This window comes from Pseudomonas sp. MYb60 (assembly GCF_002979555.1).
GTDB lineage: Bacteria > Pseudomonadota > Gammaproteobacteria > Pseudomonadales > Pseudomonadaceae > Aquipseudomonas.
The window spans coordinates 55,393-103,039 of record NZ_PCOZ01000015.1 but is presented as its reverse complement, the minus strand read 5'-3'; the positions used below and the strand labels follow the sequence as shown (position 1 = coordinate 103,039).

General features: G+C 62.1%; 27 protein-coding genes, 1 rRNA gene and 1 pseudogene (1 of these 29 cut by a window edge). 18 read left to right on the top strand and 11 right to left on the bottom strand.

Going from position 1 to position 47,647, the window contains the following annotated elements:
- The first annotated feature begins 15 nt into the window (after positions 1 to 15).
- The 7 genes from rrf to CQ041_RS21215 all read left to right on the top strand — a co-directional run bounded on the left by rrf (position 16) and on the right by CQ041_RS21215 (position 11,845).
- Positions 16 to 131: ribosomal RNA gene (rrf, locus tag CQ041_RS21245) — 5S ribosomal RNA — on the top strand.
- Positions 132 to 273: 142 nt separating this feature from the next.
- On the top strand, positions 274 to 3,726 hold the full coding sequence (recC, locus tag CQ041_RS21240) for an exodeoxyribonuclease V subunit gamma (RefSeq protein ID WP_105524287.1): 3,453 nt from the start codon (positions 274 to 276) through the stop codon (positions 3,724 to 3,726).
- Positions 3,723 to 7,397, top strand: a complete 3,675-nt coding sequence (gene recB, locus CQ041_RS21235; protein WP_105524286.1) for an exodeoxyribonuclease V subunit beta — start codon at positions 3,723 to 3,725, stop codon at positions 7,395 to 7,397. The genes recC and recB overlap by 4 nt, the downstream gene beginning before the upstream one ends.
- Positions 7,394 to 9,502, top strand: a complete 2,109-nt coding sequence (gene recD / locus CQ041_RS21230; protein WP_105524285.1) for an exodeoxyribonuclease V subunit alpha — start codon at positions 7,394 to 7,396, stop codon at positions 9,500 to 9,502. Before recB ends, recD begins: the two co-directional genes overlap by 4 nt.
- Before the next feature lie 12 nt (positions 9,503 to 9,514).
- Positions 9,515 to 10,090, top strand: a complete 576-nt coding sequence (locus tag CQ041_RS21225; RefSeq protein ID WP_105524284.1) for a YfiR family protein — start codon at positions 9,515 to 9,517, stop codon at positions 10,088 to 10,090.
- Complete coding sequence (locus tag CQ041_RS21220; protein WP_105524283.1) at positions 10,087 to 11,349, top strand: diguanylate cyclase domain-containing protein; 1,263 nt, start codon at positions 10,087 to 10,089, stop codon at positions 11,347 to 11,349. Before CQ041_RS21225 ends, CQ041_RS21220 begins: the two co-directional genes overlap by 4 nt.
- 4 nt (positions 11,350 to 11,353) lie before the next feature.
- Positions 11,354 to 11,845 carry an OmpA family protein gene (locus tag CQ041_RS21215; RefSeq protein ID WP_105524282.1) on the top strand — a complete coding sequence of 164 codons (492 nt, stop codon included), beginning with the start codon at positions 11,354 to 11,356 and terminating at the stop codon, positions 11,843 to 11,845.
- A gap of 79 nt (positions 11,846 to 11,924) precedes the next feature.
- On the opposite strand, the gene CQ041_RS21210 is transcribed toward CQ041_RS21215, so the two are convergent.
- On the bottom strand, positions 11,925 to 12,872 hold the full coding sequence (locus CQ041_RS21210) for a LysR family transcriptional regulator (protein ID WP_105524281.1): 948 nt from the start codon (positions 12,870 to 12,872) through the stop codon (positions 11,925 to 11,927).
- Between the two features lie 132 nt (positions 12,873 to 13,004).
- Here CQ041_RS21210 and CQ041_RS21205 point away from each other — a divergent pair, with 132 nt between their 5' ends.
- Together CQ041_RS21205 and mmsB are read left to right on the top strand one after the other, a co-directional pair.
- The gene (locus CQ041_RS21205; protein ID WP_105524280.1) at positions 13,005 to 14,522 is read left to right on the top strand and encodes a CoA-acylating methylmalonate-semialdehyde dehydrogenase; all 1,518 of its coding nucleotides are present in this window, start codon (positions 13,005 to 13,007) and stop codon (positions 14,520 to 14,522) included.
- A gap of 15 nt (positions 14,523 to 14,537) precedes the next feature.
- Positions 14,538 to 15,425: a 3-hydroxyisobutyrate dehydrogenase gene (gene mmsB / locus CQ041_RS21200; RefSeq protein WP_105524279.1), complete on the top strand. Its 888-nt coding sequence runs from the start codon at positions 14,538 to 14,540 to the stop codon at positions 15,423 to 15,425.
- 51 nt (positions 15,426 to 15,476) lie between these two features.
- Here the strand turns inward: mmsB and CQ041_RS21195 are convergent, their stop codons facing one another.
- The 3 genes from CQ041_RS21195 to CQ041_RS21185 all read right to left on the bottom strand — a co-directional run bounded on the left by CQ041_RS21195 (position 15,477) and on the right by CQ041_RS21185 (position 18,364).
- Positions 15,477 to 15,821: a cupin domain-containing protein gene (locus CQ041_RS21195; protein ID WP_025858010.1), complete on the bottom strand. Its 345-nt coding sequence runs from the start codon at positions 15,819 to 15,821 to the stop codon at positions 15,477 to 15,479.
- Positions 15,822 to 15,986: 165 nt separating this feature from the next.
- Positions 15,987 to 17,372, bottom strand: a complete 1,386-nt coding sequence (locus CQ041_RS21190; protein WP_105524278.1) for an amino acid permease — start codon at positions 17,370 to 17,372, stop codon at positions 15,987 to 15,989.
- 74 nt (positions 17,373 to 17,446) lie between these two features.
- A complete protein-coding gene (locus tag CQ041_RS21185) occupies positions 17,447 to 18,364 on the bottom strand; it encodes a LysR substrate-binding domain-containing protein (RefSeq protein ID WP_105524277.1) in 918 nt (305 codons plus the stop codon).
- 121 nt (positions 18,365 to 18,485) lie between these two features.
- Here CQ041_RS21185 and CQ041_RS21180 point away from each other — a divergent pair, with 121 nt between their 5' ends.
- From CQ041_RS21180 to CQ041_RS21165, 4 genes are all read left to right on the top strand, one after another.
- Complete coding sequence (locus CQ041_RS21180; RefSeq protein WP_105524276.1) at positions 18,486 to 19,250, top strand: sulfite exporter TauE/SafE family protein; 765 nt, start codon at positions 18,486 to 18,488, stop codon at positions 19,248 to 19,250.
- 117 nt (positions 19,251 to 19,367) lie between these two features.
- Positions 19,368 to 19,958 (top strand): NAD(P)H-dependent oxidoreductase, encoded by a 591-nt coding sequence (locus CQ041_RS21175; RefSeq protein ID WP_105524275.1) that lies wholly within the window; start codon positions 19,368 to 19,370, stop codon positions 19,956 to 19,958.
- Between the two features lie 30 nt (positions 19,959 to 19,988).
- Entirely contained in the window at positions 19,989 to 20,885 is an 897-nt protein-coding gene (locus CQ041_RS21170) for a LysR family transcriptional regulator (protein WP_105524274.1), read from the top strand.
- A gap of 105 nt (positions 20,886 to 20,990) precedes the next feature.
- Positions 20,991 to 22,436, top strand: a complete 1,446-nt coding sequence (locus CQ041_RS21165; RefSeq protein ID WP_105524273.1) for a SulP family inorganic anion transporter — start codon at positions 20,991 to 20,993, stop codon at positions 22,434 to 22,436.
- A 45-nt stretch (positions 22,437 to 22,481) separates the two neighbouring features.
- Here CQ041_RS21165 and CQ041_RS21160 read toward each other — a convergent pair whose 3' ends face one another.
- Positions 22,482 to 22,862, bottom strand: coding sequence for a lysozyme inhibitor LprI family protein (locus tag CQ041_RS21160; protein ID WP_105524272.1), 381 nt, complete (start codon positions 22,860 to 22,862; stop codon positions 22,482 to 22,484).
- Between the two features lie 248 nt (positions 22,863 to 23,110).
- Between CQ041_RS21160 and CQ041_RS21155 the strand changes: the two genes are divergently transcribed.
- From CQ041_RS21155 to CQ041_RS21135, 5 genes are all read left to right on the top strand, one after another.
- Positions 23,111 to 24,460: a gluconate:H+ symporter gene (locus tag CQ041_RS21155; RefSeq protein WP_105524289.1), complete on the top strand. Its 1,350-nt coding sequence runs from the start codon at positions 23,111 to 23,113 to the stop codon at positions 24,458 to 24,460.
- A gap of 13 nt (positions 24,461 to 24,473) precedes the next feature.
- On the top strand, positions 24,474 to 25,334 hold the full coding sequence (locus tag CQ041_RS21150; RefSeq protein WP_105524271.1) for a MurR/RpiR family transcriptional regulator: 861 nt from the start codon (positions 24,474 to 24,476) through the stop codon (positions 25,332 to 25,334).
- 1 nt (position 25,335) lies between these two features.
- On the top strand, positions 25,336 to 26,799 hold the full coding sequence (locus CQ041_RS21145) for an amidohydrolase family protein (protein ID WP_105524270.1): 1,464 nt from the start codon (positions 25,336 to 25,338) through the stop codon (positions 26,797 to 26,799).
- A 29-nt stretch (positions 26,800 to 26,828) separates the two neighbouring features.
- Entirely contained in the window at positions 26,829 to 27,197 is a 369-nt protein-coding gene (locus CQ041_RS21140; RefSeq protein WP_105524269.1) for a glyoxalase superfamily protein, read from the top strand.
- A 252-nt stretch (positions 27,198 to 27,449) separates the two neighbouring features.
- Positions 27,450 to 30,176 carry an RHS repeat domain-containing protein gene (locus tag CQ041_RS21135; protein ID WP_256586849.1) on the top strand — a complete coding sequence of 909 codons (2,727 nt, stop codon included), beginning with the start codon at positions 27,450 to 27,452 and terminating at the stop codon, positions 30,174 to 30,176.
- 45 nt (positions 30,177 to 30,221) lie between these two features.
- Here the strand turns inward: CQ041_RS21135 and CQ041_RS21130 are convergent, their stop codons facing one another.
- From CQ041_RS21130 to CQ041_RS21110, 6 genes and pseudogenes are all read right to left on the bottom strand, one after another.
- Entirely contained in the window at positions 30,222 to 34,694 is a 4,473-nt protein-coding gene (locus CQ041_RS21130) for a SpvB/TcaC N-terminal domain-containing protein (protein ID WP_105524267.1), read from the bottom strand.
- Positions 34,691 to 39,400 carry a neuraminidase-like domain-containing protein gene (locus CQ041_RS21125; protein ID WP_105524266.1) on the bottom strand — a complete coding sequence of 1,570 codons (4,710 nt, stop codon included), beginning with the start codon at positions 39,398 to 39,400 and terminating at the stop codon, positions 34,691 to 34,693. Before CQ041_RS21125 ends, CQ041_RS21130 begins: the two co-directional genes overlap by 4 nt.
- A 33-nt stretch (positions 39,401 to 39,433) precedes the next feature.
- The gene (locus tag CQ041_RS21120) at positions 39,434 to 42,106 is read right to left on the bottom strand and encodes a Tc toxin subunit A (RefSeq protein ID WP_105524265.1); all 2,673 of its coding nucleotides are present in this window, start codon (positions 42,104 to 42,106) and stop codon (positions 39,434 to 39,436) included.
- 175 nt (positions 42,107 to 42,281) lie between these two features.
- The gene (locus tag CQ041_RS26915) at positions 42,282 to 42,986 is read right to left on the bottom strand and encodes a methyl-accepting chemotaxis protein (protein WP_371923031.1); all 705 of its coding nucleotides are present in this window, start codon (positions 42,984 to 42,986) and stop codon (positions 42,282 to 42,284) included.
- 198 nt (positions 42,987 to 43,184) lie between these two features.
- A pseudogene (locus CQ041_RS26910) lies at positions 43,185 to 44,066 on the bottom strand (methyl-accepting chemotaxis protein); the annotation flags it as partial.
- A 290-nt stretch (positions 44,067 to 44,356) separates the two neighbouring features.
- On the bottom strand, positions 44,357 to 47,647 hold the 3' portion of the coding sequence (locus CQ041_RS21110; RefSeq protein WP_105524263.1) for a membrane-targeted effector domain-containing toxin. It continues 2,412 nt past the right edge of the window; 3,291 of the gene's 5,703 nt are visible here — the last part of the coding sequence; the start codon falls outside the window, past its right edge; the stop codon is at positions 44,357 to 44,359.

Below are 47,647 nucleotides of genomic sequence, written 5' to 3'. Positions count from 1 at the left end.
TCAGTACCCGAATTTCTTGACGACCATAGAGCATTGGAACCACCTGATCCCATCCCGAACTCAGCAGTGAAACGATGCATCGCCGATGGTAGTGTGGGGTTTCCCCATGTGAGAGTAGGTCATCGTCAAGATTAAATTCCGAAACCCCATTTGCGAAAGCAGATGGGGTTTTGTTTTGGGCGCGAGAAAATACCGCCCAGATCTCCACTCCGCCAAAATCCCCCACAGTGCTAAAGTCGCACCCTCGATTTTGCTTTTCCCAAGGAAGCCGTTATGCCGGATGCGACGTCCCTCAGTGCTGGATTCATGGTGGTTCATGGCAATCGCCTGGATGAACTGCGCAGCCTGGTGGTGAGCTGGATGCGGCGTTACCCCCTGGCGCCGCTGGAAAACGAAATTGCCCTTGTGCAGAGCAACGGCATCGCACAGTGGCTCAAGCTTGCTTTGGCCGAAGATCCGGAAGACGACGACATGGGTGGCTGCGGCATTGCTGCCGCAATCGACGTGCAACTCCCCGGCAGCTTCATGTGGCAGCTCTATCGCATGGTCCTTGGCCGCGACGAAATTCCGGCCAAATCCTTACTGGATAAGGCTCCCCTGACCTGGCGCCTGATGCGCCTGCTGCCTGAGCTTATCGACCAACCACACTTCGAGCCGCTGCAGCGTTTTCTCACCGACGATACGGACCTGCGAAAACGCTACCAATTGGCCGAACGCCTGGCCGACCTGTTCGACCAATACCAGGTTTACCGTGCCGACTGGCTGGAGGATTGGGCCGCCGGCCGCCACCAATTGCGCAACGGTCGTGGCGAGTCAAAGCCCCTCGATCCTGCCAACTGCTGGCAAGCGGAACTATGGCGTGCACTGTTGTTAGACGTCGGTGAAGAAGGCATGGCCGAAAGTCGTGCCGGTGTTCACCAGCGTTTTATCGACCGAATCAACAGCCTGGAGAGCGCACCCTCAGGTCTGCCCCCTCGAGTGATCGTTTTCGGGATTTCCTCGTTACCTGCGCAAGCACTCGAAGCGCTCGCCGGCCTCGCCCGATTCAGCCAGGTCCTGCTGTGTGTGCACAATCCGTGTCGTCACCATTGGGCCGACATCGTCGCCGATAAAGACCTGCTGCGTAACGAATACAAACGCCAGGTGCGCAAAGCCGGCATGCCTGTTGCCATCGATCCCCAAACCCTGCACCAGCACGCCCATCCGTTGTTGGCGGCCTGGGGCAAGCAAGGTCGTGACTACATCAGCCTGTTGGACAGCTACGATGACCCCAACAGCTACCGCGCCGCCTTCCGTGATGGCCGCATCGACCTGTTCAGCGACAGCCAACCCACCACGCTGCTCAACCAGCTTCAGGACGACATTCTCGAACTGCGCCCACTCAACGAAACGCGCGCACTCTGGCCTGCCGTCGACCTGGAACAGGACGCCTCCATCCGTTTCCATATAGCCCACAGCGCCCAACGCGAAGTGGAAATCCTCCACGACCAACTGCTCCATCGCTTCAGCGCCGACCCCACGTTGCGCCCCCGGGACATCATCGTCATGGTTCCCGACGTCGACAGTTATGCGCCGCACATCCGCGCGGTGTTCGGCCAAATGGACAGAAGCGATCCACGCTTTATCCCCTTCACCCTGACCGACCAGGGCCAGCGCGGCCGCGACCCGTTGCTGATCGCCGTCGAGCACTTGCTTAAACTGCCCGACAGCCGCTTCCCCGTCAGCGAAATCCTCGACTTGCTCGACGTTCCTGCCCTGCGCGAACGCTTCGCCATCAAGGAACGCGACCTGCCCACGCTGCATCGCTGGATTGAAGGCGCGGGCATCCGTTGGGGCCTCGACGCGGAGCAGCGCGCGGGCCTCGGCCTACCCAAGGCGCTTGAGCAAAATAGCTGGCGATTCGGCCTGCGGCGTATGTTGCTGGGTTACGCCGTTGGTACCGGCGTCGCGTGCGAGGGGATCGAGCCCTACGATGAAATCGGTGGCCTGGATGCGGCGCTGATTGGCCCACTGGTTGCCTTGCTCGACGCACTCAATGACGCCCACCACGCCCTTTCGCAACCGGCCCCGGCCCAACAGTGGGGCGAACGCCTGCAACGCCTGATGCAACGGTTTTTCCTGGCCAGCAGCGAGCACGATGACTACCTGCTCGGCCAACTCGAACAACTTCGCGAAACCTGGCTGGAGACCTGTGAGTCCGTCGGCCTGCAGGACGAGTTACCGCTCACCGTAGTCCGTGAAGCCTGGTTGGCGGGGCTGGACCAAGGCCGGTTGTCCCAACGCTTCCTCGCCGGTGCGGTCAATTTCTGCACATTGATGCCCATGCGTGCCATCCCGTTCAAACTCGTCTGCCTGCTCGGCATGAATGATGGCGATTACCCGCGTGCCCAGCCGCCGCTGGACTTCGACCTGATGGGCAGCGACTACCGCCCCGGCGACCGCTCGCGCCGTGAGGACGACCGTTACCTGCTGCTCGAAGCCTTGTTGTCGGCCCGCGACCAGCTCTATATCAGCTGGGTAGGCCGCAGCATCCGTGACAACAGCGACCGCCCGGCCTCGGTGCTGATCGGCCAGTTGCGCGACCACCTCACCAGCGGCTGGCACCACGCCGACAGCGAGACCCCGTTGCTCGATGCCATGACCCAAGCGCATCCACTGCAACCCTTCAGCGCCCGCTATTTCCATGCAGGCGACCCGTTGTTCAGCTACGCCCGCGAATGGCAGTTGCTGCATGAAACGCCGGAGGTCGGCTTGGTTGCTCCCGAACTCACTCCGCACCCACAGGAAGAGCCGTTGAGCCTGGGCCAGTTGCAGGATTTCCTGCGCAATCCAGTAAAACATTTCTTCAGCCAGCGTCTGAAAGTGTTCTTTGAGGCCGCCGAAGTCCCGCTGGCCGACGAAGAACCTTTCGTGCTCGACGCCCTGCAGCGCTACAGCCTCAGCGACAGCCTGCTGAATGCCGCCCTGGCCCAGCCGGATCAGCTTGATCAAGCGCTCGGCGCCCAGGCTCAACGCCTGCAGGGCAGTGGCTTGTTGCCCATGGTCGGCTTTGGCGAATGCCTGCGCAACGAACTGATCGAGCCATTGCCCGATCTTATACAGCGCTACCAACACGTGCTGGCCCTCTGGCCCACCCCGCACACTGCGGCCGAGCCGGTCAGTTTTGAACACCAAGGCATTCAGCTGGATGGCTGGATCAGTGGGCTGCATCAGCGCAGTGACGGCGGCCTGCTGAGCGTGACCACCATCCCCAACAGCATCGGGTCGATCAAGACGCGCAAGTGGCACCGCTTGATCCGCCCCTGGGTCAACCACGTCGTCGCCTGCGCCTGTGGCCTGCCGCTCACCACCGGCCTGGTGGCCAGTGATGACACCCTGTTACTGCCGCCCTTGGAAAAACACACCGCCCGGGAAATCCTCGGCAACCTGTTACTGGCCTGGCACACCGGCATGCGCAAACCGCTTCCTGTGGCGGTCAAGACCGCTTTCGCCTGGCTCGGCCAGACCGATTCTGCCAAGGCCCAAGCGGCCGCCCAAAAAGCCTACGAAGGCGACGGCATGACCACCGACGGCGAGCGCCGCGAATCCCCGGCACTCACCCGACAATTTCCCGACTACGCCGCACTCGTCGCCAGCGAAGAGTTCGAAGGCTGGTGCGAAACCCTCTATCGCCCGCTGATCAACGCGCCATGGCGATCACTGTCCAGCGAGGAGGGCCGCACATGAGCAGCAAACCCTTGGCCCTGGCTTTCCCGCTAAAGGGCAGCCAACTGATCGAAGCCAGTGCCGGCACCGGCAAGACCTTCACCATTTCTGCCCTTTACCTGCGTCTGGTGTTGGGCAATGGCGACGCTGAGTCCGGCTTTGGCCGCGAGCTGCTGCCGCCACAGATCCTGGTCGTGACCTTTACCGACGCCGCCACCAAAGAGCTGCGCGAGCGCATCCGGATCCGTCTGGCCGAAGCCGCGCGGTTCTTCCGCGGCGAAATCGAGCAACTCGACCCGCTGATCACCGACCTGCGCGACCAATACCCCCCCGAACAATGGCCGGCTTGCGCCAATCGCCTGGACATCGCCGCGCAATGGATGGACGAGGCCGCCGTCTCCACCATCCACAGCTGGTGCCAACGGATGTTGCGCGAGCACGCGTTCGACAGCGGCAGCCTGTTCACCCAGACCCTGGAAACCGACCACAGTGATCTGCTGGGCGAAGTCCTGCGCGATTATTGGCGGTTGTTCTGCTACCCGATGCAAGGCGACGCGCTCACCTGGGTGCGCAGCCATTGGGGCGGCCCTGCGGCCTTGCTGCCACGGGTGCGTGCGCTGTTCGGCAGCGAGCGGTCTCAAGGCGAGACCCGCGACCCTGCCGAGTTGATCAACGCCTGCCTGCATGAGCGTCGTGAAGCCCTCAAGGAACTCAAGGCACCCTGGCTTCTGTGGTCCGCCGAGCTACGGGATATCTGCCTGCAAGCCGTGGCCGCCAAAGTGGTCGACGGGCGCAAGATGCAAGCGCGCTACTTTGAGCCCTGGTTCGAAAAAATCAGCGCCTGGGCCGCCGACGAGTCCCTCGAACAATTGGATATCGGCACCGGCTTCACGCGGCTGACACCAGACGGCATGGCCGAAGCCTGGAAGGGCGAGCCACCTCTGCACCCGGGCATCGACGCCATGGCTGGCCTCAAGGCGGCCCTCGACGCACTGCCCACCCCCGACGCTGCCGTGTTGCAACACGCCGCCGCCTGGGTCGGTAAGCGCTTCGAAGAGGAAAAACGCCGCCGCGCCGAAATGGGCTTCGACGATATGCTCACCCGCCTCAATATGGCCCTGCACGCCGACGGCGGCGAACGCCTGGCCAGCGTGATTCGCGAGCAGTTCCCGGTGGCGCTGATCGATGAATTCCAGGACACCGACCCAGTGCAGTACAGCATCTTCGACAGCATTTACCGCATCGAAGAAAACCATCTGGACAGCGGCCTGTTCTTGATCGGCGATCCCAAGCAAGCGATTTATGCGTTCCGTGGCGCTGACATCTACACCTACCTGCGCGCGCGCGAATCCACCACCGGTCGCCATCACACCCTGGGCACCAACTTCCGCTCCAGCGACGCGATGGTCGAGGCGGTCAACCATGTGTTCCATCGCGCCGAAAGTGGCCGTGGCGCGTTTCTGTTCCGCGAGGCGGATGGCAAAAACCCGGTGCCTTTCCAGCCGGTACTGTCCCAGGGCCGCAAGGAGCACTTGCAGGTCAAGGGTCAAACGCTGCCGGCGATGAATCTTTGGCACTTGCCTACCGACCAGCCGATCTCTAACGCGGTGTATCGCCAGCAACTGGCCGCCGCCTGCGCTACGCATATTGTCGAGTTGCTCAACGGCGGGCAGCAGGACAGTGCCGGTTTCCTGCAGCCCGATGGCCGCTTCACGGGCGTGCTGCCGTCAGACATCGCCATCCTTGTGCGCGACGGCAAGGAAGCCCAAGCGGTTCGCGCCGAACTGGCCGCCCGTGGGGTTCGCAGTGTCTACCTCTCGGACAAGGACTCTGTCTTCGCCGCCCAGGAAGCCCACGACCTGCTGGCGTGGCTCAAGGCCTGCGCCGAGCCGGACGTCGAGCGCCCGCTGCGTGCGGCCTTGGCCTGTGTGACGTTGAACCTGTCCCTGGCGGAGCTGGAGCGTCTGAACCAGGACGAGTTGGCGTGGGAAAGTCGCGTCATGCAGTTCCGTGGCTACCGTGCCATCTGGCGCACCCAAGGCGTACTGCCGATGCTGCGCCGCCTGCTGCACGACTTCAAATTGCCTCAAACCCTGATCGCCCGCAGTGACGGCGAACGGGTGCTGACCAACCTGTTGCACCTCAGCGAGTTGCTGCAACAGGCTGCGTCGGAGCTTGACGGCGAGCAGGCGCTGATCCGGCATTTGGCCGAACATCTGGCACTCTCGGGTCAAGCGGGCGAAGAACAGATCCTGCGTCTGGAAAGCGACGAGCAACTGGTCAAGGTCGTGACCATCCACAAGTCCAAGGGCCTGGAATATGACCTGGTGTTCCTGCCCTTCATCTGCTCGGCCAAGCCGGTGGATGGCAGTCGATTGCCGCTGCACTACCACGATGAGCAGCACAAGCCGCAGGTCAGCCTGCGTCCCACCGCCGAGTTGATCGCCCTGGCCGACGATGAGCGCCTGGCCGAAGACCTGCGCTTGCTCTATGTCGCCCTGACGCGTGCCAAGCATGCCTGCTGGCTCGGCATTGCCGACCTCAAACGCGGCAACAGCAGCAGCTCCGTGCTGCACCTTTCGGCACTGGGCTACCTGCTCGGCGGCGGTGCCTCCCTGGGTGAGTCCGCCGGCCTGGCGCGCTGGCTGCTGGATCTACAGGACGGCTGCCCTGCCATCCACTACGCCCAGGTGCCCGAAGCACAGGACATCCTCTTCCACCCACCGCGCAACGTAGCGACCCTGCTCGCGCCCTTGCTGCCCAAGCGCAAGGCGGCGGAAAACTGGTGGATCGCCTCCTACAGTGCCTTGCGCATTGGCGACAGCATGAGCGCTGCGACGCTCGAAGCACCGGAAAGCCCACAGGCCCAGAAGCTGTTCGACGACGAACGCCTGGACCCCGACGCACCCCGCGAAGTGGCGGCGTCCGGCGGCGATATTCACCGTTTCCCACGCGGCCCCAATCCAGGGACCTTCCTCCACGGGCTGCTCGAGTGGGCCGGTGAAGAGGGTTTCAATGTCACCGCGCAGGCGATCGAAAGCGCCGTGGGTGCGCGTTGCAACCGCCGTAACTGGGAGGGTTGGATCCCCACCCTCAGCGGGTGGCTGGGCCACCTGTTGCAAGTGCCGTTGCCGGTGGATAACGACCGCGTTGCCCTCAGCAGCCTGCAGCACTATCAGATTGAAATGGAGTTCTGGTTCGCCAGCCACAAGGTCGATGTGCTCGCCCTCGACAAGCTGGTGTGCCAGTACACCCACGGCGGCGTCTCCCGCGTTGCCGCCGAACCGGTGTTGCTCAATGGCATGTTCAAGGGGTTCATCGACCTCACGTTCGAGCGCGACGGCCGCTATTACGTGGCCGACTACAAATCCAACTGGCTCGGTCCTGACGATTCGGCCTACACCCAGGAGGCCATGGAACAGTCGATCCTCGATCACCGGTACGACCTGCAATACGTCCTTTACCTGCTCGCCCTGCATCGCCAACTCAAGGCGCGCCTGCCGGACTACGACTACGACCGCCATGTCGGCGGCGCACTGTATGTGTTCTTGCGCGGAACCCAGGCCGCGAGCCAGGGCGGGTATTTTACCCGGCCACCCCGTGAGCTGATCGAAGGGCTGGACCTGTTGTTCCAAGGCAACCCCATCCCGCCCAACGTTGAACCCGCCTGGGAACAAGGAGTGCTGCTATGAGCCTGTCGCCTTTGCCACTGGAGGCGCTGGCCCCCCTCGAACACGCTGCCGACCTGGTGCAATTGCTGGAACGTTGGGTGGATCGAGGCTGGTTGCGCGCCCTGGACAAAGCCTTCGTCGGCTTTCTGCACGAACTCGACCCGCAGGCCGATCCCCTGGTGCTGCTGGCGGCGGCATTGACCAGCCACCAACTGGGCCACGGCCATGTGTGTCTCGACCTGTTCGAGACCCTCAAGGCGCCGGACTTCGCGTTGTCCTTGCCGCCCGAAGGCGACCTGCAAACCGGCGCCATGCTGTTGCCCTCCCAGTTGTTGAATGGCCTGGAGGGCGCCCACTGGTGTCATGCACTGGCGGGCAGTCAGTTGGTCGCCCTGGCCGTGGATGGCAACGAGGCCGCACAGAGTCGCCCACTGGTGTTGTCCGGCACACGCCTTTACCTGCGCCGTTACTGGACCTACGAACGGCGTATCGACACGGCATTGCGCTTGCGGCTGGCCACCCAGGAGGCGGTCGCCGCCGATTTGCCTCGACGCCTCGATGGTTTGTTCGATCAGCCACCGCCGGATGGCGTGATTGATTGGCAGAAGCTCGCCTGTGCCCTGGCCACTCGCGGTGCGTTCAGCATCGTCACCGGTGGCCCCGGTACCGGCAAGACCACCACCGTGGTGCGTCTGCTGGCGCTGCTGCAGGCCCCGGCGGTGGAAGCCGGCAGCGCGTTGCGCATCCGCCTCGCCGCGCCCACGGGCAAAGCTGCCGCACGACTGACCGAGTCCATCAGCCAGCAAGTGCTGTCGTTGAAAGTGCCGGACAGTGTGAAGGAAAAAATCCCGACCCAGGTCACCACCGTGCACCGCTTGCTGGGTAGCCGCCCCGGTACGCGGCACTTTCGCCATCACCTCGGCAACCCGTTGCCGCTGGATGTGCTGGTGGTGGACGAAGCCTCGATGATCGACCTGGAAATGATGGCTAACCTGCTGGACGCCTTGCCGCCCCATGCGCGGCTGGTATTGCTGGGTGACAAGGACCAGTTGGCGTCGGTCGAGGCGGGCGCCGTACTCGGTGATTTGTGCCGCGATGCCGAAGCCGGCTGGTACAGCGCCGACACGCGCCAATGGCTGCAAGCGGTCAGCGGCGAAGACCTCGGTGCCAGTGGCCTGCAGGAAGACCTCGACGGCAGTCATCCCCTGGCCCAGCAAGTGGTCATGCTGCGTTATTCCCGGCGTTTCGGCGAAGGCAGCGGCATCGGCCAACTGGCGCGCTGGGTCAACCAGCAGAACGCCGACGAGGCCCGCAAACTGCTCGCCGCCCGCAGCCACCCCGACCTGTTCTGCGTCAGCCTCAAAGGCGAGCATGACCACGCCTTGGAACGCCTGGTGCTGGACGGGCAGGGCAGCGAGGGCGCCCAAGGCTACCGTTATTACCTTGACCTGCTGCACAGCGCCCGTCCGCGTCTTGATACGCCGAGAGAAAGCGACGCCTGGACCCATTGGGCACAACAACTGCTGCAAGCTTTCGACGCCTTTCAACTGCTCTGCGCTGTACGCAAAGGCCCTTGGGGTGTGGAAGGGCTGAACCTGCGCATCACCGCGGCCCTGCGCAAGGTGCGCCTGATTGAAGGGGACGAGCAATGGTACGAAGGCCGTCCGGTGCTGATGACGCGCAACGATTACGGCCTGGGCCTGATGAACGGCGATATCGGTATTGCGCTGAAACTGCCGGAGAGCGACGGCGGGCCCCACGTACTGCGCGTAGCCTTCCCACGCAACGATGGGCAGGGCGGCGTAAGATTCGTGCTGCCCAGCCGCTTGAATGACGTCGAAACCGTGTACGCCATGACGGTGCATAAATCCCAGGGCTCGGAGTTCACGCACACTGCGCTGATCTTGCCGGATGCGCTGAATCCGGTGCTTACCAAAGAGCTGATCTACACCGGTATCACCCGGGCCAAACGCTGGTTCAGCCTGATCGAACCCCGAGGCGGCGTGTTCGAGGAGGCGGTGCGACGCAAGGTCAAACGCCTGAGTGGGTTGATGCTGGGGCTGGGTCAGGAGTCAGAAATGTCTGACGCTGTGCTATCGTTGCGGCATCATCCTGAAATCACCTGAGAGAAGTGCGGCATGAAGGTGGCTGTCTCGTCCACGGAACGGAGCTTGAGCTGCAAACGCCTGCTGCTGCAGGCGTTTCTGTGTCTGTTTGCACCGGGCGCATTCGCTCAGGCGTCCGATCCCGTAGGGGTTGCCGACCACCGTGCCCAAGCCGTCACCCAGGTGGTTTTGGGCATCCTCAGTTATGCCCGCTGGCCGGTGGAACCTGCGCAATTGCGCCTGTGCATCGTTGGCCCCACTCAATACACCGACGATCTGGTCAAGGGCACCACCCAGGCCACCGGGCGACCGGTGGTGGTCAAACGCTTGCTGGCGGACCATCCCGATATCGTCAACGCGTGCGACGCGGTGTACATCGGCAAACTCACCGGCAATGAACGAAGCGACTTGTTCACTGCGCTGATGGGCCACCCGGTGCTCAGCATCAGCGAAGGCGGCGACCAGTGCACCGTCGGCAGCCTGTTTTGCCTGCGGGTCGGTGATGAGCAGGTCTCGTTCGAGGTCAATCTTGATTCTGTGGCCCGCAGCGGCGTGCGCATTCATCCCAGCGTGCTGCAACTGTCCCGTCGCCGGGCGCCTGCGTCATGAAGGCCGTGAAAGCGCGACCGACCCTGCGCTCCGTCATTGGCCGCGGGCACCTGGTCCTGGCCCTTGTCGCCGTGACGCTGGCCAGCGTGTCTCTGACCCTGCTCGGTGTACTGGCCCTGCGTGTCTACGCCGAGCACAACCTGCACCTGATTGCGCGTTCGATCAACTACACCGTGGAAGCGGCCGTGGTGTTCAACGACAGCGCCGCGGCCACCGAGGCGCTCAGCGTGATTGCGTCCACCGAAGAGGTGGCCCAGGCCGAAGTCTTCAACACCAACGGGCGCCTGCTGGCCCAGTGGAAGCGCCCCGAAAATGGCGTGTTGTCGCGGCTTGAGTTGCAACTGGCGCATGCCCTGCTCGAACAACCCATCAGCCAGCCGATCCTGCACCAGGGCCGTTCCATCGGCAGCATCCACCTGACGGGCCACGGCGGCAGCCTGTTGCGCTTCCTGCTCAGCGGCCTGGCCGGCATCCTGATCTGCACCGCCCTCAGCGCCTGGGTAGCCTTGCACTTGGCACGGCGTCTGTTGCGGGGCATCACGGTGCCGCTGCAAAGTCTGGCCGATGTGGCCCACGCCGCGCGCAGCCAGCGCGACTTCGACCGCCGCGTACCGCCGGCGCAAATCGCCGAGCTGCACAGCCTGGGCAGCGACTTCAATGCCTTGCTCGGTGAGATGGCCGCGTGGCAAAGCCACCTGCAAAGCGAAAACGAAACCCTCGCCCACCAGGCCAGCCACGACAGCCTCACCGGACTGCCCAACCGTGCGTTTTTCGAAGGCCGCTTGATCCGTGCCCTGCGCAATGCGGCCAAGCTCAACGAAAGGGTCGCGGTGCTGTTCCTCGACAGTGACCGCTTCAAGGACATCAACGACACCTTCGGCCACGCCGCCGGCGATGCCGTGTTGGTGGCCGTCGCCGATCGGGTACGCGCGCAACTGCGTGACGATGACCTGGTGGCGCGCCTGGGGGGAGACGAGTTCGCCGTCCTGCTGGCGCCGTTGCACAAGGTGGAAGACGCCCAGCGCATTGCCGACAAGATCATCGCCAGCATGGACATGCCGATTGCTGTCCCTGGCAACACCGAGGTTCATACGTCACTGAGTATCGGTATTTCGATGTATCCCGATCATGGTGCTACGCCCGGCACCTTGCTCAATGCCGCTGATACGGCGATGTACCAGGCCAAGCGCCAGACCCTGGGCGGCCAGCAAACGGCGGAGTCGGAGCCCGCTGCCGTTAACGTTCATCACAGGAGTTGACCCCTTGTTCTCGACCGCACGCATTCTGTTCATCACCTTGTTCGTCGCACTGCTGGCCTTGACCGGCTGCCAGACCGCGCCCCCCAAGGGGCTGACCCCGGCGCAGGTCGCCGTGCTCAAACAACAAGGCTTTGAACTCACTGACGAAGGCTGGGCATTTGGCCTGTCGGGCAAAGTGTTGTTCGGCAGCGACGTCGAGACCCTCAACCCGCCCAGCACTCAGATCGTCGAGCGTATCGGCAAGGCCTTGGTGGGCGTCGGCATCGACCGTGTACGCGTGGACGGGCACACCGATGCCTCGGGCAAGGAAACCTATAACGAGCAATTATCCCTGCGCCGTGCCCAAAGCGTGGGCAAGGTGCTGACGGGCGTGGGCATGAAAGAACAAAACATCCAGCTGCGCGGCCTGGGCAGCAGCGAGCCTGTGGCGCCCAACACCACCGTAGCAGGCCGTACGGAGAATCGGCGGGTGTCGATCGTCGTCATCGCCGACTGAGCCAGCCCCTCCTTCAATGTGAAACCCAATCAACGGTGGGAGCTGGCAAGCCAGCTCCCACCGTACTGTTGGTAGCCCGTTAATCCGCGAACCGCATCTGCCGCGTCTCCCCCATCAACAACCCCTGATTCTGCTCCGTCACTTCCCTGATGTAGTCCCACAACAACGTAATCCGCTTCAGCTTGCGCAGATCCTCCCGGCAATACATCCAGAACTGGCGAGTGATGGAAATCTGCTCTCCCAGCACCGGCAACAACCGCGGATCCTGGGCCGCCAGAAAACACGGCAATATCGCCATCGACCGCCCCTGCTGCGCCGCCACGTACTGCGCGATCACGCTGGTACTGCGCAAACTGGCGCTGGCGCCCGGCACTACGTTTGCCAGATAGAGCAGCTGCGAACTGAACGCCAAATCGTCCACATAGCTGATAAATGGATGCTCGGCCAAATCCGCCGGTGTGCGGATGGGCGGGTGTTGGTCCAGGTATTCCTGGGTCGCGTACAGCTGCAATTTGTAGTCGCACAATTTGCAGCACACATAGGGCCCATGTTCCGGCCGTTCCAGGGCGATCACGATGTCGGCTTCGCGCTTTGACAGGCTGATGAAGTGGGGCAGGGGCAGGATGTCCACCGAGATGGCCGGGTAGGTGTCGACGAAGTGGCTCAATTGCGGGGTGACGAAAAAGCTGCCAAAGCCTTCGGTGCAGCCCATGCGCACGTGGCCCGACAGCGCCACGCCGGAGCCGGAGACCTGTTCGCAGGCCATGTGCAGGGTGCTTTCGATGGACTCGGCATAGCCCAGCAGGCGCTGGCCCTCGGGGGTGAGGACGAAGCCGTTGGTCCGGGACTTTTCAAACAGCAAGGTGCCCAGCGATACCTCCAGTGAACTGATGCGCCGCGACACCGTGGTGTAGTCCACCGCCAGGCGCTTGGCGGCGACGCTGGCCTTGCGGGTGCGGGCCACTTCGAGGAAAAACTTCAGGTCATCCCAGTTCAGGGAGCCCAACGACGTGATGTTTTTTTGCATATTGGACCGGCTTTTATGTGCGTTCTTATTAGAGATTTGCACATCTATACTCCAAAAACAGTCCGAACGCCTCATTCTTCAAGGCGATTCAACGCCTTGGTTCTCTGCATACCAATAAGAATTGGAGACCACATGAACGCATCTGCCGATATTTCCGTGCAACAGGTCAAGTTGCTGATCAACGGTGAGTGGGTCGAGTCCAAGACCACCGAATGGCACGACATCGTCAACCCCGCGACCCAGGAGGTGTTGGCCAAAGTCCCGTTCGCTACCGCCGATGAAGTCAATGCCGCCATCGATGCCGCCCATCGCGCCTTCCAGACCTGGAAGCTGACCCCGATCGGCGCACGCATGCGCATCATGCTCAAGCTGCAAGCCTTGATCCGCGAACATTCCAAGCGCATTGCCGCCGTCCTCAGCGCCGAGCAGGGCAAGACCATCGCCGATGCCGAAGGCGATATTTTCCGGGGCCTGGAAGTGGTCGAGCACGCCTGTTCCATCGGCACGTTGCAAATGGGCGAGTTCGCCGAGAACGTCGCCGGTGGCGTCGACACCTACACCCTGCGCCAACCCATCGGTGTGTGTGCCGGCATTACTCCGTTCAACTTCCCGGCGATGATTCCGCTGTGGATGTTCCCGATGGCCATCGCCTGCGGCAACACGTTCGTCCTCAAACCGTCGGAGCAGGATCCGCTGTCGACCGTGCTGCTGGTGGAACTGGCGCTGGAAGCCGGTGTGCCGGCGGGTGTGCTGAACGTGGTGCACGGTGGCAAGGATGTCGTGGATGCGCTGTGCACCCACAAGGACATCAAGGCGGTGTCCTTCGTCGGCTCCACCGCCGTAGGGACTCACGTGTATGACCTGGCCGGCAAGCACGGCAAGCGCGTGCAGTCGATGATGGGCGCCAAGAATCACGCCGTGGTGCTGCCCGACGCCAATCGCGAACACACCCTCAACGCGCTGGTCGGTGCCGGTTTCGGCGCAGCCGGCCAACGGTGCATGGCCACGTCGGTGGTGGTGCTGGTGGGCGCGTCCAAGCAATGGCTGCCGGACCTCAAGGCGCTGGCACAGAAGCTCAAGGTCAATGCCGGCAGCGAAGCCGGTACGGACGTCGGTCCAGTGATTTCCAAGCGCGCCAAGGCTCGCATCCTGGACCTGATCGAAAGCGGCGTAAAAGAAGGTGCCAAGCTGGAACTGGACGGCCGCGACATCAAGGTGCCGGGCTACGAGCAAGGCAACTTCGTCGGCCCGACGTTGTTCTCGGGCGTGACCACCGACATGCAGATCTACACCCAGGAAATCTTCGGCCCGGTGCTGGTGGTGATCGAAGTGGCAACCCTTGATGAAGCCATCGCGCTGGTCAACGCCAACCCATTCGGCAATGGCACCGGTTTGTTCACCCAGAGCGGTGCGGCGGCGCGTAAATTCCAGAGCGAAATCGACGTGGGCCAGGTGGGCATCAACATCCCGATCCCGGTGCCGGTACCGTTCTTCAGCTTCACCGGTTCCCGTGGCTCCAAGCTCGGCGACCTCGGCCCGTATGGCAAGCAAGTGGTGCAGTTCTACACCCAGACCAAAACCGTCACCAGCCGCTGGTTCGATGACGACACGGTCAACGATGGCGTCAACACCACCATCAACCTGCGCTGATTCCGGGAGACGACCATGAAGATTGCATTTATCGGCTTGGGCAACATGGGCGCCCCCATGGCCCGCAACCTGATCAAGGCCGGCCACGCGCTGAACCTGTTCGACTTGAACCAGACGGTACTCAAGGAATTGGCCGAACTGGGCGGCAGCATCAGCGACTCGCCGCGTGATGCGGCCAGCGGCGCTGAACTGGTGATTACCATGTTGCCGGCGGCGGCCCATGTGCGCAGCGTCTGGCTGAATGAAGACGGTGTACTCGCCGGCATCGGCCAAGGCGTGCCGGCGGTGGATTGCAGCACCATCGACCCGCAAACCGCGCGTGACGTCGCGGCGGCTGCGGCCAGGCAAGGCGTGGTGATGGCCGATGCGCCCGTGTCCGGGGGTACCGGCGGCGCCCAGGCCGGGACGTTGACCTTCATGGTCGGCGCTACCCCGGATCTGTTCGCCACCCTGCAACCGGTACTGGCGCAGATGGGCCGCAACATCGTGCACTGCGGCGATGTGGGCACCGGGCAGATCGCCAAGATCTGCAATAACCTGCTGCTGGGGATCAGTATGGTCGGTGTCAGCGAGGCGATGGCGCTGGGGGATGCGCTGGGCATCGACACCCAGGTGTTGGCGGGGATCATCAACAGCTCAACCGGGCGGTGCTGGAGTTCGGATACCTACAACCCGTGGCCGGGAGTGATTGAAACAGCGCCATCGTCCCGGGGTTATACCGGCGGGTTTGGTGCGGACCTGATGCTCAAGGATCTGGGCCTGGCTACCGAGGCTGCACGTCAGGCCAGGCAGCCCGTCATTCTGGGCGCTGTGGCCCAGCAGTTGTATCAATCGATGAGCCAGCGTGGTGACGGCGGCAAGGATTTCTCGGCGATCATCAACAGCTATCGTAAACCTGAATAGGGTGGTGAGCGGGCTTGCCCAGCGCGGGGCAAGCCCGCTCACTACAAAAAATCAGGCGAAGACGAAATACTTACGCACTGTCTCGACCACTTCCCACGTGCCTTTCATCCCAGGCTCAACCACGAAGATATCCCCAGCCCGCAAGTGAATCGGCGCCAGGCCTTCCGGGGTGATGATGCAGTAGCCTTCCTGGAAGTGGCAGTATTCCCACTTCACGTAGTCCACGTACCACTTGCCGGGTGTGCAGATCCAGGTGCCCATGATCTTGCTGCCGTCTTCACTGGTGTAGGCATTGAGGTTGACGGTGTGCGGGTCACCTTCGAGCTTTTCCCATTTGCAGGCGTCCAGGACCGGCAGTGGGTGGGTGTCGCGCAGTACGGTGATGGGCTTGGACATGGTGTCTCCGAGGCAGGGAATTCAAAGATGCACCCTACGGCCTCGGGCATGGCAACAGTGGTCTGAACTCGACATCGGGATGCCCAGAAGCGCAAAGCCGACTCACTGGGATTCTGTACTTGGAATGCAAACCCATGTGGGAGGGGGCAAGCCCCCTCCCACAAATTACTGGGTATTCCTGATCCGCAAGCGATAGGCAATGTAGATCACGCCCACCCACACCGGCATCGCAAACACCGAGTTGCGAATCCCCGGAATCGCCAGCATCACGCTGATGATCACCACCATGAACGCCAGGCACAGGTAGTTGCTGAACGGGAACCAGAAGGTCTTGAACGACGGCGTCACGCCTTGTTCGCCCATGGCTTTGCGGAACTTGATGTGGGTGAGGCTGATCAGTGCCCAGTTGATCATCAGCGAGGCAACCACCAGCGCGAACAGCAACTCCAGCGCGCTGTGGGGCGCCACGTAGTTGACCACCACACACAGCAGCGTCACCAGTGCCGACACCGCCAGCGCCCGCAGCGGCACGCCCTGCTTGTTGAGCTTCATCAGCGCCTTGGGTGCATCGCCTTGCTCGGCCAGGCCGAACAGCATGCGGCTGTTGCAGTACACGCCGCTGTTGTACACCGACAGCGCCGCGGTCAGCACCACGAAGTTGAGGATGTGCGCCGCCGTGTCATTGCCGATCAGCGAGAAGATCTGCACGAACGGGCTGCCGCTGTAGGCATCGCCCGACGCGCCGAGGGTTTGCAGCAACTGGTCCCACGGGTACAGCGACAACAGCACGGCCAGCGCGCCCACGTAGAAAATCAGGATGCGATACACCACCTGGTTGATCGCCTTCGGGATCACCTTGCGCGGCTCGCTGGCCTCGGCGGCCGTGATGCCCACCAGCTCCAGGCCGCCGAACGAGAACATGATGAACGCCATGGACATCAGCAAGCCCATGCCGCCGTTGGGGAAGAACCCGCCGTGGCTCCACAGGTTGCTGATGGATGCCTGGGGACCGCCGCTGCCGCTGAACAGCAGGTAGCAACCGAGCAGGATCATGCCGATGATCGCGACCACCTTGATGATCGCGAACCAGAACTCGGCCTCACCGAAGAACTTCACGTTCAGGGTGTTGATCAGGTTCACCGCGACGAAGAACACCAGCGCGCTGACCCAAGTCGGCACCTCCGGCCACCAGAACTGGATGTACTTGCCCACCGCCGTCAGTTCGGCCATGCCGACCAATACGTAGAGCACCCAGTAGTTCCAGCCTGCCAGGAAACCCGCGTAACCGCCCCAGTACTTGTGGGCGAAGTGGCTGAAGGAGCCTGCCACCGGCTCTTCGACGATCATCTCGCCGAGCTGGCGCATCATCAGGAACGCGATGAAGCCGGCGATCGCGTAACCCAGGATCATCGACGGTCCCGCCGACTTGAGTACGCCCGCCGAGCCGAGGAACAGCCCCGTACCAATCGCCCCTCCCAAGGCGATCAGCTGAATATGCCGGTTCTTCAGGCCCCGCTTGAGGCCCACCGGGTTAACCATGTCATCCGCCATTCACCTTACCTTCTACTTTTTTCGCGAGGGTGACGCACAGCGCATCGGCCCCTGAAACTGCTGAGGGGGCGATATTACTCTGGGTGACCTGTTCGTAACACCGGGGAGCAGGGTGTTTTGCCCAATGCCGTCAACAGCGCGGCGGCGTAGGCCGGCAACTGTTCGAACGAGCGTGCGCACAGCAGCAGCGTCCGGCAGGCCCAATCCTCGCCCAATGGCTGAGCGTTGAAGCGGCGCTGCAACGGCCAGCGTTCCAATGCGGCCAGGGGCACGATGCCCAGGCCGGCACCGCCGGCGACCATGCGGATCAAGCCATCGAAGCCTTCGGCGCGGATCCGCGTCTGCAGGCGAAAGCCCGCATGCAGCGCTTGTTCCTCCAGGTACACCGAGAGTGCGCTGTGGGCGGTGAGGCCTACGTAATCGTGTTGCAGGCTGTCGATGAAGCTGGCGTTTCGCCCAGTCAGCGGGTGATCCAGCGGCATGATCAGCACCAACGGATCCTCGCGAAACGGCAAGGTCTGTAAGCCGTGAGTGTCAACGGCGTCGGAAATAATCCCGAGGTCTGCCGTACCCTGGCGCAAGGCTTGGGTGATGCGCAGGCTGGGCAACTCTTGCAGGTCGATGTCCAGGTTGGGATGCCCGCGCAAAAAGTCGGCGAGCAGTTCAGGCAGGTATTCGCTGAGGGCCGTGGTGTTGCAGAGCAGGCGCACCTGGCCTTTGACGCCATTGCCGTATTCCGCCAGGTCCTGTTGCAGGTGCTCGGCTTGTTGCAGCAGCAGGCGGGCGTGACGGGCCAGCGCCGTGCCGGCCGGCGTTGGCGTGACGCCACGGCGCCCGCGTTCAAGGAACGCGATACCCAGCGACGCCTCCATCGCCCGGATGCGCGCACTGGCGGCGGCCAGGGACAAATGGCTGCGGGCCGCGCCGGCGGTGATATTGCCGGTGTCGAGGACGTGCAGGTAGAGGCGCAGGTCAATGAGGTCAAAGTGCATGGCGGGGGTTCTCGGGTGACTGGGCTTGCTCGCGACAGCGGCATCAGCCTCACACAAAACAAGAGGCTGCCTCAGTATATGGCGAATTTTCCAGCTCGCCGCAAAGCGCCACAATCGCCCTATGACTACCTTCCTCGCGTTCTACCAAGACATCGGCCTCGCCTTGACCCTGCTGGTGTTCGGCACCTTTGTGCTGGCCGGCACCGTCAAGGGCGTGATCGGCCTTGGCCTGCCCACCGTCGCCATGGGGCTGCTCGGCCTGGCTATGTTGCCGGCGCAGGCTGCGGCACTGCTGATCATCCCATCAATCATCACCAACCTGTGGCAACTGGCATTCGGCGGTCACCTGGGCGCGTTGCTCAAGCGCCTGTGGCCGATGTTGCTGCTGATCTTCCTCGGCACCGGGCTGGGTACCCTGTGGCTGGGGATCAACGGCGGCGGCTGGGTGGTGCACGCCTTGGGCGGGGCCCTGCTGCTGTATGCGTTGAGTGGGCTGTTCTTGCCGACATTCCGTGTAAAGCCCCAGTCCGAGCGCTGGCTGGGCCCGTTGTGCGGCCTGATCACGGGCGTCATCACCTCGGCCACCGGCGTGTTTGTGATTCCGGCGGTGCCGTATCTGCAAGCCTTGGGTTTGAATCGCGATCAACTGGTGCAGGCGCTGGGCCTGTCGTTCAGCGTGTCGACCCTGGCCCTGGCCGCCGGGCTGGCCTGGCGGGGCAGCCTGGGTGGCGGTGAAATCAATGCATCGCTGCTGGCGCTTGTTCCCGCGCTGCTGGGTATGTGGCTGGGCCAGAGGGTGCGGCAGCGCATCAGTGCGGTGCTGTTCAAGCGCGTATTTTTCATTGGCATGGTGTTGTTGGGCGGGCATCTACTGATAAGCGGTTAACAATGACGCGCCATTCGTGCATCAAGGTCAAAAGTATTTTGCCGCTTGGCCGCTTATTCCGAGGCGCCGATGCCGATAGTCTGCATCCATACCTTTTCAACCTCTGGATGCCCTCCCATGAAAAAAGTCCTCCTGCTCAACGGCGGTAAACAGTTCGCCCACTCCGATGGCCGCTATAACAACACCCTGCATGACGCCGCCCTGGCGGTGCTGGACCGTGGCGGTATCGACGTAAAAGTGACCCACATCGACGCAGGCTACGACGTGGCTGAAGAAGTCGCCAAGTTCCTCTGGGCCGATGTGATCATCTATCAGATGCCCGGTTGGTGGATGGGTGCGCCGTGGATCGTCAAGAAGTACATCGACGAAGTGTTCACCGAAGGCCACGGCAGCCTCTACGCCAGCGATGGCCGCACGCGCTCCGATGCCTCGCAGAAATACGGCAGCGGCGGCCTGATCCAGGGCAAGCAATACATGCTGTCGCTGACCTGGAACGCACCGCAGCAAGCCTTCGACGACCCGGCTGACTTCTTCGAAGCCAAGGGCGTGGACGCGGTGTACTTCCCGTTCCACAAAGCCAATGAGTTTCTCGGCATGACCGCGTTGCCGACCTTCCTCTGCGTCGACGTGATGAAACGCCCGGCCATTGAAGCCGACGTGGCGCGCTACGAGCAGCATCTCGCGCAGGTGTTCAACCTCTCGGTGTAAGCTGCTGCGAACCGATAGCGAGGACACCCTGTGAAAGCCCGATCCGACGAGCTACAAATCTTCGTCAGCGTCATCGAGTGCGGCTCGATTTCCGCCGCGGCGGAGCAGGTCGGGCAGACGCCGTCGGCGGTCAGCCGCACCTTGTCGCGCCTGGAAGCCAAGCTCGACACCACGCTGATCAACCGCACCACCCGGCGCATGGACCTGACCGAAGAGGGCAAGTACTTCTTCGAGCAGGCCAAGGTGATCCTTGCGCAGATGGATGAGCTGGAAGAGCGCCTGTCGTCCCGCCAGAAAAAACCGGCGGGGCGCCTGCGGATCAATGCGGCGGTGCCGTTCATGCTGCATGGGATCGTGCCGTACATTGCCGAATTTCGCAGCCTGTACCCGGACATCCAGCTGGAACTGAACAGTGATGACTTGATCATCGACCTGCTGGAGCAGAGCACCGATATTGCGATCCGCATCGGCGCCCTGGCCGATTCCACCCTGCATGCCCGTTCGCTGGGCTGCACGCCGCTGCATATCCTCGCCAGCCCCGATTACCTTGAACGCTACGGCGCGCCCACCTCAGTGGCCGAGTTGGCGGACCATACCCTGCTCGGGTTCTCCCAGACCGAAAGCCTCAACCACTGGCCGCTGCGGCATGTGGAAGGTGACCGCTGGCTGATCCAGCCGAGCATCGCAGCGTCCAGCGGTGAAACCGTGCGCGGGCTCGCGCTGGAGGGTCTGGGTATTTGTTGTCTGTCCAACTTCATGACCGCCGACGACATCGACGCCGGCCGCCTGGTGCCCGTGCTGGACGCCTTCTACAGCGGTTATCGCCAGCCGATCCACGCGGTCTTCTATCGCAACTCGCAATTGGCGTTGCGCATCCAGTGCTTCCTGGATTTCATCCAGACCAAGCTGGAACGGTATGCCTGTTAGGCGTTGGCTTGCCTGCGAAGGGGGCGACCCGGTCCCGAGACTAGCCCTGAAACCCTCAATTCCGTACCATTCCCCGCCTTATCCCCCGCATTACCCTGGTACCTCATGAACCTCACCCGTCTGCGCGCCGATGCCCTGGCCGGCCTCACCACGTCGTTCGCGCTGTTGCCCGAATGCATCGCCTTTGCCTTGGTGGCCCACCTCAACCCGCTGATGGGGCTCTACGGCGCCTTTATCATCTGCACCCTCACCGCGCTGTTTGGCGGCCGGCCCGGCATGGTGTCCGGTGCGGCGGGGTCGATGGCGGTGGTGATCGTCGCGCTGGTGGTGCAGCACGGCGTGGAGTATCTGCTGGCCACGGTGCTGCTGGGCGGGTTGATCATGATCGCGTTCGGCCTGCTGCGCCTGGGCAAGCTGGTGCGCATGGTGCCGCACCCGGTGATGCTCGGCTTCGTCAACGGCTTGGCGATCATCATCGCACTGGCGCAGTTGGAGCACTTCAAGAGCGGCGAGCACTGGCTCAGCGGCACACCGTTGTACGTGATGGTCGGCCTGGTAGTGGTGACCATGGCCATCGTCTACCTGCTGCCGCGCGTCACCCGCGCGGTGCCGCCAGCGTTGGTGGCTATCCTCGGCGTAGGCCTGGCGGTGTACCTGCTCGGCCTGCCGACCCGCACCCTCGGCGACATGGCCCACATCGCCGGTGGCCTGCCGAGCTTCGCATTGCCGCAGATCCCCTGGACCCTGGAAACCCTCGGCATCATCGCACCCTACGCGTTCCTGATGGCCATGGTCGGCCTGCTGGAAACCCTGCTCACCCTCAACCTCACCGACGAAATCACCGAGACCCGTGGCTACCCCGACCGCGAAAGCGTCGCCCTGGGCGCGGCGAACATGGTCTCGGGTGTGTTCGGTGGCATGGGCGGTTGCGCGATGATCGGGCAAACCGTGATCAACCTCAGCTCCGGCGGGCGCGGGCGCTTCTCCGGGTTGTTTGCCGGGGTGATGATTCTGTTGTTCATTCTGTTCCTGTCGCCGTTTATCGAGCGCATTCCGCTGGCGGCACTGGTGGGGGTGATGTTCGTGGTGTCCCAGCAGACCTTCGCCTGGGCCTCCTTGCGGGTGATCAACAAGGTGCCGCTGAACGATGTGCTGGTGATCGTCGCGGTGACGGTGATTACCGTGTTCACCGACCTGGCCACGGCGGTGCTGTGCGGGATCGTGATTGCGGCGCTGAACTTCGCCTGGCAACAGGCCCGCGAACTGTATGCGGACGCGCATCTGGAGGCCGATGGCAGCAAGCTCTATCGCCTGCACGGTACCCTGTTCTTTGCCTCGACCACGCCGTTCCTGAACCAGTTCGACCCCGCCAACGACCCGGAGCACGTGACGCTGGATTGCCGGCACCTGAGCTTCGTCGACTATTCGGCGATTGCTGCGTTGATGACCCTGCGCGAGCGCTACACCAAGGCCGGCAAGCACCTGCGGGTGCTGCACTTGTCGGAACGCTGCAAGAAACTGCTCAAGCGCGCCAAAGTCCACCCGGACTGATCGGGTGGCCGGCCCTGTGTGGTGAGGGCGCTCATTCCGACAGGATCATGGCCCCACCAGGTTTTCCAGCTCCTGGGCGCGGGTCTGGGTCATGTCCAGCACGCACGCGGCGCCGTTGACCTGGTCGATGCTGCCGCCGCTGGCGCTGCCCGCGAACGCGCAATTGGCATCACGGTACTTTATCCACAGGCGCTGCACGTCTTGCAGCTTTTGCTTGCGCGCGCCTTGCTGGGCGGCGAGGGCGGTCTTGTACGCCTTGTTCAGCCGCGCGTCCTGCACCTTGGTTTCGTTGGCATTGCACTTGACCATGTCGACGGTACTGTTGGCGGTGTCCAGGCATTTTTTCAGCGCCGGGTTATCGGCGGCCGAAGCCGTGCCGCTCAGGGTGATCAGCAAGGCACTGGCGACTAGCGTTGTTCGAATCATGGTCGGTTTTCCTGGGCGAGAGTGAGTGCGCAGTGTAAGACTCGAAGCCGTAGGATGAGTTTCCATCGTCGTCCGAACTTCATGTAAAAACACCCCCCGAATTTTCATCCACAGCCGTCGGGCATGTCCCGATGCGACAGCGCGTGTCTGTGGGCGAAAGTTAGTTTCATGAAAATTGAAAAAACTCCCCGGTAATGATTTATGAGTTTCACAACCAATTCGACGTGACCCTTTCCGAGGAGTACCGCATGGCCGCATCACCGGGCTTCGGGCTATTGGCATACGCTGCCATCGCCATCATTGCTTTGATCGTGCTGATTGCACGCTACCGACTCAACCCGTTTATCGTGATCACCCTGGTGTCCATCGGCCTTGCGCTGATGGCCGGCATGCCGGCGGACACCATCATGGGCTCCTACGAGGCAGGTGTCGGCAAGACGCTGGGGCACATCGCCCTGGTCGTGGCGCTGGGCACCATGCTCGGCAAGATGATGGCTGAATCCGGCGGCGCCGAGCAGGTGGCGCGCACGCTGATCAACCGGTTTGGCGAGCGCAATGCCCACTGGGCGATGGTGTGTATCGCCTTCCTGGTGGGGCTGCCGCTGTTTTTCGAAGTGGGCTTTGTATTGCTGGTGCCGATTGCGTTTACCGTGGCGCGGCGGGTCGGGGTGTCGATCCTGATGGTCGGCCTGCCCATGGTCGCCGGTCTGTCGGTGGTGCACGCACTGGTACCGCCGCACCCCGCAGCGATGATGGCCGTGCTGGCGTACAACGCGTCGGTGGGGCAGACCGTGCTTTACGCCATCCTGATCGGCATTCCTACGGCGATCATCGCCGGCCCCGTGTACGCCAAATACATCGTGCCGCGTATTCACCTGCCGGCGGAAAACCCGCTGGAGCGTCAGTTCATCGACCGCGAACCGCGCACCCGACTGCCGAGTTTTGCACTGACCATGGGCACCATCCTGTTGCCAGTGGTGCTGATGATGATCGGCGGCTGGGCCAACGTGATGTCCACGCCGGGCAGCGGCTTCAACCAGTTCCTGCTGTTTATCGGCAACTCGGTGATCGCGCTGCTGGTGGCGACGCTGGTGAGTTTCTGGACCCTGGGTATCGCTCAGGGCTTCAACCGCGAGTCGATCCTCAAGTTCACCAACGAATGCCTGGCGCCGACCGCGAGCATCACGTTGTTGGTAGGCGCGGGCGGCGGCTTGAATCGCATCCTCGTGGACGCGGGCGTGACCCACGAAATCCTCGGCCTGGCCAACGCGTTTCATCTGTCGCCGCTGGTGATGGGCTGGCTGTTCGCCGCGTTGATGCGCATTGCGACAGGCTCGGCCACCGTCGCCATGACCACCGCGTCCGGCGTGGTGGCACCGGTTGCAATGGGCCTGGGTTATCCACACCCCGAGTTGTTGGTGCTGGCCACCGGCGCGGGCTCGGTGATCTTTTCCCACGTCAACGACGGCGGCTTCTGGCTGATCAAGGAATACTTCAATATGACGGTGATCCAGACCTTCAAGACCTGGACCGTGCTGGAGACCCTGATCTCGGTGGTCGCCTTCGGTCTGACTTACGGTCTGTCCTGCCTGCTGTAAACCTGGAGCCGTTATGGACATCCTCTACCAGATCCGTGCCCGTCAAGACTCGTTCAGCGCTGGCGAAGGGCGTATCGCCAAGCTGATGCTCGAGGATGTGGGCTTTGCCGCGTCGGCCAGCCTGGAGGCGTTGTCGCAACGGGCCGAGGTCAGCACGGCCACGCTGTCGCGCTTCGCCCGCAGTGTCGGGTGTCGTGACCTGCGTGATCTGCGCTTGCAACTGGCCCAGGCCAGCGGGGTGGGCAGCCGCTTCCTGGACCCGGCGGGTTTGCCGGAACAGTCGGCGTTTCATCGGCAGATCCTCGGCGACATCGAGGCCACCCTGCGTCAGCATTTGTCGGGCTTCAGCCAATCGAGCTTCGCCGATGCGGTCCGCCTGCTGGGCAGCGCGCGGATGATCCATGCATTCGGCATGGGCGGCCCTTCGAGCCTGTGCAGCGATGAGTTACAGGTGCGCCTGGTGCGCCTGGGTTACCCGATTGCCGCGTGCCATGACCCGGTGATGATGCGCGTCACCGCCGCCACCCTGGGCGCGGAACATGCGGTGATCGTCTGTTCCTTGACGGGCCGCACGCCCGAGCTGCTGGACGTGGTGGCGCTGGCGCGCAACTACGATGCCCGCGTCATTGCCATTACCCTGTCCGACTCCCCCCTGGCCCGATTGGCGGACGTCGTGCTGCCACTGCAACCGGCCGAAACTAGCTTCATCTATAAACCCACCGCCGCGCGCTACGGCATGCTGCTGGCCATCGACCTGCTTGCCACCGAATTGGCGCTGGCCATGCCGGATGCCAACCAGGAACGCCTGCGCCGGATCAAGCTGGCACTGGACGATTATCGCGGCGGCCCTGACAGCCTGCCGCTTGGAGACTGATATGAAGTACGACACGTTGATTCGCCAGGCGCTGATCATTGACGGCACCGACACCCCGGGCTACATCGCCGACGTGGGCCTGCGCGACGGACGCATCGAGACGATCGGCGATTTGTCCGCGGCGACTGCCGCACATGAGATCGACGCCGCTGGCCGCGTGCTGGCGCCGGGTTTCATCGACGTGCACACCCACGATGACACGGTGGTGATCCGCCAGCCGCAGATGCTGCCCAAGCTCAGCCAGGGCGTGACCACGGTGATCGTCGGCAACTGCGGCATCAGCGCGTCGCCAGTGAGTCTGCGCCGTGATCCGCCGGACCCGATGAACCTGCTGGGCACGCGCGAGGCGTTCGTGTATCCGCGGTTTGCCGATTACCGTGCGGCGGTAGAGACCGCGCACCCGGCGGTCAACGTCGCGGCGTTGATCGGCCACACCGCGCTGCGCAGCAACCACATGGATGACCTGCACCGCACGGCCACGCCGGATGAAATCACCGCCATGCGCGTGCAATTGCAAGAGAGCCTCGAGGCCGGTGCGCTTGGGTTATCCACAGGCCTGGCCTACGCCAGCGCGTTCAATGCCAAGACCGACGAAGTGCTGCAACTGAGCGAGGAGCTGACGGCGTTCGGCGCGGTGTACACCACCCATTTGCGCAGTGAGTTCGAACCGGTACTGGAAGCGATGGACGAAGCCTTTCTGATCGGTCGGCATGCACAGGCGCCGGTGATCATTTCCCACCTCAAATGTGCCGGCGCCGGTAACTGGGGCCGTAGCCCGCAGCTGTTGGCATCGCTGGAGCGGGCGGCGCAAAGCCACCCTGTGGGCTGCGATTGTTATCCCTATGCGGCGAGCTCTTCGACCCTGGACCTCAAGCAGGTCACCGACGCGTTTCGTATCACCATCACCTGGTCGACGCCGCACCCGGAAGTCAGCGGGCGCGACCTGCAGGACATCGCCGCCGAGTGGGACGTTTCGCTGATGGACGCTGCACGTCGCCTGCAACCGGCGGGGGCGGTGTACTACGGGATGGATGAGGCGGATGTACGCCGCATCCTCGCGCATCCGCTGACGATGGTCGGCTCGGACGGGCTGCCGGAAGACCCGTTCCCCCATCCGCGTTTGTGGGGCGCATTCCCACGGGTGCTGGGGCATTTCAGCCGGGACGTGGGGTTGTTCCCGTTGCACACGGCGGTGCACAAGATGACCGGGCTGTCGGCCGCGCGGTTTGGCCTGCACGGGCGGGGTGAGATTCGTGAAGGGCACTGGGCCGACCTGGTGTTGTTCGACCCGTTGACGGTGCGCGATGTGGCGGATTTCAAGCAGCCCCAGCGGGCCGCGGAGGGCATTGATGCGGTGTGGGTCAACGGAGTGTTGAGCTACAGCGAGGGGCAAGCCAATGGTCAACGCCCCGGCCGTTTCCTGGCGCGCAGTGGGGATTTGCGTCGCGGATTTTCGCCACTATAGTGGGCGATCTCATCAACGGAGCGGTTGCCATGCACTTAGGAAAAGTTATCCCCATCCTGCGGATTTTCGACGAGACCAAGGCGTTGGAGTTCTACGTCGAGTTCCTCGGGTTCAAGGTGGATTGGCAGCACCGCTTCGAAGCCAATTATCCCTTGTACCTGCAGGTTTCCCTGGGCGAATGCGTGTTGCATCTGACTGAGCACCATGGCGATGCGTCACCGGGCTCGGCGGTGCGGATTCAGGCGCAAGGGGTGGACGCGTACCAGCAGCAATTGCAGGGCAAGGACTACCGTTACGCCAAGCCGGCAGTAGAGCAAACCCCCTGGGGCTCGCGGGAGATGAGTATCAAGGACCCGTTTGGGAACCGGGTGGTGTTTGTCGAGGACGTTCAAGATTAAGGGCGCAAAGGTATACCACCCCAGACCGGAGCCCGCTGCGTAGGCTGGTGGCTCCATTGGTTTTCAACAGGTCATGGGGCTATGTCTACATTGCATCACCACACACCGACGTTGACGGTCCGCGACCCCCGCGGTTTGGCCGTACGCACGGTGGCTTATCACCGGCGCAGCGTAAGGGAACGACCGCAGGCGCGGATCACGCGTCAGGTGTACGACGCTCGCGGGTTTCTGCGCCAGCAGTGGGATCCGCGCTTGTTCGCGTTGCAGGCAGGCGACCCTGAAACAGCGCCCAATGCAAAGTACTGTTACAGCCTTGCCGGGCAAGTCTTGAGCACTGACAGTGTCGATTCGGGGCAACGCAGTCATCTGCTGGGCAGTGGGGGGCAGGTGCTGGCGAATTGGGATGGGCAAGGCGCCTGGCAGCGTCAGCAATATGATGGTTTGCTGCGCCCGGTGGCGGTGTTTGAGCAGGCCGGGGATGAAGCGTCCGAACGTTGCGTCGAGCGCCTTACCTATGCGGGTATGTCCTCTGAATACGCGGCGCGCAATGCCTGTGGGCGCCTTGTCCGGCATGATGACCCGGCAGGGACGCTGCTTCATGAACATTACGATACGCGTGGGTATCTGACTGAACAGCGGCGTGCATTGCGCCAGGATGCTCAAACCCGCCACTGGCCGGAGGCCGTCGCTGAACGGGACGCGCAACTTCAGTCGCAGGCGTTCATCACCACGTGGCAGTACGACGCAATGGGGCGTGTGCTGGAACAGACCGACGCACAGGGTAACCGTCACCTGTCGCGCTATGGTGAGGACGGCGTGCTGACTCAAAGCGCGCTGGTGCTCAATAACGGCGTGCGCAAAATCTTGCTGCATCAGCGCATCTTCAATGCGCTTGGCCAAGTCACCCAGGAGCGGGCGGGCAATGGGGTGATAAGTGCGGCGCAGTATTCGCCGGTGGATGGTCGTTTGCAGCGCCTGACTACTTATCGCGAGGGCCAGGTGGATATGCCGCTGCAGGACCTGTCCTACCGTTACGACCGGGTCGGCAATCTGCTTCAGGTCAGCGACGGCGCTCAGCCGACGCGCTGGGCGAGCAATACCCAGGTGAACCCCACTTGCACCTACGCTTACGACAGCCTGTCACAATTGATCAATGCCACCGGCCGCGAAAATGCGCGGCATCAGGACCAGACGGCGTTGCCGTCGAACATGCTGTTCGGTTCGACCCAGGATGACCTTTGGCGCCATTACACCCGCGAGTATGAGTACGATGCAGGCGGTAACCTCAGCGTGATGCGGCACCTGCCCAGCACGGGCACCGGCTTTACCCAACGCATGCGTGTGGGCGTGAGCAGCAATCATGCACTGCAGGACAGCGAGCGCCTGGGGCCGGGTCTGGGAGTGGGTTTTGATCACAGCGGTAACTTGCAGGCATTGGCACGCGGTCAGGTGCTCAGCTGGAATCTGCGCAATCAACTGGTGGCAGTTACGCAGGTGCAGCGCGTCAATGGCGAGCATGACGATGAGCGTTATGTCTACGACAGTGCTGGACAGCGCATCCTCAAGCGCCGTGTGCAACGTCACGGCTCACGGGCGCACACCCATGAAGTGATCTACCTGCCCGGCCTGGAGCTGCATCGCAATCACGTCAGCGGCGAGTGGCGCAATGTGGTGGTGGCCAGGGTCGGGCGTGCGACGGTCCGAGTGTTGCAATGGCAGCGTAATCGGCCTGCGGAGCAGGAGGATCATGCGTTGCGATTCAGCGTGTGCGATCACTTGGGCAGCAGCACCCTGGAGCTGGACGAAAACGCCGCGCTGTTGACGCAGGAAGCGTTCTATCCGTTCGGCGGTACGGCTTGGAGGGCTGCCAGAAATACGGTGGAAGCCAGGTACAGGACGGTGCGTTATTCGGGCCGCGAGCGCGACGCAACGGGCCTGTATTACTACGGCCTGCGTTACTACGCGCCATGGTTATTGCGATGGGTCAGTGCCGACCCGGGCGGGGAGGTCGATGGATTGAACCTGTATGCGATGGTCGGCAACAACCCTGTAAACCTGATTGACGTCGACGGATCTCAAGCACACGCAGCCCTGCAAGCGGCGGCGTTGCTGGCCATCTTCACACTGGTTGGCTTCGGCATGGGGGAGGCGCTAGGGTTTGCCGAAGTCGGTGCGGGCGTTGGCTTCATTGCGGCTGTCGTGTTGTTTGTGGTTTCCGGGTATCAGTACGTTGAACAGGAGCGTCGCGCTCAAGTGGGCCGCGCTGCCGTTCGCCGAGCCAGGCAAGCACAGGCATCAGGCATGGCCAAGACTTATGCGCAGTGGCTGACAGATGATGAAGTGGCGGGTCTTGCCGAGTTCTTCTCAGAGCAACTGGCATCCGTCCAGTCCGCCGAGTTTGCTTTTACCATCAAGACCTCGGTGCGAGGCGGGATTTATGCCTCATTTGGTTCTGCTGATGAAATGCAGCGCGCGCAACAAGTGATTGATCATCAGCCCAACCCCGGGCGCTTCCTGAGGAAGCTCGGATATTCCTCTTACACGGTGCGTGAGCCGCCAGCCAGACGCGGATCGGGCCCCCGCCCGCTCGGCGGCGTCCCGGAGACGCAAACGCATCCCGTGACCCGAGCGACGAGTGTCGCTCACAGGCGCGCGCCCATCGCGGCTGAACAGCCCGTTGCGCCTGCGGCGGGCCCATCATCAACGCTGGCGTCGGTGTTGAATATCGATACCGACGCAATCGTCAACGAACTGCAGGCGCAGGGCGGTCAAATCATCCGCCGCGTTCTCGACGACTTGATCCAGGGCATACGCAAAATGGCCAGTGGTCACCTCTATCACGCTGCACTGAAAACCCGCAGTTTTGACTTGCCCGGCTATCGCGGTCAAACGGGACGGGGTGCGTACCGGCTTCTCGTCCAGCACCAGGGTGGCCGGCAATATCGCGCCACGGGCATTCTTAATCCGCATCGGGGCTGACCCTTGACCTGGCCGGTGCAATACCGGCCAGGTGCTCGTTGACTGTCAGAGCCCTTGAGTGTCGTTTTCATCCTCACTGACCGTGTACCAGGCCTGATAGGTTTGGCGGCAGGTGTCTGCGCCAGCAGATAAGGTACGAATAAGACGACCCAAGGGGTCATAAAACCTGTGATCAACCGAAAGAACCGCCTTGATCGATGCGTCGGTGACAAATAGCGGACGAGTGACAAAGTACGGGCGCCAGGTGCGCACCACCAGGCCCTTGTTGTTGTATTCAACGGGCGCTTCAACACGCCATCGCGCCGCACTGTGCAGGATCTGGGGTGTCTGCTCGGCATTGCGCACCGGCATTCCCCGGGCATCGATGTTGAAGGCATCGCCCGCCTGGGTTTTCTGTAGCGTTTGCACGACGCGGCTGAAACCATCAGTGAACGCCAGCGCCACGTGTACGTTTTTATCGGGTGCCGCATCCGCGCCCTGCAGATGGTCGGTTTGGAGGACGACGACGTGCACGGGGTCCCGCCTGGCCGTATCGATCAGGTGCTTGAGCTGTTGTTCAGATGCGCTCAGCACAGATTTGGTTTTCAGCCGGGCGCGGGCTGATGCGCGGATATGCCCGCTGGGCAGCAAGTAACCCTGACTGACCCAGGCCTCGTTGAGAACTGTCGGTGCAATGTGCCCCATCCAACTGAGCGACGCGTAGATGCAGGCGCTTTGGGCACTGCCCAATGTCACGTGAGGGACGTCGAGCGCTTCGGCTGGTGTGACGCCACGCAGGCGCGCGTCGATGCCCTGGACGTCGGTGCCCACGGCGTTGCCCTTTTCCTGACCCGAGAGGCCGCTGGCGCACAGTTGCCCAAATGCGGTGTAGCGCGCGAACAGGCGCGTGCGTTGAGCATCAATGAAGGTCAGGGGCAAGCCGAGCCGGTAGTCGTAGTGCACTTCGGTGCGGCAGCCGTCAGGACTTTTCAGCGCTGTGAGTCGCAAGGTGTAGGTGTCGTAGTCGAGAAGGGTGTCGCCATGGCTATGGCTCGCCTGGAAGCGTCGAACACGGTAAAACAGCTCGGGGCCCGCATAGCTGCTGAGGTTTTGCTCGACCGACCAAAGCATTGCCGGCAATTGATCCTTGTCGTCGCTTGGGAGAAATGACGTCATGCGCCGGTAGTGCTGATCCTGCAGCCATGAAGGAAGGTTCGAGACCAAACCCAACGGAAGCGTTTCATAGGCCGCCAGCGCTTGTTCATCGAGGATCGCGACCTCGGTATGGCTCATCAGCGCCTGGAAGCTGGCCTTGCCGGCAGGCAACGGTGAAGTACTACCGGGCGTGCAGTAATGATGCTGCGACAAACCACTCAGTTGGCGCCGTTGATGCAGCGGATTGTGGGCGAAGTGACTGGCGAAATGTTCATGGCTTAAATGCCCTTCGGCAAGGGCTGACTTAGCCAGTTCCAAAGTATTGTTGCGTTGGCGCCAAGGCAGGTGCAGCCGCCAGCGTTGTGGCTGGTCGAGGTGAATGTACTGGGCCCGCGATTCGCTCAGGTAGCCGATTTGTTGCGCCGGGTCGTGCGCGTCGCGCCACCATTGCTGTTCATGGGGGGCGTTGAAGGGTGGGGTGTCTGCAGCCGTAGTGCGTCTGGGGTAGTTGAACGTGATGCTGTGGACAAGTGCACCGTACTTGTCGCGGCGCAGGTTGATGACCTGATGGCAGACGGGGTCATCCGCTTGGCGCTCGTAGACACAGGTCAGCGTTTCCAATGGCATTGCGAGTGCACTCGATCGTGCTTGAGGGTGGCGCGAAGGCCTTGTCAGGCGCACCTGGTAGCGATGCTGTTGCACCGAGTAGGGAACTGCGTCTTCGGGAGGATCGGCGGTGGCGTAGGTTTCCTCGCGCAGCAGTACACCCTTCAGCGCGAGGCTCACCACGCGGCGTTCGGCGGCGTTAAGTGGAACGTGGCGCAGATCCAGGCCGCTTGCTTCGTCCCAGTAGGTGGTCAGAGCCGATTTGAGCGTGGGCGCCTGCGCGTCGCCTCTGAAAAAGTCGGCTGTGGGCCCGCCCGGTTTCGCGGTGTAAAACCAGCGCTTGGTCACTTGAGCCGCCGGGTCGGTTGCCGATAAGGGGTCGACGCGGGGCGTGCTGTCGGTTTCCAATAAATGCGCAAATCCGACAAATTGACGTTCATCAGAATCGTAGAAGCCTTCACGGTATTGCCAGTGACGGGACAGCAGGTTGCCGCTGACCTGATCCTGCTGGACATGCCCAACGACCACCGGCAGCGGGAACGGCAGCCCGCTGGACACGCTCTGGCCCGATAGCGAGCGTTGCTGTTTTTCGTCCAGCCATTCCTGGGCACTGCTGCGGTACTCAATTTTTGCCAGCAGCCCCATATTATTGGCCAGCCCGGTTAGCAGGTAGGGCTTTTGCGGGGTGAAGTCATATCGCCAATGCTGTGGCGTCATGTGCGGCACGGTCAGCACCAGGCTGGCACAGCCAAGGCCTTGTAGATCGGCGAAGCTTACCTGGCACGTGGCGTCGTGGCGCACGCCGTCGGGCCAGGGCAGTTTGATGGGCGTCGGTTCAAGGCCCTGGCCGTTGCGGTTCATGAAGATCAGCAGGTGTTCGGTGTCAACATACAGCAGGTCGACAGCCCCGCATCCCTTGAGGTCCGCCAGGCGTACATTGGCCGCATCAAAGTGCTCGTGTGCAAACGGCAAGTTGGCCCACACAAACCCCTTGCCGAAGCGGCCCCGGCCCAGGTTCGGCCAGCATTTGAGTTCGTCGTGGCGAATGCGTACCAAGTGTTGTTGCCCGCTGCCGAGTACATCGCAGAAGGCCACCCGCTCACTGGGTCCATTGCTTGGCAGGGGAAGGCTATCGTCCAGCGCAGCGTGAGGCACTTCCAGGGCCGGGCCGAACCCCTGAGTTTGACGGTTGGCATATAGGCGCACGCTCCGGCTGCCGATCAAGGCCAGATCGTAGAGGCCCGCCCCCATCAGGTCGGCCAGTTGGCCCTGAGGGTGGAAGAACTCCAGCGGCAGCGCGGCGAAGGGCGTAAAGCTCGACCATTCGCGGCGGTCGTCGAGGGTAAAGGTGCCGCTGAGGCCTGGTTGGGTCGTGACCCAATCCAGGCGTCCATTGCCGTCCATGTCCACCAGAGCCTGATGGGCACCGGGGCCATTGACCGGTATTCGCTCGAGTGGTTTCCAGGAGCCGTACGTCACGGCATTGCCATCGTGGGCTGAGACGCCCCGTTGTGGTTCGCGGTAGTACCAGCTCTTGGCGTCGCGCAGCAGGATGCCAGGTAAACCATCATTGTAGAGGTCTACCAATTGATAGCGCTGGCCGTCGTTGAGCCCGGCCATCGCAGCAAAAGACTGGTAGCGCCGGCTGTCTGCGAGCAGCTTGAATGAGCGGTACGACAACTCCAGTGGAGGACAGGAAAATTGGGCGCCGTCAGCGTCATAGGCGTGTTGATGGATGGCGCGCAGTTGGCAACCTGCCAGCCTGCCGCTGGTGTATTCCAGCAGCATGCGCCGGGTCAGCACGGGCACCTCTCCCATACCGGCCTCGGCCGGGAAAAAGTGATACATCAGGATTTGCCGGCACAGGCGCCGTGTGCCCAACTCGAAACCGAAGGCATAGTTTGAGAAGGCATCGTTGCGCACAGTCCACGACTGTTCTTCGTTGTAGGTGGGCGCCAGGTTCAGCTCGGCGGTACGTTCCCCGTAGTCCAATAGCATCTGGAAATGCCACTGCTCGCCGCTCGGCTCGGTTCCTTCCCACAACGACAGGTGCGCGCGCGGCGTCAGGTTGGCGTAGTAGACGCGTGCCAGGTAGGACTGGGCGCGATAGTCATGTGGGGCGGTCGGTGCCTGATCTTCCTTTTTGTAGTGGTAGTAAATCTGCTCACCCAGCGGGTTGAGGCTTTCCTGCAGCAACCACTGCGCAACCTGTTCCGGCCGCTGCGGGTCGCCAATACGGGCACTGGCAGTCCTGCCGTAAAGGTGCACGCAACCGTCTGCACTCTGGACCAGCCAGAACCCGGCGATATCCACCGGGTTTGACCAATGTTCTATCCGGCCATGGTCACTCTCTATCACCGGCACGTAGCGAACCACCCGGTATGTCTGAGTCAACTTCAGGTCGTTGAAGTGATCCCAGGATGTGCTGTGCAGGCGGCCTTGGGGATCGCGCTCAGGAATCAGTTCCACGCCGGTGGGACCGACGTACACGTCATCTTCGCCATAGGACGGGACACCCCTGCGCGTATCTCGCCCGATGCTTGCACAGGAAATATCCCAGCCACGGCCGAAGGCGCTGTTACCTCGGCTGCTGCGATAGCTCAGGCTCAGCGCCGGATCAAAGCCGCGTCCGGCAGACAGCGGGAGTGGCACGTCCAGGCGGGCTTCGCCCGTCATGCCGACCTGCCCCCATTGGAGTCCAGGGCCCTGCAATGCGCCGCCGGTCTGGGGCAGGGTGGGCAGCCGAGGGGCCGCGTGGGAGGTCTGCTCGGCACTCATGAAAGGCCTCCGCCGTTTTTGGCGGTGTAGCGCAGGTGCACGATGATGTCAGTCAGGGCTTCCAGCACGTCGGCCTGACGTGTCGGATTGGGAAACGACAACTGCCAGGACGACACCGCGCCTGTGTATTCGAACGGCAGATAACGTTCGTCCTGCTCGAAATTCAAGGTAAACAGGCCGCTGTCGTTGAGTCCGCTGGACAGCGCCACTTCCTGGCGCACGCGCAGGTCTTTGAGCACATTGTTCGCATCATCGCCCTCTCCGGGCGACAGCCAGGTGGAATGCGCGGTCTGGCTCAAGATCGCACGGATATCTTCGTAGGGCCCCAGGGTGGTAGGCAGGGACACGCTGACGCTCTTGATCCTGCGCAAGTAATGGTTCGGATAATCCTCGTCGAGTAGCGCGCGGGTCAGTTCAAAGCGCAGCGTTCCACCGCTGACCAAGGCGGCTTTCATCGTCGGCCAGTTCTGGTCATAGGTAGACAGCGGGTCCTGGTCGTGCAGATGGCGCAATGAAAATGTCTTGGTGATTTCCAGACTGCGCTCATCTAGATCAATGTACGCGCTGTCCATGGCCAGCAGATTGGCCTTAAGTGTTTCCCCGGCGCTCAGGCCTCGGCATTGCGGATTCCAGGGTGAGGAGTGAATGAAGGTTTTGTGCCATTGCGCGCGCTCATGCCGCCAACTGGCCTCGGCGTTCAGGCAAAGTGTCAGCGTTGCGTCATACGCTTGGTTATAGACGCTGGTGAGCTGGGTTTTGAGCCAGTCGTAGAGCTGTTCCTTGGCGAAGCGTTTGCCAAGGACTTCGTACAAGGTGCGAGTCTGCTCCAGCGTAGTCTGTGCCAAGTGCAACTGCAGGCGCGTCTGCTCCTGCTGCTGGCTGAACGCGGCGAGTTGGGCGTCGACGTGTGCCAACTCCAGGCGCGCCTGTTCCAGTGCATGTGTCCATTCCTGAGCGCGCCTGCCGAACTGCTCCGCGCGGTCCAGGTGCTGGGCGGTGACGCGCTGTTCATTGGCCACGCCTTGAGCGGCGGCTTGCAGGGCGACAAACGCGCCTTCGTAGCGGATGCCACCGTTGGACGTACCAAAAATGTTGGGGAGCAGCATGGCAAGCCCGCTACCGGCTTGTGCGGCGAAGGCGGCCGCGTCCCACTTGCCGGCATCTTGAAGGCGCTGGCCGGCTTGGGCCTCGCTGGAGGAGATACCCTGACGGAGCAGGGTCTGGTAGAAGCGCTGGCGGTCTTCAACAAGCTGGCGACCAGCCTGCAAGGCGTGTTGGGCCTTGAGGTCCATGTGCATGGCTTGGGTTTGCTGTTCTATGGCAATTGCCGCCAGGTTCAGGGCCTGAAACTGCTGGGTTTCGAGGAAATGCGCCTGTTCCTTTCGCTCATAAAGCGCCAATAACGCCGCGCCCAGTTGGGACAGGTTATCGACGGCCCGCAAGGCGTGGCCGAGCACTACCTGAAAACGATAGTGGCCTACGTGTGCCCGTTTCAACAACGCGCGCGGGCCGTTGGTGGCGAGGCCCTGAGCGTACGCGGCCACCAGGGTGTGCGGTGCCAACAGGGCCGCGTAGAGTGGCAGGTTCAGGGGCTTGCCGCTCAGGTCGAGGTGATGCCGCAGGTTATGCAGGCGACTCTCGATCCGGTCCCACCGGGCCAACAGGGTGGCGCTCACTGTGCGGCACCCGTAAGTGCTGTCCGGGCTGAGCGCCGAGGCGGGCTTTTGGTCCTGGGCAAGACTTGCCAGTGTCCTTTGGGTCCAGGGCTCCACCGCGTTGATCGGGGGTCTGGGTCCCAACAGGTTTTTGGCTCGCACATACCAAAGCTTGGCCTCATTGAGCCCGTCACGGGTCATTTGGCGATAGGCGCTGTCTCCCGCGTTGTGCAGGATGTCCACGTACAGTAAATACAGTGCTTGACGCAGGTACACAGGTTTACTGAGCGCGAGCTGATGGGGGTCATGGGGCAACAGGGCGGCATAACTCGGATCGGCCTGGTCAGGCACCAAGGCGGGTACGCGCCAATGGGCCGGGAGGCCGGTGGGCGGGTCAGCCTTGCGCAGCGGATCGAATAGGTAGCGTACCCAGGTATGCGCCTGTTCATGCTGTTGTTCCTGGTCAAGACGATGGGCCAGCAGCCACGGCAGGTAAACGAACAGCTCCCAATATGACTTGCCGTGGGCACCATGGAAGTCCAGTGCGCTGCTGGGTTGCCCGTCTCCCAGGGGCGGTTCTCGCCAGGTACTCAGGGGCATGTCAAACAATGCACTGAGGCTGACATTGGCATGTTTAGCCAGCAGGTAGGCAATCGAGGTATTGGTGCGTATCGCACTCAACGTGCGCGAACCAGGCTCGACACTGGTAGCACTGAACTGGATAAATTCGGCGCTCCCCTGAGCGTTGGATAGATAGCGTCGGATGCCTGGGGCCTCGGGGATCGCGGGCTTGTTTTGGCGCAGGTCGAGGCTGAATGTTGCAGCTTTCAAGGCGTAACCCAGGACCACGACGTCGGTGTGATACACATCGGCTTCCAGAATCAGCACGCCGTATATCAAGGTCAGGGTACTGGTGCGGCCCTGGCCAAGTTCGCCCAGCGGTCGCAGTGTGTCGGGGTTCAGGTCGATTTGCGCGCGATGGGTATGCGCGGCGCCAAGCTCACGCTCACTGGCGTGCAAGACGCGCCGTGAGCGCTCCGCCATCCCCACCAGGAACGTGTTGGCGCGGTTGGGGCTCGACGGGGTGGGGTTGTCGGCGTTAAGCGGGTGCATGACCACGGGACGGTACATGCGTTGGCGTTGGGTGGTTCGCAAGGTGTCGATGACGACGGTGTTCAGCAGGCGGGTGCAGGAGAGGTCATAGACACTCAGGGTCACGGTGTAGTCGCAGTGACGATTATTGAAGTAATAGTCGAACGCTTCTGCGTCGACGTTCGCTTGGTCGAGGCTGAGAACGATCCCATCGCTAGGCCTGTTCCCCTGCGACGCAGCAGGCCACGCCAGATACGGTGTGGCCGATTCACGTCGGATGAAATCCTCGTAAATGATGTTTGTCCGGTTACACAGCACCTTGAGTTTGATCAGGTTGTCGGGCAATGCCAGTAAGAAAGGTGCGTGAAACTCTATCGACGAGTGTGCGTCCAGCGTGAGGCTGCCTAGTGTGTTCGGTTCACTGGTACTGAGGGTTATCTTCAACCGGGTCGAGGATTGTCCGTTTTCGAAGATGACGGTCCGGTGGTGGGTGAATTCCTGCGCCAGTCTTACGTTGACCTCCAGCTGCGAGGTGGTGACGTTGAGCAGCACACCTGTCTTTGGGTCGAGCTCCAGTACCCTGGCCTGGGTCCCTTCAAAATCCCATTGGCGGGTGCCCGTATGGGGAGCCTGATGGGAGATGGGACTGACGTGCTGCTGCCCGGTCTGAGGCAGCATGAATTGAAAGTTCGTGTGGTTGTGCTGGCAGAACAGGGCCCAGCACCGCTCTGTCAGTTTGGCGTCAGCATCATCAAAGGCCCGGGCCCACGGACCGCCTTTGGAAAACAGCGTCTGTACCGTCAGATGCTGGTCGAGACGCGCCGCTTCGAGGAACAGTGCCGTAGATGGAGCCGCGCTGGAGGGGCTGTGGTGATTGAGGCCTGCGCTCAGGCTCAGGAACAACGTGGGAGGTGTGGTCTGCGCATTCAGGGCGGCAATGGTGCGGATCGCGTTTTTCAGATTGTCCTGATTGAGGTCGTACAAGGCTTTCATGACGCAGTATTCCTGGATACAGGCCTGAGGCACGCTCCAACTGCCGTCGAATTTCTTGTAGGAATAATTTAATCGCAGTTGCAGGTAATGGCTTTTCAGGCGTTGCTCAAGTCGCTGCTGGTAAGCCTGCGTCGACTCGTCGTCGGCCTGGGTTTCAAAGGCCACCGTGTCAGCGAAAGAACTGACAGGCCGCAGGCACTGCGCCCAAATGACGAACAGGCGACCATTGAAAAGCACCGGCCTGATAGTGTGCTCCGGCACATCCTCGCTGATCGAGAGGGGTATTTTTTGCCAGTCGCTCCAGGCCGTCGGGCAAGGCCGGTGATGTTGTGCATCGCCCACTGATGCGCGTTCCCGCATGTCCAGCGAGCGCCAATAGTAGGAGTTTTCAGAGCTGGATTTGCCGACAAAATAATACACGCTGCGAGTCAGGTGATCGTTGTCACCGTCGATGTAGCCGTTGAGGGTTTTCAGATTGGCCAGTTCTTCGAACCGGTTGAGGTAGGCCTGCACGGCGCTCAGTACATCGTCGGCTTGCAGTTGGGTTTGATTGAGGTCTTGCTCCAACTGTTTGAAGCTTGCACTTTTACCTTGGCGCAGGGCAGGGTCGAGGAAGCTGACCGGGTCGTTGTGCACTTGCTGGTGTGCGCGCCACAGCGAGTAGGACTGCAGACGGTCACGCCACTGGGCTTCGTCGGCCGCACTGGGGCCGCGCGTTTCATACCCGGGCTCCAGCCCTTGGAGCAGGTTGTGCAGGTACTGCTGCACACTGGCAATTGCGCAGGCAATGCGGGTGGTGGTAACGACCGGGCTGACGTGCGGGTCCAGCAGCCAATGGGTGTAGAGATGGTCTGCGGTTACCGGCGCGTGGTTGGAACGGTTGAGGGGCATGACCTTGGCCAGGTAGAACGCCACCATTGCGTCGCGCTGACGTTCAGCAAGAATTTGATTGAGTGCAGGAGACATGGTCATTCCTTGAGCCTGTCGAGAGAAACGGAGTTATTGAGCGGCGGCGATCAGGGCGCCTGCCACTTGATCCCAGGCGTTGCTGGAGACCTGGCCACTCAGGTCGGTGGCCAAGAGCAGGGTGCTGGCTGAGAGGCCGGTGGCCCGGGCGTTTTCCTGGCAGCGCATCAGCCAGTCCAGGTGTGCCACGGTGCAGGCTTCGCGCGTGGGGGTGCGCTGTATCAATACGTCGACTTCGCTGGCGGCCCAGCCGAGCAGGGCTGCCAAGCGATCGGTCGCCTGGGGCCGAAGGTCAGCGTCAGCAGCGCTGATGGCGGCTTTATTGGCCAGATGCAGATAGTCGAGCAAGGCCTCTTCGTCGAGGCCATAGGTTCTGCGCGCGTGCTGGAAACGTTGCAACAGGTACAGCGTTTTCACGCTCAAAGGCAGCGGCGCGCCAGCTTTCAAGTCGCTGTCCAGCCAATGCGGGTTGAGCAGAAAACGATGCAACACGTCCCGCCCCACGGGCAGCTCCAGCAGGGTTTCGGCGTCGGGCAGCATCAGCATCAAGGTGCCAAGCAGTGGGCCAGGTGTTGCGGCTTCGCTGGCCTGGGCGAGCAGGCGCGACGTGTGCTTGAGCAACAGGCTCAGAAGCTCGGGGTCATAGGACGAAGCCGAATCATTGAACAGCGCAGCGAACTTTGCCTTGAGGGGACTCAACTGTTGATAGAACTCAGCCAGCTTTTTGTTCAATGCCGTCTTGGCGTCATGCTTGAGCTCCGCGTCGGTGTTGGGGTCGAGGCTCAGGACGAGGCTGTCAAGCTGGTTGACCATGCGTGCAGGCATTTCACGCGGAATTTTATTTTCTGGAAGCTGGGGATAACTGTGGAGCAAGCCCTTAACGATAAAGGCGTGCCAGCGGATGGGTGACTTCGCGGTTTGAGGTTCGGGTTGCGGCAGTTGCAGGTCCTCGATGTCTGACGGCATGAGCAGGCCACTGCCGATCAGCTCCACCAGTGAGTGAAGGTGTTCTAGCCTGATTCGCACCTTCGGCGTCTGTGCGTGGTCATCCATGAGCAAACGCCGGCGCAGATCTGCCACCGACTGCTGGCTGTGTTTGAGCCAACGGGTCAGCCAGTCCATTTGCATGAGTACGTCCAGCAGGTCTGGCGGAGCATTCGAACCACTATCGCGCAGGGTCGGCGCGACCAACTGACGGGTGTAGGCTTCGCCAGCCAGTAAGTGCGCGACAAAATGGCTGTCGCGTATCGACAGATTGAACAGCGCAGCGATGCGCGCCTGGCGGTACAGCGAAGAAAGCACTGTCAGGGTCGCAGGGGCGCCCGGCAGGTAGTGATTTGCTTGAGTGATCAGCCACTGCAAGGCGTCGGGCGCATCCTGAACGTGCAACCCGGCGCACAACCATTGTCGAAGTGAGGCCTGCTCTGGGTCATCGACTGTCAGCGTCAGAGGCGTGCGGCTATCGAGTAGAGGTGCAGTGACCAGTTCGGATACGTTGAACACCAGATCGTAAAGCGATAAACGATGACTCGGTGCGTCTGTCGGCAGTTCGTGCAGGATCGCCGCGAATGCCTCGATGGGCAGTCCATGGTGTCGATCCAGGTAGCGCCAGACACCGAGTGCCCGCAGGCTGTTGGGAGTGATCGCAAACTCCCCGTCGCCGGGTTGTTCCCGTTGCATGACACTCCATAACAGGGTGTCCAGTTCATCGAACGGCACTTGCAACCAGCGCTGTAGGCGGATCATCCGGTGCAGGCGCTCGAAACGGTTGAACGAGGTATTGAGCAGGCGAACCCCGGCACTCGGTGGCGAGCTAAAGTCCAGTTGGCCCTCAGGCTGAGCGTGGCCGTTGACATAGCGCGCGCCGAGTAGAACTGAGCCGTTGGCGATGTTGTGTGACCGTCGAGGCAGATACTGCCCGCGCGCGATGAGTGCCTGGGCTTGGTCCGTCGATAATTGCGTGTGCGCCAGCCAAGTCTTGAGGGGGTGCAAAGCGCTTTCTTCGGCGCCATAGAATTGTCTGAAAAAACCGGCGCGCTGTGGCGACCCCCTTGTGTGCGGCCCCTCAAAGGAGGCTGTCAGCAAAGCCTGCTGAGACGGGCTGAGCCCCGACAGCAGCAACTGCGCCTCCTTGGCTTCCTGCAAGACCACGCCGTATTTATTCTGGGCATTTTGGCTGAGCGGTAGCGTCAAACTGATGCGGTAGTTGAGTTCGCCCAGGACAGGCTTGTCGGCAACCAGGCACAACTGACATTGCAGGTGAGCCCGATCGAAAGGCAGCAAGTATGGATAATAGTGGTGCTTGAGCGCTTCATTGATCGACAGCCCTTTGAATGCATCGGGGGCCGTTGCCAAGTGGTTTTCCAGCTGATGGGTCAGGGTTTCATTGAGTATCGACAGTTGGGAAACCAGCGCAGTGAGGCTTTGGGCATCAATCTGCATCGTCTTGAGGTCGGGCCGCCGACTGTCGAGGGTCACTTTATCCCGATCGCCCTTGCCGCTGGACTCCAGGCTCAAGGCGAACTGATAGAGCGTGTGCAGATAGGCGACCGGGCCGTCGATTGCCGCGATGGAAGACGGTGTACACAGACTGTTCCAGTCTTCCTCGAACAAAGTGGTATAGGCGGTGCCATGGCCCGAGTCGTCGCGGGTCGGGTCGGTGAGTGTGAGTGGTTGCTTTGAAGAAGGGGGCTGTTGCAGCTCCATAGTGCTGGATCTCCTGAATATCCGCAGCCATTGCCGAGGCGTAGCTCACGCTAGCATGGGCAATACTGGGCGCTCGGTCGGCCAGGAGGACTGTGCCGCTCGGGAGAGTTCGACAGGTATGGGGGGAAAAGCGACAGGCCTGCGAACGAGGCCTGTCGGTATGAACGGGTGAGTATTACACCCGGAAGTGGCTGACCATCTGCTGCAACTGGCTGCCCAGGCGCGCCAGCTCAACGCTGGATTTAGCCGTCTCGTCACTGGCCGTAGCCGTTTGCTCCGACACATCGCGCACATTCACGATACTGCGGCTGATCTCTTCGGCGACGGCGCTTTGTTGCTCTGCCGCCGCTGCAATCTGCTGGTTCATCGACTGGATATTCGACACGGTACGGGTGATGTTTTCCAGTGAGGTCCCGGCCTTGCGTGTCAGCTCGACGCTGCTGTCGGTGAGGCTGCGGCTGTTGTTCATCACATTGGCCACTTGCTGGGTGCCATTTTGCAGACCGGCCACCAGGCCTTCGATTTCTTCGGTGGATTTCTGCGTACGCTGGGCCAGGCCGCGCACTTCATCGGCCACCACGGCAAACCCGCGACCGGCTTCACCGGCACGTGCTGCTTCGATGGCCGCGTTGAGGGCCAGCAAGTTGGTCTGCTCGGCCACGGCCTTGATCACGTCCATCACGCTGCCGATCTTGTTGCTCTCTTGTTGCAGGTGGCTCATCGCGTCGGTGGAGCGCGCCACTTCAGCGGCCAGACGCTCGATCTGGGCGATGGCTTCGGCGACCACTTTGTCACCGGCGCGGGCTTGGCCGTCGGCGTCGGCAGCGGCCTGGGAGGCCTGCTCGGCGTTGCGCGCCACTTCCTGCACGGTGGCGGTCATTTCGTGCATCGCGGTGGCGACCTGATCGGTTTCGATCTTCTGGCTGTTCACGCCGGCGCTGGTCTGCTCGGTCACGGCCGACAGCTCTTCGGCGGCGCTGGCGATCTGCGTCACGCCATCGCGAATACCGCTGATCAATTCACGCAAGGTGGTGCCCATGCGCTGGATGCCTTGTTGCAACACGCCCAGTTCATCGCGACGCGTGACCTGAATGTTATGGCTCAAATCGCCGGAGGCAATGCGTTCCACCACGGCCAGGGTTTCCTGGATCGGGCGGGTGATCTGGCGCGTGATGACCCAGGCAGCGATGACACCCACCAGCAGCGCCAGCAAGGTGCTGATCAATTGCAGGCTGCGGGCCTGGGCGCTTTCGGCGTCGCGGCGTTCAAGCTGGATTTCGTAAAGCTTGTCGCTGATGGTGACGATGTCGGCACCCTGGGTGGTCATTTCGGCGCGGGCGGCAACGATGTTGGCGTTGGCGGCTTTGTAGTTCTGCACGGCCGTGCGGTAGGCACCCAGTGCCGATTCCAGCGCAGTCAGTGCGCTTTGCTGGCTGGTGCCGAAGGCGGCGCTGAGTTTTTTCAATCCATCGATGGTTTTTTCGATTTGTGCGGCAGCGCGGGCTTCAGTGTCCGGGCTGACGTTGCCGGTGTAACCGCGCACTTCGTAGCGCGCCAGCTGGAATTGCATCTTGGCGTCAGCCACGGCCTGGAACTGGGCCAGGTGCTCGGCACTGTCAGGCATTTGCTTCACGCTGTTTTCCAGCGCGTCAATCTGAGCGTTGGCGATGTCAGCCTTGTCGCCCATCAACAGGCGCGAGGCATTGCCGTTGCGGTAGGCCTCACGCATTTTGTTCAGTGATTGCTGGTAAGCACCGATGACCGCTTTCTGCTCGTTGAGCAGCTTCAGGTTCTCCGGGCTCTTGAAGGTGTCCAGCAGTTTTTGTTGCTGGGCCGCGAAGGCATCCAGGTTGGTCTGTACGTTCTGCGCCACGGCTTCGTCGCCGTTGGCGAGCATGTACTGCAGGCGCACGATGCGCAGTTTGGTCAGCGACGCGTTGAGCTGGGTGATATCGCTCATCCAGTTGCTGCGATCGATCAGGCCGCCCAGGCTGGTCCAGCCGGTGAGGGCCAGGATTGAAGTGAGGACCAGCACCAGACCGAAGCCCAGGCCAAGCTTGAGGTTGACGCTGATGTTACCGAACCAGCTGTTCATCGAATGCTCCGCAATAAAATGATGGTGATGTGCTGGGCGATAGTTGTTTTTGAGGCCAGCCTGAAGGTGTGGGTGTTTATCGGCGGGGGGGCAGCATTCTGAAGTGGGATGCGCCGAGGTCCGATGAACGGGCCTCGGTGCGACAACCGCTGGCGTCAGTTGAGTTGCTTCATACCCATGCCCCTGGGCACGGGTGCTTCCAGGGCGGACGTCAATTGCGACAGATAGATGAAACGCTGCGCTTTCATGAAGTCCCATCGATCAACGAAAAACTGGCCTTGCTCGTCAATCTGAATCGGTGTTGTGACGATCTCCCCTGTATTGGAGTGGTGCACGAGCAGAGTCTGCGTGCTTGAAGGGCGCTCGATCAGAAAATGCCCTTTGAGGCGCAGGCGCGTGCGGTCCGGCACGGGGGCGGCAGGTTGTGCGCGCAGGCGTGAACTGGCGACTTCGATCTTGAAGTCGCTGCGCAGGGCCAGCCCGCCGGAAATGTCTGCCCTTTCCCACGTGTTGCGGTGCAGCGAGCGCGCCTGGCTGGGGACGACGTCGCGCACATGCAGGCTCACCGCATCCTGCATTTGCGCAATGCCTGGCACCAGACGATGCAGGTCGGTGTGGCCGCTGCCCATGAACGCCACCCATTTGTGGGCGCCTTGTGCGAGTTGGTCGGCGTTGATCACGTGATGGGCGAAGTAGCTGAAGAGGGTGAAGCGACCGTCAAGGCCTCGAATGCCTTTGACATGGTAGCTGGCGGCGCAATCCAGCGCCCGGATACGCAAGCCGTATTTGTTCGCTGCGATCAGCACATTGGTGTAGGTATTGGTGCCTGTGTACTCGAACATATGACCCTTGTCCTGCACGCGCAGGTAGGCTCGAAGGTTTCTCGGCATCTGGGTGGTGCGGTGGAACGTATCCAGGTCGGCCTGGTGCAGGTCGGTGAACAGGTGTTCCACGTACAGCGTTTTCACGCCTTGGTCGCGCAGCAGCTCCATGTGCTTGATCAAAAATTGCTTGCTGAACTCATCAGCGTGGGATTCGCCGAGCACCAGGCCCGACCGGTGCCGATACAACGTTTCGATGAACGCTTTTTCGCTGGTGACTGAGTCGAGCATCGAAAGGGAGGAACGCGCCCCCGGCAGGTAATCGGCGAAAAACGCGTCGGCGGCGTCGTGCAGGCGCTTGCGGGTGGCGACGAAGGCGCTGAAGGCCGGGCGTCGCGGGTCATTGCCCGTGGGTCCGTAACGGGTGTCCAGGCCACGGTGGCTGTCTGCCAGTTGCATGAGGTGCAAGCGCAGTTCCGGGTCGATATCGAACTCGCTGAAGTGCGCCACAGTGGGGGCAGGGGCTGACGCGGGCGTGGCACGGGTGTAGTAGAGCGTCTGCATCGTCAGCCTGTAGTCACCACGCGACTGTGCGCCGCCGCTGGTATCGGGCCTGACGCCCAGCGCTTGCCCCGGCGCGGCGTCCTCGACCCGTAATGCCGGGGCGTTTTGCAGCGCCGCAAGCCCTGGCGTCTGTTCGTAAGTGCCAAGGCGCGTGTGATCCACCAGCGCAATCCAGCCTTCATCGGGGTGACTGGCGCGTGTGTGCTCAATGGCCGTGTGCGAGTAAACGTTACGCAGTTTGCTGCTGCGCGGGATCAGGCGCGGCTCGCTGCCAAGGTTCAGTACATGCTCCAGATGGTAGGAGCATGCTGCGTCCAGGCCATCGATCTTGATGTTCAGACGCTGTGTCTCATCCAGCAGTTTTTTGTAGCTGAACGGTGCATTCGGTGCAAACCCCAGTGCCTGATCCACCTGCTCAAGGTGTTGCTCCAGCCGTCGCAAGGCCTGGGCTTTATTGCCGGCAGCGGTGTTGTTGAGAATATTCAGTTTGCGTTGGAACAGGTCGCGGGGCAGGTTCTCGATGTACAACCGCTTGAGCCCCAGTTCGACGAGTGTCGGCAGTTGCTCGATCAACAACTGTTTGCTCGCAATGGAGTCGTTGACGGCCCCTATGATCAAGCGTCTTTGGCCACCAAAGAGAGCCTTGAGCAGGTCGCTGTGGGTGGCATCGACCGCCAGTTCGGGCAGCGCCGACCTGGGTACGGGTGGTTGCAGGGCCTGGTAGAACGCGTCAGCGCTGCGGGTCAACGCTTCGACGTTGCGGGTATAGGCGTCCCGCAGTGGGGCGGCCTGTAAAAACGCGCTGTGTCGGGCGCTGTCGCCGAAGCCGGCGCCTCTGTCCGAGAGTGTTTTGCCAAAGTCCGGTTCGAGCATCGCACGAAAGTTGCGGGCGGGCTCAGGGGCTATCTCGAACACGGTAAGGGGGCTGCTCTCATCGGGCTGTAACGGTTCATATTTCCTGCCGCCGCCCGGGACACTGAAGCGCACCCACTGGCCGTCGGCTGTGCGATAGACCAGGCGCGCAGTGGAGTGCAACTGGCCAGAAAGTGGGTCACGGCGGTAAAGCACATACTGGCCCCTGGCATCCGGAGCCGATGGGGCCCAATAGTGCTGCCCCTGGAACAGCACGGGTTGCATGTTTTGCGCGGGGGTCGCATCGAGATGCTTGAGCGCGTCCGCGTCGATGGCCTGCTCGCCCGTCTTGATGGACGGGCGCACCGCAGTCGAGCGGGCGAGACCCTTGAGTGCCGGGCGAAAATCGAACAGCACGGCGCCCCCCAGGTTGGCCAGGTAGCCGATGTAGTGTTGCAAGGCGCTGTCCTTGTCGCCTTGCCGGTAGGCGCTAAGGGCGAGCATCGCATCCTTGAACGCCAGCAACCCGCCCAGGCTGAGGCTGAGCACCGGGAAGGGCGCGGTGGCGATGGCGGTCACCCATTCGACACAGGTCCAGAGTAGGCCGGTGATCATTTGCGTGCGATTGATGGTCGTGGCGTGGACGTCGTCGATCTTGCGCTGCAGGCTCATGTTGTAGCACTCGCGGTGCAGGTCGATCAGTGGCGTGACGTGGTCGATCACATCATGGCGTGCGGGGCTGGGTGTGGTGCGGTTGATCGTGTCGGGCAGGCCTTCGCGTGCTGCCTGCAGAAATGCCCTGATGCGGGGCTGGGACTGTACGGCAACCCGTTCGCAGAAATACTCCTGCATGCCCTCGATTTTTTTCAGCAAGTAGTTGAACAACTTCGCTTCGCGAAAGCCGATACCGTCCGGCGCATTCGGGGTGTAGAGCAAGACCGGGTCGTCGTCGTGACTGAACAGGTAGTTGCCGATGACCCACTCGCCGTCGATGCACAGACGATGCACCTTGTAAGTCGTGCGCGTTGAACTGGCGCTCTGCGCCAGGCTGTCGATTGCCCGCTCCAGCCAGGCCAGGTCGACGCTGGCGATGTGGCCTTGCAGGCGCGCTTCCAGGGCTGCGGCTTGCATCTGTAGCTGCACAATCGCCAGCGTGGCATTGCGCCGGGCGGCGTAGCCAGGGTGATCGGCTTGCAGGCGCTTGCGCAC

What these genes read in the sequence shown, in the direction of transcription:
- mmsB (WP_105524279.1), top strand. Translation starts at nt 14,538, where the DNA reads ATGAAGATTGCATTTATCGGCTTGGGCAACATGGGCGCCCCCATGGCC.
- CQ041_RS21120 (WP_105524265.1), bottom strand. Translation starts at nt 42,106, where the DNA reads ATGGAGCTGCAACAGCCCCCTTCTTCAAAGCAACCACTCACACTCACC.
- CQ041_RS21185 (WP_105524277.1), bottom strand. Translation starts at nt 18,364, where the DNA reads ATGCACTTTGACCTCATTGACCTGCGCCTCTACCTGCACGTCCTCGAC.
- CQ041_RS21175 (WP_105524275.1), top strand. Translation starts at nt 19,368, where the DNA reads ATGAAAAAAGTCCTCCTGCTCAACGGCGGTAAACAGTTCGCCCACTCC.
- CQ041_RS21145 (WP_105524270.1), top strand. Translation starts at nt 25,336, where the DNA reads ATGAAGTACGACACGTTGATTCGCCAGGCGCTGATCATTGACGGCACC.
- CQ041_RS21180 (WP_105524276.1), top strand. Translation starts at nt 18,486, where the DNA reads ATGACTACCTTCCTCGCGTTCTACCAAGACATCGGCCTCGCCTTGACC.
- CQ041_RS21155 (WP_105524289.1), top strand. Translation starts at nt 23,111, where the DNA reads ATGGCCGCATCACCGGGCTTCGGGCTATTGGCATACGCTGCCATCGCC.
- recD (WP_105524285.1), top strand. Translation starts at nt 7,394, where the DNA reads ATGAGCCTGTCGCCTTTGCCACTGGAGGCGCTGGCCCCCCTCGAACAC.
- CQ041_RS21220 (WP_105524283.1), top strand. Translation starts at nt 10,087, where the DNA reads ATGAAGGCCGTGAAAGCGCGACCGACCCTGCGCTCCGTCATTGGCCGC.
- CQ041_RS21160 (WP_105524272.1), bottom strand. Translation starts at nt 22,862, where the DNA reads ATGATTCGAACAACGCTAGTCGCCAGTGCCTTGCTGATCACCCTGAGC.
- CQ041_RS21190 (WP_105524278.1), bottom strand. Translation starts at nt 17,372, where the DNA reads ATGGCGGATGACATGGTTAACCCGGTGGGCCTCAAGCGGGGCCTGAAG.
- CQ041_RS21210 (WP_105524281.1), bottom strand. Translation starts at nt 12,872, where the DNA reads ATGCAAAAAAACATCACGTCGTTGGGCTCCCTGAACTGGGATGACCTG.
- recC (WP_105524287.1), top strand. Translation starts at nt 274, where the DNA reads ATGCCGGATGCGACGTCCCTCAGTGCTGGATTCATGGTGGTTCATGGC.
- CQ041_RS21205 (WP_105524280.1), top strand. Translation starts at nt 13,005, where the DNA reads ATGAACGCATCTGCCGATATTTCCGTGCAACAGGTCAAGTTGCTGATC.
- CQ041_RS21165 (WP_105524273.1), top strand. Translation starts at nt 20,991, where the DNA reads ATGAACCTCACCCGTCTGCGCGCCGATGCCCTGGCCGGCCTCACCACG.
- CQ041_RS21130 (WP_105524267.1), bottom strand. Translation starts at nt 34,694, where the DNA reads ATGAGTGCCGAGCAGACCTCCCACGCGGCCCCTCGGCTGCCCACCCTG.
- CQ041_RS21195 (WP_025858010.1), bottom strand. Translation starts at nt 15,821, where the DNA reads ATGTCCAAGCCCATCACCGTACTGCGCGACACCCACCCACTGCCGGTC.
- CQ041_RS21150 (WP_105524271.1), top strand. Translation starts at nt 24,474, where the DNA reads ATGGACATCCTCTACCAGATCCGTGCCCGTCAAGACTCGTTCAGCGCT.
- CQ041_RS21140 (WP_105524269.1), top strand. Translation starts at nt 26,829, where the DNA reads ATGCACTTAGGAAAAGTTATCCCCATCCTGCGGATTTTCGACGAGACC.
- recB (WP_105524286.1), top strand. Translation starts at nt 3,723, where the DNA reads ATGAGCAGCAAACCCTTGGCCCTGGCTTTCCCGCTAAAGGGCAGCCAA.
- CQ041_RS26915 (WP_371923031.1), bottom strand. Translation starts at nt 42,986, where the DNA reads ATGACCGCCACCGTGCAGGAAGTGGCGCGCAACGCCGAGCAGGCCTCC.
- CQ041_RS21225 (WP_105524284.1), top strand. Translation starts at nt 9,515, where the DNA reads ATGAAGGTGGCTGTCTCGTCCACGGAACGGAGCTTGAGCTGCAAACGC.
- CQ041_RS21125 (WP_105524266.1), bottom strand. Translation starts at nt 39,400, where the DNA reads ATGTCTCCTGCACTCAATCAAATTCTTGCTGAACGTCAGCGCGACGCA.